This is a genomic window from Hydrogenophaga sp. T2 (assembly GCF_049843535.1).
Taxonomy (GTDB): Bacteria; Pseudomonadota; Gammaproteobacteria; order Burkholderiales; family Burkholderiaceae_C; genus Hydrogenophaga; species Hydrogenophaga crocea.
This window is the reverse complement of record NZ_JBBHZJ010000010.1, coordinates 1-54126: the sequence shown is the minus strand read 5'-3', so window position 1 is coordinate 54126 and position 54126 is coordinate 1. Positions and strand designations below refer to the sequence as shown.

Sequence of the window (54126 nt, the reverse complement as noted above, 5' to 3'; positions counted from 1 at the left end):
TGTTGCGGGTGCGGAACACGTCGCGCACCATGCCCTTGGCCTTGTGCATGAAGAACTTGCGGCCCTGCTGGGTGACGATGCCCGCGGCGTCCTGGCCGCGGTGCTGCAGCAGCAGCAAGGCGTCGTAGATCAGCTGGTTGACGGGCGTCTGGGCAACGACGCCGACGATTCCACACATGATGGCTTCCTTGGGTTGGGGCCGGTTACGGGATGTGGCGCGCGAGCGCGCCGGGCAACAGCGGCTTGACGCTGTGCAGGGTGCTGCCGAGCAGGCCGGCGGTGGGCGAGTCGCGCCACCAGGGCGCGTTCTGCATCTGGGTGATGGTGACCACGAGCGCGATGGCCAGCAGGATGACCGCGCCGCGCACCAGCCCGAAGGCGCCGCCGAGCACGCGGTCGACCGGGCGCAGGCCCACGCTGGCCACGAGCTTCTGCACGCCCCAGGCCAAGAGACCGCCGACGAAGGCCATGGCGATGAACACGAGCGCGAAACCGATCGCCAGTTGCAGCGGCGGGGCCAGGCCGTCGATGGGCAGCCAGGGCACGACGTCGTCGGCCCAGGCCTGCGCGAGCAGGAAGGCCGCGACCCAGCCGAGCACCGAGAGCACCTCGAACATGAGGCCGCGCCACAGGCCGAGCAGCACCGACAGCGCCAGCAGCGTGAGCAGCACCCAGTCGGTCAGCAGCATGCGGCCTCCGGCGGTCTCAGAGCGTGAGCACGGCGGCGCTCAGGCCCAGGGCCTTGACGCGCGCGGCCGCCTTCTCGGCCTCGGCCCGGCTGTCGAACGGGCCCACGCGCACGCGGATGCGCCGGCCTTCGGCGGTCTCGGCGACGTGGGTGTAGGTCTTGAGGCCGGCGCGCTCGAGCTTCTGGCGCGCTTCGCGCGCGCGGGCCTCGTCGGCGAAGGCGCCGACCTGCACCACCACACGCTCGGCCGCGGCCGGGGCCGCCGCGGGCTTGGGGGCCGGCGCGGGGCTGGGCGCGGGCGCGGGCGCTGGCCGCGGGGCGGGAGCCGGTGGCGGCGGTGGGGGCGCGACCGGAGCGGGCGCGGGGGCAGGCGATGGCGCCGGGGCAGGCGATGGCGCCGGGGCAGGTGCCGGCGTGGGCGCAGGTGCAGGCACGGGCGCCGCCGCCACCGGTGCGGGCGCGGCGGGTGGCGGCGTGTCGCGCCCGGGGATCTCGATCGGGATGTCGACCGCGATCGGGCGCGGCTGGGTGTCGAACAGCAGGGGAAAGCCGATCACGCCGGCCGCCACCAGCACGCTCGCACCGATCAGGCGGTGGCGCGCGCGGCGGCGCACGGCCTCGATGGTGGGCGGGGGGGAGGACGGGGGGTTGCCCTGGGAGCCGGAGCGGGAACTGGACATGGGTCGCGGGGCCTGGTGGGCGTACTGCGGCGGGCTCAGGTGCCCAGCTCAGGCACCCAGGTGTTTGGCCGACCGTTTCGGCAGACCGTCCTGCAGCACGCCACCCACGGTGTGGAACGAGCCAAAGACCGCGATTCTATCAGCGGGGGCCGAGGCCTCGAGGGCCGCGGCGAGGGCCTGCGAGGGGCTGGCGAAGGTGCCCGCGAGGGCGCGGTCGCCGGCCGGCAGGGCCTGGATGCGCGGCGCCAGATCCGCGGCCTTGATGGCGCGCGGCAGCGGCAGATCGCACAGGTACCAGCGGTCCACGAGCGGCGCGACGCGCGCGAGCATGGCGTCCAGGTCCTTGTCGGCCATGGCGCCGAACACCGCGTGCGTGCAGGGGTAGAAACCCATGGCGTCGAGGTTCTCGGTGAGCGCGGCCACCGAGTGCGGGTTGTGCGCCACGTCGAGCACCAGCGTGGGCGTGCCCGGCAGGATCTGGAAGCGCCCCGGCAGCTCCACCAGCGCCAGGCCGGCGCGCACCGCCTGGGCCGTCACGGGCAGGCGCGCGCGCAGGGCCTCGATGGCGCCCAGCACGCCCGCGGCGTTCACGAGCTGGTTGGCGCCGCGCAGCGCCGGGTAGGCCAGGCCGCTGTAGCGCCGGCCGCCGCGCGAGGGGTGCGTGGCCCAGCCCCACTGCTGCTTGTCGCCCGCGAAATGGAAATCGACGCCCACGCGCCACAGGTCGGCGTCGATCTCGCGCGCGTGGTCGATCAGGCTTGCCGGCGGCATGGGATCGCTCACCACCACCGGGCGCCCGGTGCGCATGATGCCGGCCTTCTCGCGGCCGATGCTCTCGCGGTCGGGCCCGAGGATGGCGGTGTGATCGAGGTCGATGCTGGTGATGACGGCGCAGTCGGCGTCGATGATGTTCACCGCGTCGAGCCGGCCGCCCAGGCCGACTTCGAGAATGGCGACATCGACGCCGGCGCGCGCGATGGTGCGCAGGATGGCCAGCGTGGTGAACTCGAAGTAGCTCAGGCTCACCTCGGGCTCGCCGCCCTGGCCCTTGCGCGCCACCTCCACCTCGGCCATCGCGGGCACGAGCTCGGCGGCGGCCACGGGCTGGCCGTCGATGCGGCAGCGCTCCTCGAAATGCACCAGGTGCGGCGAGGTGTACACGCCGGTGCGGTAGCCCGACTGGCCATAGATGCTTTCGAGCATGGCGCAGGTGCTGCCCTTGCCGTTGGTGCCGGCCACGGTGATGACGGCGGCGTCGAGCTTGAGCGCCATGCGGCGCGCCACGGCCTGCACGCGCTCCAGGCCCATGTCGATGGCCAGGGGGTGCAGGCGTTCGGCGTGGGCCAGCCAGTCGGCCAGCGAGGTCGGGTGTTCGGGCACGGGGATATCCAGCATGGCCGCGATTGTCCCACCCGGGCCTTGCCCGTCCGGACGTCGCGGACAATGCGGCCCATGATCACGCTGCACGGCATCCCCAACTGCGACACGGTGAAGAAGGCCCGCGCCTGGCTCGACGCGAACGGCCGCCCTTACCAGTTCCACGACTTCAAGAAGCTCGGCGTGCCCGAGGCCGGCCTCGCCGCCTGGATCGCGGCCCATGGCTGGGAAACGGTGCTCAACCGCAAGGGCACGGCCTGGCGCGCGCTCGACGAGGCCACCCGCGCGGGCGTGACCGACGCCGCCAGCGCCGCCGCGCTCATGCGCGCCCATCCCAGCCTCGTCAAGCGCCCGGTGGTCGCCTGGAGCGACGGCCGCACCACCGTGGGCTTCGACGCGGCCGACTGGGCGCAACGCCGCTGAGGCCGCGCCCTGGCGGGCCCGCGGGGCCCGCCGCCTAAAATCGCGGGCTTTCCGCCCCCCGCCCTCGCGGCGCCCATCCCCGTTCCACCATGAGCACCACCCAGATCAGCGGCGTGACCGTCGCCACCCAGGCCAACGTCTACTTCGACGGCAAGTGCGTGAGCCACAGCCTCACGCTCGCCGACGGCACGAAAAAATCGGTGGGCGTGATCCTGCCCGCCACGCTGACCTTCAACACCGGCGCGCCCGAGATCATGGAGTGCGTGGCCGGCGGCTGCGAGTACCTGCTGAGCGGCGCGAGCGAGTGGGTCAAGAGCGGCCCGGGCGACACCTTCAAGGTGCCCGGCAACAGCAGCTTCCAGATCCGCGTCGCCGAGTCCTATCACTACATCTGCCATTTCGGCTGATCCCGGAGCCCACCGCCATGGCCACCATCCTGCAAAACCTGCCCACGCAACAGAAGGTCGGCATCGCCTTCTCGGGCGGCCTCGACACCAGCGCCGCCCTGCTGTGGATGAAGAAGAAGGGCGCCCTGCCCTATGCCTACACCGCCAACCTCGGCCAGCCCGACGAGGACGACTACGACGCGATCCCGCGCAAGGCCATGGCCTACGGCGCCGAGAAGGCGCGCCTGATCGACTGCCGCCTGCAGCTCGCGCACGAAGGCATCGCCGCGCTGCAGTGCGGCGCCTTCCACATCAGCACCGCGGGCATCACCTACTTCAACACCACGCCGCTGGGCCGCGCCGTCACCGGCACCATGCTGGTGGCCGCCATGAAGGAAGACGACGTCCACATCTGGGGCGACGGCTCGACCTTCAAGGGCAACGACATCGAGCGCTTCTACCGCTACGGCCTGCTCACCAACCCCGGCCTGAAGATCTACAAGCCCTGGCTCGACCAGACCTTCATCGACGAACTCGGCGGCCGCAAGGAGATGAGCGAGTTCCTCATCGCCAACGGCTTCGACTACAAGATGTCGGTGGAGAAGGCCTACAGCACCGACAGCAACATGCTCGGCGCCACGCACGAGGCCAAGGACCTCGAGCACCTGAACTCGGGCATCCGCATCGTCAACCCCATCATGGGCGTGCCGTTCTGGCGCGACGATTGCGTGGTCAAGGCCGAAGAGGTCACGGTGCGCTTCGAAGAAGGCCAGCCGGTGGCGCTCAACGGCCAGACCTTCGCGAGCCCGGTCGATCTCATCATGAAGGCCAATGAGATCGGCGGCCGCCACGGCCTGGGCATGAGCGACCAGATCGAGAACCGCATCATCGAGGCCAAGAGCCGCGGCATCTACGAGGCCCCGGGCCTGGCGCTGCTGCACATCGCCTACGAGCGCCTGGTCACCGGCATCCACAACGAAGACACCATCGAGCAGTACCGCATCAACGGCCTCAAGCTGGGCCGCCTGCTGTACCAGGGCCGCTGGTTCGACCCGCAGGCCATCATGCTGCGCGAGGCCTCGCAGCGCTGGGTGGCGCGCGCGGTGACGGGCGAGGTGACGGTCGAGCTGCGCCGCGGCAACGACTACTCCATCCTCAACACCGAGAGCCCCAACCTCACCTACGCGCCCGAGCGCCTGTCCATGGAGAAGGTGGAAGACGCGCCGTTCACGCCGCTGGACCGCATCGGCCAGCTCACCATGCGCAACCTCGACATCACCGACACGCGCGGCAAGCTGGGCGTGTACGCGCGCGCCGGCCTGCTCTCGGCCGAGGGTTCGGTGCTGCCGCAACTGGGCCACGAGCGCAAGGCCGACTGAGCCTCGCCACCCCGCGCGCGGCCCAGCGCCGCGCGCCCCCGACGGGCCGGGCGCCATGGCGCACCGGCCCGTCGTGTTTTCAGCGCGGCTGCAGCAGCCGCTCGATCGCCGCGCCGAGCGCGAGCAGCTCGCGGTCGCGGCCACGCCGGCCCACCACCATCAGGCCCACGGGGCGCGGCACGGGCAGCGGCAGCGACAGCGCCGGCAGATCGAAGAAGTTGAACACCGAGGGGTTGCGCAGCAGCAGCAGGTTGGTGCGCGTGAAGGCGGCTTCGTCCTGCAGCGCGTCGATGCGCGGCGCGAGCAGCGGCACCGTGGGCAGCACCAGCGCGTCGAGATCGGCCAGGCGGTGGTCCAGCGTGGTCTGCAAGGCCAGCCGCGCCTGCTGGATGCCCACGTAGGTCGCGGCGTCCAACGCCTGGCCCTTGCGGATGCGGCCCAGCACCAGCGGGTCGTAGGCCTCGGCGCGGGTCTCGGTCCAGTCGCGGTGAATGCACGCGGCCTCGGCCGCGACCAGGGTGCCGCGCTCCTGCAGGCGAAACGGCGCGCCCATCCACTCGTCCAGGGCCTCGTCGGTCACGCGCGCGCCGGCGGCCGACAGCGCCGACAGGGCCTGCTCCACGGCGGTGAGCACCGCGCCGTCGGCCTGCGTGAACAGCAGGCCGCGCGGCACGCCCAGGCGCAGGCCGCGCACCTGGCGCACGGGCAGGTCTTCGGGTGCTTCGCCCGCGAGCACGCTGTCGGCCCGCGCGGCATCGGCCACGCTGCGTGCCAGCGGGCCCACGGTGTCGAGCGTGAACGAGAGCGGGAACGCGCCCTCGCGCGGCACGCGCGCCTGCGTGGGCTTGAAGCCCACCAGGCCGTTGAGCGCCGCGGGGATGCGCACCGAGCCGCCGGTGTCCGAGCCGATCGCGATCTCGGCCAGTTGCCGGCCCACCGACACGCCGGCGCCCGACGACGAGCCGCCCGGGATGCAGGCCGGGTCGTGCGCATTGCCCGGCGTGCCCCAGTGCGGGTTCAGGCCCACGCCGGAGAAGGCGAACTCGGTCATGTTGGTGTGGCCCACGAGCACCGCGCCCGCGGCGCGCAGGCGCTGCACCACGGGCGCGTCGCGCGTGGCGGGCGGCGCGCCGCGCAGCAGCGCCGAGCCCGCGGTGGTGGTCTCGCCGGCGACGTCGAACAGGTCCTTCACCGACACCAGGCGCCCGTCGAGCGGGCCCAGGGGCTGGCCGGCCCAAGCGCGCGCATCGGCCGCAGCGGCCGCGGCGCGCGCGCTGGCGGTGAACACGCGGTTGTAGACGTGGCGCACCGCTTCGCTGCCCGCGTCGAGCGCGGCCAGCACGGCCTCGAGCCGTTCGAGCGCGCCGCTCACGGCAGCAGCACGGTGCAGCCGGTGGTGGCGCGCGCCTCCAGGCTTTCGTGCGCCTGCTTCACCTCGGTCAGCGCGAATCGCTGGTCGATGCGGATCTTCACCTGGCCGCTCACCACCACGTCGAAGAGCTCGTCGGCCATCTGCTGCGTGCGCTCGCGGTTGCTGATGTGGGTGAACAGGGTCTGGCGCGTCACGTAGATCGAGCCCTTGGCGGCGAGGATGCCGGGCGCGAAGGCCGGGGCCGGGCCCGAGGCGTTGCCGAAGCTCACCATGAGGCCGAAGGGGCGCAGGCAGTCGAGCGATTTGTCCCAGGTGTCCTTGCCCACCGAGTCGTAGACCACCTTCACGCCCTGGCCGCCGGTGATGTCCTTGACGCGCGCGAGGAAGTCTTCGGTGCGGTAGTTGATGGCGTGCGAGGCGCCGTGTTCGAGCGCGAGCCTGCACTTGTCGTCGGAGCCCGCGGTGGCGATCAGGCGCAGGCCCAGCGCTTTGGCCCACTGGCAGGCGATCAGGCCCACGCCGCCCGCGGCCGCGTGGAACAGCACGAAGTCGCCGGGCGCCAGGCCTTCCACCGGGCGGCTGCGCTTGAGCAGGTACTGCGCGGTCAGGCCCTTGAGCATCATGGCCGCGCCGGTCTCGAAGTCGATCGCGTCGGGCAGCTTGCACACGTTCATCGCGGGCATCACGCGCACGTCGCAGTAGCTGCCGGGCGGGTTGGCCGCATAGGCCGCGCGGTCGCCGGCCTTGAGGTGGGTCACGCCCTCGCCCACCGCCTCAATCACGCCCGCGCCCTCCATGCCCAGCGCCAGCGGCATGGTGGCCGGGTACAGGCCGGTGCGCTGGTAGACGTCGATGTAGTTCAGGCCGATCGCGTGGTGGCGGATGCGGACCTGGCCCGGGCCGGGATCGCCGACCTCAACGGTGTCGATCACGAGTTGTTCGGGGCCGCCGTGGGCGTGGATGCGGACGGCGCGGCTGCTGGTGCTCATGGGGTCTCCTCGGGTTGTGCGCAAACGAAGCGGGGGCGATGCTGCCACGAAACCGCCCGACCCTGCCCCGGTCGGGTCTTGGGGTGCTTGCTACAGTGCCGCCCCATGCCTGCCGCCCCCACCGCCCGCCTCAGTGGCCCCACCCTCGCGCTCCTGCTGCTGCCGCCCCTGCTGTGGGCGGGCAACGCCATCGTGGGCCGGCTCATGGGCGGCGTGGTGCCGCCGATCACGCTGAACTTCCTGCGCTGGGTGCTGGCCTTCGTGCTGCTGCTGCCGTTCGCCGGCTGGGTGCTGCGCCCGGGCAGCCCGCTGTGGCCGCACTGGCGCCGCTTCGCGCTGCTGGGGCTGCTGGGCGTGGGCAGCTACAACGCGCTGCAGTACCTGGCGCTCACCACCTCCACCCCCATGAACGTGACCCTGGTGGCCGCGAGCATGCCGGTGTGGATGCTGCTGCTGGGCCGGCTGCTCTACGGCGTGCCGGTGTCGCGCCGCGCGGCGCTGGGCACGGCGCTGTCGCTCGCGGGCGTGGCCACGGTGCTCTCGCGCGGCGACCTGAACCAGCTGCTCGCGGTGCAGTTCGTGCCGGGCGACGGCTGGATCGTGCTGGCCTCCATCCTCTGGGCCTGGTACAGCTGGCTGCTCGCGCGGCCGCGGCCGGGCAGTGAGCCCGCCGAAATCCGCGCCGACTGGGCCGCCTTCCTGCTCGCGCAGGTGGTGATGGGCCTGGTGTGGTCGGGCCTGTTCGCGAGCGCCGAATGGCTGTCGCTGCCGCCGCGGGCCGAGGGCGAACACGCCGTCCAGTGGGGCTGGCCGCTGGCGGCCGCACTGGTCTATGTGGCCGTGGGCCCCTCGCTCGTGGCCTACCGCTGCTGGGGCGCGGCGGTGGCGCGTGTGGGGCCGGCCACAGCCTCGTTCTTCAACAACCTCACGCCGCTGTTCGCGGCGCTGATGTCGGCCACGCTGCTCGGCGAACCGCCGCGCGCGTACCACGCCCTGAGCTTCGTGCTGATCGTGGGCGGCATCCTGGTGTCGTCGCGGCGCTGAGCGCCGGCCGGGCTGGTCAAGACGCCCGTCAGGCCCCACCATGGCGCGCCGGAGGTGTCCCGCATGCCCAGCCTTGTTCGAACCGCGCAGACGCGCGCCGCCACCGGGCGCCGAGCGCTGATCGTGTGCAGCCTGCTGGCGCTGAGCGCTGGCGCGGCGCATGCCGCACCCGACGAAGAAGCCCTGGGCCGCGCGCGCGGCTACCCGCGCGGCACACCGCAGGAAGCCACGGCCGAGCGGCACAAGGTGGGCAGTTTCAGCGCGCTCGACGAGATCATGCCCAGCCGCCCCGTGGCGCGCGAGGGACCGGTGTGGCCGCTCGCGGCCGGCGAACCGCCGCCCGAGATCCGCTACAGCTTCGAGGGCCAGACCTTCACGCTCGAAGACTACCTGCAGCGCCGCCGCGTCACCAGCCTGCTGATCGTGAAGGACGGCGCCCTGCGCCTGGAGCGCTACCAGTACGAACGCACGCCGCAACAGCGCTTCATCAGCTTCTCGATGGCCAAGAGCATCACCTCGCTGCTGGTGGGCATGGCGCTCGAGCGCGGCCTCATCCGCTCGCTCGACGACACGGCGCAAACCTACGCGCCCGAACTGCAGGGCAGCGCCTACGGTGCGGCCACGCTGCGCCACCTGCTGCTCATGGGCTCGGGCGTGCGCTGGACCGAGGACTACGGCGGCCGCGATGACGTGGCCGACCTCTGGGGCGCGCTGTTTCGCGTGCACCGCGGCGGCGATCCGACGGCCGTGCTCACCGCCCGCCGGCCGCAGGACGCGCCACCCGGCAGCCGCTTCAAGTACAGCTCGGGCGAGACCCAGGTGCTGTGCCACGTGCTGCACGGCGCCACCCGGCGCTCCGTGGCCGAGATCACGCAGGAGTGGTTGTGGAAGCCGCTGGGCGCCGAGGCCGATGCGAGCTGGCTCGTGGGATGGCAGGGCATTGAGTACTGCGCGGGTGGCTTCAACGCGACGGCGCGCGACTACGCGCGACTGGGCATGCTGCTCGCCAACGAGGGCGCGCGCGCGGGCCAGGCGGTCGTGCCGCGCGACTACCTGCGGCAGGCCACCGACAACGCGCTCGTGCCCGCGGGCTTCCGGGTCAATGAAGCGGGGCCGGGCTTCGGCTACGGCTACCAGTTCTGGCTGGGCGGTGGCCGCGTGCGCTCGTACGCGCTGATCGGCGTGTACGGTCAGAGCATCACCGTCGTGCCCGCGCATGGGCTGGTCATCGTGCACACCGCGGTCTGGCCGCTGTCGTCCGACGAGGCATCGCGCCGCGAGCGCAGCGCCTTCCTCAATGGCGTGCTGCAGGCCTTCGGCGCGCGCTGAGCGGGCTCAGAACGTGCCCGGGTACGCGCCGCCGTCGGCCAGGATGTTCTGGCCCGTGATGTAGGCCGCGTGCCGGCTGCACAGGAAGGCGCAGACCGCACCGAACTCGTCGGCGTTGCCGAAGCGCTTGGCCGGCACGTTCTGGCGGCGGCCATCGGCCACGGCCTCGTAGGTCTGGCCCTGCTTCTGCGCCAGGCCGCCGAGCGTGGTGCGCAGGCGCTCGGTCTCGAAGGCGCCGGGCAGCAGGTTGTTGATGGTGACGCCGCGCGCGGCGATCTCGCTGCGCGCCAGGCCGGCCACGAAACCCGTGAGGCCGGTGCGCGCGCCGTTGGACAGGCCCAGCACCTGCAGCGGGGCCTTCACCGCGCCCGAGGTGATGTTGACGATGCGGCCGAAGCCACGCTCGGCCATGCCGTCGACCGTGGCCTTGATGAGCTCGATCGGCGTGAGCATGTTGGCGTCGAGCGCGGCGATCCAGGTGTCGCGGCTCCACTGGCGGAAATCGCCGGGCGGCGGGCCGCCCGCGTTGGTGACCACGATGTCGAAGGCTTTGCCCGGCCCGCCGGCCGCGCCGAACACCGCCTCGCGCCCCGCGGGGGTGGTGATGTCGGCGGCCACCGGCAGCACCTGCACACCGGGCTGCGCCGCGCGGATCGCCTGCGCCGCGGCCTGCAGCGCCTCGGCGCCACGCGCCACCATCACCACGTTCACGCCTTCGGCCGCGAGCGCCTGCGCGCAGCCCAGGCCGAGGCCCTTGCTCGCGCCGCCCACCAGTGCCCATTTGCCCTTGATGCCCAGGTCCATGTGATCAATCTCCAGTCTTGTTGGTCGGTTTGGGCGCGCCGAAGCGCGTCACCAGGTACACGCCGCTGAGCACCAGCACCGTGCCCGCGATGATCCAGCCGTTGAAGGGTTCGCCCAGGATGAACACGCCCATGAGGATGGTGGACATCGGGCCGATCATCCCGGTCTGCGCGGTCAGCCCCGAGCCGATGCGCTCGATGGCCATCATCACCAGCAGCACCGGCACGAAGGTGCACAGCGTGGCGTTGAGCAGCGACAGGCCGATCACCTCGGGCGCCACCAGCGCGGCCGACATCGGCCGCAGCAGCGCGAACTGCGCCAGGCACAGCACGCAGGCCACGCTGGTGGCCAGGCCCACCAGGCGCGCCGAGCCCAGGCGCTTCACGAGCTCACCGCTGTAGACGAGATAGACCGCGTAGCTCACCGCGCTCGCGAACACCAGGGCCGCGCCGAGCGCGGCGTTGGGGCCCTGCACGCCGGCCTCGTGGCCGAACACCAGCAGCACGCCCGCGTAGCTCACGGCCATGGCGATGGCCTGCAGGCGCGAGATGCGCCGGCCATACAGCAGCCAGCCCAGCACCAGCACGAGCGTGGGGTTGAGGTAGAGGATGAGCCGCTCGAGGCTCGCGGTGATGTATTCGAGGCCCCAGAAATCGAGAAAGCTCGCGAGGTAGTAGCCGGTGACGCCGAGGCCGATCACGCCGAGCCAGTCGCGCCGCGTGAGCGGCGCGGGCCGCTGGCCCTTGCGCGGCCGGCTGGCCCACCACACCAGCGCCAGGAACAGCGGCAGCGCGAACAGCATGCGGTACATGATGAGCGTGACCGCGTCCACGCCATAGCGGTACGCGAGCTTCACGATGATGGCCTTGCCGCTGAACGCGATCGAGCCGAGCGAGGCCATCAGCAGGCCGGTGGCGAGGTGGGGGTGGGGCTGGGCAGCGGACATGAAGCGCCGCATTATCGGCGCGGCCCGCCGTGCCCCGCGCCGCGGGGCCTTTGGCTCACTGCAGTGGCGGCGTGGCCGCCAGCACCTCGTCGAGCGTGGTCAGGCCTTCGGCGATGCGCGCCGCCCCCGCCAGGCGCAGCGGCCGCATGCCATCGGCCACGCCTTGCGCGCGCAGGGCTTCCATCTTCGGCTCGCGGCTCACCTTGTCCTTGAATGCCTCGGTGACGCTGAGCAGTTCGTACAGGCCCATGCGGCCGCGGTAGCCGGTCATGCGGCAGTCGACACAGCCCACCGGCTGGTAAGGCCGGTAGCCGCCCGAGATCTGCCAGGGCTTGACCACCTCGGCGAGCTGTTCGCGGCTGCTCGCCACCGCGTCCTTGTCGAGCGGTTGCTTGCAGGCCGGGCACAGCGTGCGCACCAGGCGCTGCGCGAGCACGCCCAGCACGGTGGCGCTGATCAGGTAGGGCGGAATGCCCAGCTCCATCAGGCGCATCACGGCCGAGGGCGCGTCGTTGGTGTGCAGGGTGGAGAACACGAGGTGGCCCGTGAGCGCGGCCTGCACGGCCATCTCGGCGGTCGCGAGGTCGCGGATCTCGCCCACCATGATGATGTCCGGGTCCTGGCGCATGAGCGCGCGCAGGCCTTGCGCGAAATCGAGGTCGAGCTGCGGCTGCACCTGGGTCTGGTTGAAGGCCGGCTCGATCATCTCGATCGGGTCTTCGACCGTGCTCACGTTGACCTCTTCGGTGGCCAGGCGTTTGAGCGTGGCATAGAGCGTGGTGGTCTTGCCCGAGCCCGTGGGGCCCGTGACCAGCACGATGCCGTGCGGGCGCCGCGTGAGCGCCTCCCAGCGCTGCGCGTCGTGCGCGCCGAAGCCCAGCGCGGCCAGGTCTTTCACCGTGGACTCGGGGTCGAAGATGCGCATGACCAGCTTCTCGCCGAAGGCCGTGGGCAGCGTGGACAGGCGCATTTCCACCTCGTCGCCGCGCGCGCCGCCCACACCGGGCTTGAGCGTCTTGATGCGGCCGTCCTGCGGGCGCCGCCGCTCCACCACGTCCATGCGGCCCAGCAGCTTGATGCGCGCGGTCATGGCGTTCATCACGCCCAGCGGCAGCTGGTACACCGGGTGCAGCACGCCGTCGATGCGGAAGCGGATCACGCCCTGGTCGCGGCGCGGCTCGAGGTGGATGTCGCTCGCGCGCTGGTCGAAGGCGTACTGCCAGAGCCAGTCGACCACCTGCACCACGCCCTGGTCGTTGGCGTCGAGCTGTTTGTTGGCCTTGCCCAGTTCCACCAGCTGCTCGAAGCTGTTGATGCCCGCCGATCCGCCCGCCTTGTGCGCCGCGCGCACCGACTTCGCGAGCGCGAAAAACTCGCCCGTGTAGCGCGAGATCTCGGCCGGACTCGCGAGCACCAGGCGCACGCTCTTGCGCGTCTGGCGCTCGACCTCGCCCACCCAGTCGCGCACGAAGGGCTCGCCCGTGGCCACCACCACCTCCACCGGGCTCACCTGCACCGGCAGCACGCGGTGGCGCTCGGCATAGGCCGCGCTCATCACGTCGGCCACCTTGCCCACGTCGACCTTGAGCGGGTCGATGCGGCAATAGTCGAGGCCGCTGCGCTGCGCCAGCCATTGCGTGAGCGCCTCGGCGTCGAGCACATGGCCGTCGCTGGCGCGCGCGATGCCCACCACCGCGAGCCGCTGCAGCGGGTGCTGGGTGCTGTGCGCGGTGGCGATGCGCGCTTCGGTGCGCTGCGCCTCGGCTTCGCTGATCACGCCGTCCTCGCGCAGCCAGCGCAGCAGGTGGCGCCAGTCGAGCGGGCCTTGGTGGACGGTGGCTTCGGCGGCGGCTTTTTTCATGGCGGTGTCAGCGGACCACGGGTTGGAACAGGCGCAGCCACTTCACCGCGGGCAGGCCCCAGCGCTGCTGCACGGCCTCGGCGCGCGCCAGCAGTTCCATGCGCGAGGGCCGGCTCGCCTGGCGCTGGGCCAGCACCACGGTGTTGCCTTCGCGCGTGGGCCGGAAGGCCCAGACCGCATCGGCGCCGAAGGCCTCGCTCAGGCTTTGCAGCGAGCGCTCGTAGCTGGCATCGCGACCGAAAAGATTGACCGTGAGGCAGCCTTCGTCGGTGAGGGTGTTGCGGCAGTCGGCGTAGAAATCGGCCGAGTCGAGCACGGGCGCGGCAGCCTCGTGGTCGTACAGGTCGACCTGCAGCGCGTCGTAGCGTTGCAGGTGTTCGTCGGCGCGGATGGCCTCGCCCGCGTCGGCCAGCAGCACGCGCAGGCGCGCGCTGTCGGGCGGCAGCTTGAACCAGCGCCGGCACACCGCCACCACCTGCGGATTGATCTCGATCGCGGTGGTGTCCATGCGCAGGCGCTTGAAGCAGAACTTGGTGAGCGCGGCCGAACCCAGGCCCAGCTGCAGCGCGCGGCGCTTGCCCACACTGTCGGGCTCCACGAACAGCAGCCAGGCCATCATGCGCTGCACGTACTCGAGCTCGATGTCGAACGGCGCGTCGAGCAGCATCGAGCCCTGGACCCATTCGGTGCCGAGGTGCAGGAAACGCACCTCGCCGTCTTCGGAGATGCTGACGTCGGGCAGGGAGGCGGGGGTTTTCATGAGGCGGGGAAATCAGTGCAGCGCGGCGGTGTGCGCGACGCGGAAGCGGCGGGCCAGATCGGCCAGGCGTTTGTCCAGGGTCCACAGCACCGCCCCGGGCGTGATGAGTGTCGACGCCAGCAGGTTCAAGTCGACGAGCCCACAGCCAAGGCCATGCAGCTCTTCGCGCTCGATGAAGGCCATGACCTCGCCCATGCTGGCTTCGTTGCAAGCCTGCAGCATGGCCAGGTTGCTCAGGGTCTGGCCGCGGGGCGCGGGTGGGGTGCCGCAGGCGATCTCGGCGATGACCATGGGGTGCGTGAGCACCAGGTCGAGCCGCACGAGTTCGACCAAGGCGGTGTTGCCCTGGCGGAAGTGGTCGATCCACACCGACGTATCGACAAGCACCCTCATTTCGAGGCGGGCTCGGTGCGGCGTCGGGGCACGTCGGGCATGTCGGGCATCGAGCCACCCAGGGCGACCAGGCGTTTGGCCGCTTGCACGCGAACATAGGTCTTGACGGCTTCCCGGATGATGTCGGCCTTGTCCATGCCAGGGTCCGCCACCTCCAGGGCCTTTTCGTAGAGCGCGTCGTCGATGGTGACGGTGGTTCGCATGGAACTCTCCTGCATCAAAACTGATGCGATTCTGCATCCAAGCCGGCATCACTACAAACGGCGAGTGCGCCTCATGCCACGCCGTACGCCGCCAACACCCCGCGCCAGGCCTCGAGCTTGCGCTCGAACGACCAGCCTGCATTGGCCGGGCTGGTGGAGGGCAGGCGGTGCACCGGCAGGCCGAGCGCGCGCGTGTGGCGCGCGTGGCGATAACTTTCGCCACCGTTGTGGGCGATGGCCTCGAGCCGCGGGCAGGCCGCGCGCAAGGCCGCGAAGTCGTTGAGCGTGGCGCCGCGGATGTCGGCATCGAGGCTGCCTTCGCGCTCGCAGCTCGCGTACACGTCCCACACGCCCAGGCCGCGCGCGTGCAGCGCGGCCACGCGCTCGGCGTAGGCGGCCTGCGCCAGCGGCAGGCCCCAGAGCGCGCCCAGGATCTTCCAGAACGCGTTCTGCGGGTGGCCGTAGTACTGCTGCGCGCGCAGCGAGGCCACACCGGGAAAACTGCCCAGCACCAGCAGGCGCGTGCCGGCATCGGCGATCGGGGGCAGGCCGGTGAGGCGCGTCATGCGGCGTCGGCCGGCAAGGCCAGCCGCGGCAGCACGCGCCGTGCGTTGGCGCTGGTGGCCTGCGCCACCGCGTCCACCGGCAGGCCGCGCAACCCGGCCAGCACCGCGCCGATGCGCGGCAGCTCGCGCGGGTGGTTGATGCCCTGCGGACGGCCCGCGGCGCGCTCGGCCGCGGTCACGTAGAGCCACTGGGGCGGGATGTCGGGCGCGTCGGTCTCGAGCACCAGCGACTCGAGCGGCAGCTCGCGCGCCAGACGGCGCAGCTGCTGCGCGGGCTCGAAGCTCATGGCGCCGCCGAAGCCCAGCGCAAAGCCCATCGCGGTGAAGGCCTGCGCCTGCTGCAGGCTGCCATTGAAGGCATGGGCAATGCCGCCGGCCACGGGCCGCTCGCGCAGGCCCTTGAGCAGCGCGTCGGCGCTGCGCCGCACGTGCAGGATGACCGGCAGGCCGTGCCGGCGCGCCAGCCGCAGCTGCGCGCGGTAAAAGCGCGTCTGGCGCTCGCGCATGGCCGGCTCGATCAGCGCGGGCACGAAGAAGTCGAGTCCGATCTCGCCCACGGCCACCAGGCGCGGGTCGTCGCGGTGCGCGGTGAGCGCGGCGTCGAGCGCGTCGAGGTCCTCGTCGAGCGCGCGCGGCACGCACAGCGGGTGGATGCCGAGCGCGTAGCGGTCACCGCGCCGGTGCGCGAGCGCGCGCACCGCGCCCCAGTTGGCGCGCTCCACCGCAGGGATCACGCAGCACGACACGCCGAGCGCGCGCGCCTCGGCGTGCCAGGCGTCGGCGGGCAGCGCATCGAACTCGGGCGCGTCCAGGTGGCAATGGGTGTCGATCCACATCGGCGGTCTCGGGTCGGGCACCGATTGTCGCCGCTGCGCTTCGCGCGCACCGCCACGGGGGCGCGCTCAGGTGGTGTAGTCGCCGCTGGCTTCGGGCTGGAACAGCAGCGCCGTGATCGTGGCCGTGTGCGGCTGGCCATCGGGCGCGCTCCAGCGCGCCACCTCGCCCACGCGCAGCCCCAGCAGGGCCAGGCCCACGGGCGAGAGCACCGAGATGAAACCGGTGCCGGGCTCGGCGTCGGCGGGGTAGCAGAGGGTGAGGCGGCGCGGCTCGGCGCTGCCGCCCTCGCCCTCGCCGTCCTGCACCAGCACCTGCGAGTACATGGTGACCACGTCGGGCGCGACCTCGCGCGAGGGCACCACGCTCGCAAGATCGAGCAGGTCGCCCACGCGCAGCGCTTCGCCCTGGCGGCGCAGGCGCTCCAGGCGCACGTGGTCAAGTTCGGTGAGCGTGCGCTCGGCAAAAGAAACGGGGGTCATCGACGGCTCCTTCGAAAGGCCCTGGACACACCGCGGGGGGTGGGTGTGCGGGCCGGACAGCGCCGGGCACTGGCTTGGGGCCCGGCGATCGAAGGTGGCGCGAAGAATGGGGAGGGGGGTGGATCGCCGGGCTCAGGAATGTGCGTCAGACAGCACCGCACGCGCCCACGCGAGGGGGCGGTACCGGGACAGGGACGACAGTCGGCGGGGCGAAACCATACCCCCAATGGTACCTCAGGCCAGGGTTCCGGCCGTCAGACGCAGCACGCGGTCGCAGCGCGCAGCCAGGTTTTCGTCGTGCGTCACGAGCACAAAGGCCGTGCCCTGGTCGCGCGCCAGGTCCATCATGAGCGCAAACACGCCGTCGGCGGTGCCGCGGTCGAGGTTGCCCGTGGGCTCGTCGGCCAGCACACAGGCCGGCTGCGTGACCAGGGCGCGCGCGATCGCCACGCGCTGGCGCTCGCCGCCCGAAAGCTCGGACGGGCGGTGCGCGATGCGCTCGCCCAGGCCCACGCGCGCGAGCATCTGCGTGGCGCGCTCGGCCGCTTCGGCGCGCGGCAGGCGGCGGATCCACAGCGGCATGGCCACGTTGTCGCGCGCGCTGAACTCGGGCAGCAGGTGGTGGAACTGGTAGACGAAGCCCAGGTGCTGGTTGCGCAAGGCCCCCTGCTCGGTCGCCGAGAGCTGCGACAGCGCCTGGCCCTTGAGCGTGACGCTGCCGCTGCTGGGCGCGTCGAGACCCCCGAGCAGGTGCAGCAGCGTGCTCTTGCCCGAGCCCGAGGCGCCGACGATGGCGAGGGTTTCGCCCGCGTGCACGTCGAGGTCCACGCCGTGCAGCACGGTGAGATCGATGCGACCTTCGTGGAAGCGCTTGGTGAGGCCGCGGGCCTGCAGGACGGTGGAGGACGTCATAGGGGTTTCGCCGCCGGGCCGCCCCAAGGCGAAACGCACCCCCACGGGGGGCAGCGACCCGCGCAGCGGCGGAGCGTGGGGGCCTTATTCATAACGGAGGGCCTCGGCGGGGTTGACGCGGCTGGCGCGCCAGCTCGGGTACAGCGTGGCCAGGAAGGCCAGCACCAGCGAGATCACCGCCACGGGCACGATGTCGCCCTGCTGCGGGTCGCTCGGCATGCGGCTGATGAGGTAGATGTCCTGCGGCAGGAAGCTCGCGCCCAGCAGGCGTTCGAGCGCGGGCACCAGGGTGTCGATGTTGAAGGCCACGCCCAGGCCCAGCAGCAGGCCCACGCCGGTGCCGATCACGCCCACGGCCGCGCCCTGCACCACGAAGATGCCCATGATGCTCGATGGGCTCGCGCCCAGCGTGCGCAGGATCGCGATGTCGGCGCGCTTGTCGGTCACTGTCATGACCAGCGTGGACACGAGGTTGAACGCGGCCACCGCGACGATCAGCGTGAGGATGATGAACATCATGCGTTTCTCGAGCTGCACGGCCGCGAACCAGGTGCGGTTCTGGCGCGTCCAGTCGCGCACCACCAGGCCCGGCGGCAGGTCGGCCGCCATGTGCACCGCCACCTCGCGCGCGGCGTGCAGGTCGCGGATCTTCACGCGCACGCCCGTGGGCCCTTCGACGCGGAAGATGCGCGCGGCGTCGTCCTGGTGCAGCATGGCCAGGGCCGAGTCGTACTCGTAGTGGCCCGAATCGAAGGTGCCCACCACCGTCATGGTGCGCACGCGCGGCACCACGCCCGCGGGCGTGACCTGGCCGCTGGGCGCAATCAGCGTGACCGTGTCGCCCGCCACCACGCCCAGGCTGCGCGCGAGCTCGCCGCCGAGCACGATGCCGAACCCACCGGGCTGCAGGCGCGGCAGCACGGTGCCCGAAAGGTCGGCCGCGAGGTCGGTCACGCGCGGCTCCAGCGCCGGGTCGATGCCGCGCACCAGCACGCCCTTCATGTCTTCGCCGCGCGCGATCAGCGCCTGCGCGCCCACGAACGGGGCCGCGCCCAGCACCTCGGGCCGCGCTTCGATGCGCGAGAGCACCTGCGGCAGATCGGGGATGGCCTGGCCGTTGGCCTCGAACACCTCGATGTGCGAAAGCACGCCCAGCATGCGGTCGCGCACCTCCTTCTGAAAGCCGTTCATGACCGACAGCACGATGATCAGCGCGGCCACGCCCAGCGCAATGCCCAGCATGGACACGCCCGAGATGAAGGAAATGAAGCCGTTGCGCCGCGTGGCGCGGCCGGCGCGGGTATAGCGCCAGCCCAGCAGGAGTTCGTAAGGGGTTTGCATGGATGAAGCCGGGGATTGTGGCATCCCCGACAATCGGCCCATGCCTTCTGCCCAGGATCCCGTGCCCCACTGGGTGGTTCCCTTCGCCGCCCTCGGCGCCGAGGGACAACACCCCGACTGGCCCCCCCTGCCCCGCCTGCAGGCCCTGCTGCCCCGCCTGCGCGAGCAGCAGCGCGACCGCGGCGAGCACACCGACCCCACCCTGCCGCACGAGCGCGCGATCGCCACGGCGCAGGGCCTGGCCGTGGCCGATCACGCCTGGCCCGGCGCCGCGCTGCACAGCGCGCAACCGCACGAGCCCCAGGCCTGGGTGCACCCGGTGCACCTGCAGGTGGGCATGGACCAGGTGACGCTGCAACCGGCCGAGCTGTTCGGCCTCGACGAAGCCGCCTCGCGCCGCCTGTTCGAGGCCTTCGCGCCGCTGTGCGCCGAAGACGGCCTCGCCCTGCACTTCGACAGCCCCGTGCGTTGGCGCGCCAGCGGTGAACGCCTGCGCGGCCTGCGCTGCGCGAGCCTGGACCGTGTGGCGGGCCGCTCGATCGCGCCCTGGCAGCCGCAAGGCAGCGAGGCACGCTGGCTGCAACGCCTCATGAACGAGGCCCAGATGCTGTTCTACACGCACCCCGTGAACGACGCGCGCGAGGCCGCGCGCCAGCCCGCGGTGAACGGCCTGTGGTTCAGCGCCGCGGGCGCGGTCGATGCCGGCGTGACGCCCGGCCCCGCGCCCACCGTGGCCGACGACCTGCGCGCGAGCGCGCTCGGCGGCGATGCCGCGGCCTGGCGCGCGGCCTGGCAGGCGCTGGATGCCCGCCTCGTGCCCGAACTGCAGACCCTGGCGCAACAAGGCCGGCCCTTCGCCCTCACACTCTGCGGCGAGCGCAGCGCCGTCACGCTGCAGCCCCACACGCCTTCCCCCTGGCAAGGCCTGGCCCGCGCGCTGGGCCTGGCGCGCACCTCCCAGGTGGCCGACCTGCTCGAGACCCTATGAAGATCACCACCCGCGACGTCCCCCCGCGCGCCGCCTGGGCGCTTGAACAGAGCGGCCTGCACCCGCTGCTCGCGCGCCTGTACGCGGCGCGCGGCATCGCGCAGCGCGAAGAACTCGACGACGCGCTCGCCCACCTGCTGCCGCCCGCCACGCTCAAGGGCGCCGACGAAGCCGCGCGCGCCCTCGCCGACGCCATGGCCGCGCAGCGCCGCCTCTGCGTGGTGGCCGACTACGACTGCGACGGCGCCACCGCCTGCGCCGTGGCCGTGCGCGGCCTGCGCCTGCTGGGCGCGCCCCTGGGCTTCGACAACGTGCACTACCTGGTACCCGACCGCGTGGTCGACGGCTACGGCCTCACGCCCCCGATCGCGCAGCGCGTGAAGGCCAGCGGCGCCGACGTGCTCATCACGGTGGACAACGGCATCGCCAGCCTCGACGGCGTGCGCGCCGCGCGCGGGCTCGGGCTCGAGGTGATCGTGACCGACCACCACCTGCCCGCACAGCAGAACGGCGCCACCGTGCTGCCGGCCGACTGCACCATCGTCAACCCCAACCAGCCCGGTTGCGGCTTCGAAAGCAAGAGCATCGCGGGCGTGGGCGTGATGTTCTACGTGCTGCTGGCGCTGCGCGCCGAGTTGCGCGCACGCGGCGTGTTCGACGCCCAGACGCAGCCCAAGATCGACAGCCTGCTGCCGCTGGTGGCCCTGGGCACCGTGGCCGACGTGGTCAAGCTCGACACCAACAACCGCCGCCTCGTGGCGCAGGGCCTGAAGCGCGTGCGCGCGGGCGCGCTGCCGCCGGGCATGACCGCGCTGTTCGCCGCCGCCGGCCGCCGCCCGCAGACCGCCACCACCTTCGACTTCGGCTTCGCGCTTGGCCCGCGCCTGAACGCCGCGGGCCGCCTGGCCGACATGACGCTGGGCATCGAGTGCCTGATCACCGACGACGCCACCCGTGCCGACGAACTCGCGCGCACGCTCGACGGCATCAACCGCGAGCGCAAGGCCATCGAGGGCGAGATGCGCGAGCAGGCGCTGATGCTGGCCGAAGAGATGTTCGATGAGAGCGAGCAGCCCCCGCCCGCCCTGGTGGTGTTCGACCCCGACTTCCACGAAGGCGTGGTGGGCATCGTGGCCTCGCGCCTGAAAGACAAGCTGCACCGCCCCACCTTCGTGTTCGCGGCGAGCAGCGCGCCCGGCAAGGAACACGAGCTCAAGGGCTCGGGCCGATCGATCGCGGGCTTTCACCTGCGCGACGCGCTCGACCTGGTGGCCAAGCGCCACCCCGGCGTGCTGTTGCGCTTTGGCGGCCATGCCATGGCCGCGGGCTGCACCATCGCCGAGGAGCACCTGGACACCTTCGAGCAGGCGCTGCAGCAGGTGGCGCACGAATGGCTGGACGCCGCCACGCTGCAGCGCCGCGTGGAAACCGATGGCCCGCTGGACCGCCAGTACCGCCGGCCCGATCTGGTGGACACCCTGCACGGCCAGGTGTGGGGCCAGGGCTTCGCGCCGCCGGTGTTCAGCGAAGAGGTGCGCGTGGTGAGCCAGCGCATCGTGGGCGAGAAGCACCTGGCGCTCAAGCTGCAGCACCAGGGCGACCCGGTGGACGGCATCTGGTTCGGCCACACCGAACCGCTGCCCGCGCGCGTGAAGATCGCCTTCCGCCTCGACGCGGACGAATGGCAGGGTCAGCGGCGGGTGCGCTTTCTGGTCGAAGCCGCGGAGGTCTGAGGCCTCAGATCACCACCGGCTCGGGCTCGAGCCGGATGCCGAAGCGTTCGTAGACGCTGGTCTGGATCGCCTTGGCCAGCGTCACCACCTCGCCGCCCGTGGCGCCGCCGCGGTTCACCAGCACCAGGGCCTGTTTCTCGTACACGCCCGCGTTGCCCACGCCGCGGCCCTTCCAGCCGCAGGCGTCGATCAGCCAGCCCGCGGCCAGTTTCACCGTGCCGTCGGGCATGGGGTAGTGCACCACCTTGGGCTCGCGCGCGATGATGTCGGCGCACTGCTCGGGCGTGACCGTGGGGTTCTTGAAGAAGCTGCCCGCGTTGCCGATCACCGCCGGGTCGGGCAGCTTGGCGCGGCGGATCGCGCAGATCCACTCGAACAGCGTGCGCGCATCGGGGGCGTTGTTGCCGGTCTCGGCCATCTTGCGTTCGAGGTCGGCGTAGCCCAGCACGGGCTTCCAGGGCTTGGGCAGCAGCAGCCGCACGCGCGTGATCAGCGCGCGGCCCGCCAGGCCGAAATCGCGCGCGTCGGTGGGCAGGTGCTTGAACACCGAGTCGCGGTAGCCGAAGCCGCATTGCGCGGCGTCGAGCGTGAAGCGCTCGCCGCTGCGCAGGTCGATCGCGTCGAGCGAATGGAAACGGTCCTGCAGCTCCACGCCGTAGGCGCCGATGTTCTGCACCGGCGAGGCGCCCACGGTGCCCGGGATCAGCGCCAGGTTCTCCAAACCGGGCCAGCCCTGCGCCAGCGTCCACTGCACGAAGGTGTGCCAGTTTTCGCCCGCGCCGGCCTCCACCAGCCAGCCGCGCGCGGTCTCCTCGATCAGGCGCCGGCCGGCGATCTCCACCTTGAGCACCAGCGGCTTCACGTCGCCCGTGATCACCAGGTTGCTGCCGCCGCCGAGCACGAAGGGCGGCTGCTCGCGCACCAGCGCGGCCCAGGCCGGATCGGACCGCAGCGCGGTCAGGTCGTCCTCGTGGCGGATGCGCGCCAGGTGGTGGGCCTTGGCCACGATGCCAAAGCTGTTGTGGGCCTGCAGCGGCACTTGCTTCTCGACTATCATGGCCGCGATTTTCTCACCCGCTTTCCGACCGCCCCATGCCCTCGTTTGACACCGTCCTCGAAGCCGATCTCGTCGAAGTCAAGAATGCCGTCGACCAGGTGTCGCGCGAAATCGGCACGCGCTTCGATTTCAAGGGCACGAGCGCCGCGATCGAGCTCAAGGACAAGGAGATCACGCTGTTCGGCGACGCCGACTTCCAGCTCCAGCAGATCGAAGACGTGCTGCGCAACAAGCTCGCCAAGCGCAACGTCGATGTGCGCTTCCTCGACATCGGCAAGGTCGAGAAGATGGGCGGCGACAAGGTCAAGCAGGTGGTGAAGGTGCGCAACGGCATCGCCACCGAAGACGGCAAGAAGATCCAGCAGGCCATCAAGGCCAGCAAGCTCAAGGTGCAGGGCGCCATCCAGGGCGACGCGGTGCGCGTGACCGGCGCCAAGCGCGACGACCTGCAGGCGGCCATGGCCATCATCCGCACCGAGATGAAGGACCTGCCCCTCTCCTTCAATAACTTCCGCGACTGACCATGAGGCAAGGCCTGCTGGCGGCGTTGCTCCTGGGCACGGCCGGCTTGGCACTGGCGCAGTCCGTCGCGCTCACGGGCGTGTCGGGCAACAAGGCGCTGATCGTGGTCGACGGCGGTGCGCCGCGCTTCGTCACCGCGGGCCAGGTGCACCAGGGCGTGCGCGTGCTCGCGGTGCAGGGCGACACCGCCACCATCGAGGTGCAGGGCCGGCGCCAGACGCTGCGGGTGGGCGAAGACCCGGTGAGCCATGGGCGCGATCACACACCGTCCGAAGGCGCGCGGCGCATCGTGATCACCGCCGACAGCCGCGGCCATTTCCTGCCGCCGGGCCAGATCAACGGCCGCGCCGTGCAGTTCATGGTCGATACGGGCGCGAGCCAGGTGGTCATCGGCGAGCCCGAGGCGCGCCGCCTGGGCCTGCCCTTTGAGAAGGGCACCAAGGTGCAGGTGTCCACCGCCAACGGCAACGTGGTGGGCCACCAGCTGCAGCTCGACACGGTGCGCGTGGGCGAGGCCCAGGTGTACGCGGTGTCGGCCATCGTGCTGCCGCAGCCCATGCCCTACGTGCTGTTGGGCAACACCTTCCTCACGCGCTTTCAGCTGCAGCGCACCAACGACCAGCTCACGCTGGACAAGAAGTAGCGCGGGGCCGGTCTCAGGCCTGGGCGGCCGTGACCACGATCTCGATGCGGTAGGCCGGGTTGGCCAGCGCGGCCTGCACGGTCGCGCGCGGCGGCGCGGCGCCGGGCACCACCCAGGCGTCCCACACTTCATTCATGGCCGCGATGTCGCGGATGTCGGTGAGGAAGATCTCGGTGCGCAGGATGCGCGACTTGTCGCTGCCGCATTCGCGCAGGCGCTGCTCCACCTGCTGCAGCACGTCCTCGGTCTGGCCGCGGATGTCGACGTCGCCGCGCTCGGGCACCATGCCCGCGAGGAACACGATGCCGTTGAACACGGCGGCTTCGCTGTAGCGCGCGGCCATGCCGACGCGGGTGATGTCCTGGCTCATTTCTTCTTCGATCCCAGCTTGCTTTCGGTGCCCGCGATCAGGCGGTTGATGTTCTCGGCGTGGCGCCACACCAGCAGCACGGCCATGGCGGCCAGGCCGAGCACCATGGCGCCCGGCGCATCCCAGGCCACGTCGGCGCCGAGCAGGTAGTAGGCCGGCGCGAACACCGCGGTGACGATGGACGCGAGCGACGAGTAGCGGAAGAACACCGCGATGATGAGCCAGGTGGCCAACGAGGCCAGACCCAGCCAGGGGTTGAAGGCCAGGATGACGCCGGCCGCCGTGGCCACGCCCTTGCCGCCCTGGAAGCGGAAGAACACGGGGAACAGGTGGCCCAGGAAGGCCGCGAAGCCCACCAGCGCCACGGTGCCCGCGCCCAGGCCGAAGCGCTCGCCATAGACCTGCACCAGCACCACCGGCAGCCAGCCCTTGAAGGCGTCGAGCAGCAGGGTGATGACCGCCGCGGCCTTGTTGCCCGAGCGCAGCACGTTGGTGGCGCCGGGGTTCTTGCTGCCGTAGGTGCGCGGGTCCGACAGGCCCATGAGGCGGCTCACCAGCACCGCGAACGACAGCGATCCGATCAGGTACGCGGCCAGTGTGGCCAGCGCGGGGTAGAACGCTTGCAAGAGTGTCTCCTCACTCGATGTCGACAGGGGGCGTCATTCTGCCAGCGCACACTGCACCGGCCGCGCGCCCAGGGGCGCCGTGAGCACCGCGGGCGCGATGCCCACCAGAAAGCCGCGGCGGCCCCCATTGATCCAGATCTTCGGCAATTCGAGCACGGTGGACTCGACCCACACCGGCATGGCGCGCTTGAGCCCGAACGGAGAGGTGCCGCCCACCAGGAAGCCGCTGTGGCGGTTGGCCACCTCGGGCTTGCAGGGCTCGACCGACTTGGCGCCGATCTGCCGCGCGAGGTTCTTGGTCGACACCGTGCGGTTGCCGTGCATGAGCACGGCCAGGGGCCGCGCGGCCTCGTCCTGCATGATCAGGGTCTTGACCACCGCGAACGGGTCCAGGCCCAGCACCTGCGCGCTGTGCTGCGCGCCGCCGTGCTCCAGGTACTCGTAGGGATGCTCGGTGTACGCCACGCCGTGCGCCTTGAGCCAGGCGGTGGCGGGCGTTTCGCTGACGTGTGCGGCCTTCTTGCTCATTGCGCGGGGTCGCGCGATTCCCAGCGGATCTGGTCGATCGCGGTCAGCAGCTCGGGCGTGAGCGACACGTCCCAGGCGTCCAGGCACTGGTCGAGCTGGGCCACGCTGGTCACGCCGATGATGGTGCTGGCCACGCGCCAGTTGCGGTAGCAGAAGGCCAGCGCAAGCTGCGCGGGCGTGAGCCCGTGCTCGCGCGCGAGCGCGTTGTAGCGCCTGGCCGTGGCCAGCGCCTCGGGCCGGCCCCAGCGCTGTTTGCGCATGCTGTCGTACAGCGCCATGCGGCCGTGGTCACCGACCAGGCCGGTGTCGTCGTACTTGCCGGTGAGCAGGCCAAAGCCCAGCGGCGAGTAGGCCAGCAGCGACACGCCCAGGCGGTGGCAGCTTTCGTCGAGGCCGTTCTCGTAACTGCGGTTGATCAGGCAATAGGGGTTCTGCACCGTGGCCACGCGCGGCAGGCCGTGCTGCTCGGCCAGGCGCACGAACTCGTGCACGCCATAGGGTGTTTCGTTGGAAAGACCGATCGCGCGCACCTTGCCGGCCTTGACCAGGTCGGCCATGGCGTCGAGCTGCTCGTGGATGGACGCGTGCGGCTTGTCCTTGGACGGGTCGAAGTACAGCGCGCCGAAGGCCGGCACGTTGCGCGCGGGCCAGTGGATCTGGTACAGGTCGATCACGTCGGTCTGCAGGCGGCGCAGGCTGCCCTCGCAGGCGTTGACGATCTCGGCCTTGCTCAGGCCCGCCACCTCGCCGCGGATCCAGGGCATGCCGCGCGAGGGCCCGGCCACCTTGGTCGCGAGCACCACCTTCTGGCGCAGGCCCGGCGTGCGCGCGAACCAGTGGCCGATGATGGTTTCGGTGGCGCCGCAGGTTTCGGCGCGCGCGGGCACCGAGTACATCTCGGCGGCGTCGATGAAGTTCACGCCGCGCTCGAACGATCGGTCGAGGATGGCGTGGGCGGTGGGCTGGTCGACCTGTTCACCGAAAGTCATGGTGCCCAGGCAGATGGGCGAGACATGCAGCGGGCTCTGGCCCAGGGGCAGGTGTTTCATCGGAGCGGTGGAAAGGGTTTGTAAATTCAGATACGTCCTACGGCACAGATACCGGACGGGGTGTAAGTTTAGGCGGTGGTCTTCAACCCACGGACCGTGGTGCCTGTGCCGCGGCCCCTCCGACCTCTCCGATCCACGAACCGCGAGGAACGCCTTCATGAACACCTCCCCCTCTTCCTTCACGCGCGGCCTGACCCTGCTCACCGTGGCCGCGGCCATCGCCGTCACGGGCTGCGCCAACATGAGCGAAACGCAACGGGACAGCGCCAAGGGCGCGGGCATCGGCGCGGCGGCCGGTGTGGTGCTGGGCGGCCTCACGGGAGGCTCCAAGGGTGCGGCGCAGGGCGCGGTGCTGGGCGCGGGCGCGGGTGCGCTGGGTGGCTACATCTGGTCCACGCGCATGCAGGAGCAGAAAAAGCAGATGGAAGCGGCCACGGCCGGCACCGGCATCGGCGTGAGCCAGACCGCCGACAACCGCCTCAAGCTCGACGTGCCGGCCGACGCGGGCTTCGCCTCGGGCCGCTCCACGCTGAGCCCCACGCTGGTGCGCGTGCTGGGCCAGTTCGCCACCACGCTGCAGCAGAACCAGGCCACGCAGGTGTCCATCATCGGCCACACCGACAGCTCGGGCAGCGACGCGATCAACAACCCGCTGTCGTTCGACCGCGCCAACGCCACGCGCGACTACCTGGTGGGCCGCGGCGTATCGGCCGCGCGCATCAGCACCGACGGCCGCGGCTCGCGCGAACCCGTCGCCGACAACGGCACGCCCCAGGGCCGTGCGCTGAACCGCCGGGTGGAGATCTACGTGGCCGAACCGGCCACCGCGGCGCAGCGCTGAGCCAGCACGCCGGCCTCGCGCAGCTGCGCGATCTCGGCCGGCGTGTAGCCGAGTTCGGTGAGCACGGCCTCGCTGTGTTCACCCAGAGCGGGCGGCGCCGAGCGCACGCCGGGCCGTGCGCCATCGAGCGTGATGGGCAGCAGCGCGGTGCGCGTCTGCACGGGCCGGCCGGCGCAGCTCGTGTCGGGCGGCAGGCGCACCTCGGCCAGCCCGCCGCTGGCCAGCAGGTGCGGGTCGTCGAACAGGTCTTGCGGCTTCGTGATGGGGGCGTAGGGCAGGCCGATGCGCTCGAAGCGCGCGCCGAGCTCGGCGGCGCTGAAGCCCGCGAAGCGCTCGCGCAGCAGCGGCAGCATCCAGTCGCGGGCCTGCACGCGGGCATTGTTGCCCACCAGGCGCGGGTCGTCGCGCAAGTCGTCGAAGCCGAAGGCCTCGCACATCAGCGCCCACTGCGAATCGCTCACGGCGGCCAGGAACACCTGCTCGCCGTCCTTCACGGTGAACACGTCGTACACCGCCCAGGCGCTGATGCGCCCGGGCATGGGTGCGGCGGGCCGGCCCGTGACGGCGAACTGCATCATGTGCTGCGCCATGAGGAACACGTTGTTCTCGAACAGCGCGCTCTGCACGCGCTGACCGCGGCCGGTCTTCTCGCGCTGTGCCAGCGCGGCGAGCACGCCGATGGCGCCGAACATGCCGCCCATGATGTCGTTGACGCTGGTGCCCGCGCGCAGCGGCCGGCCTTCGGGACCGGTCATGTAGGCCAGGCCGCCCATCATCTGCACGACCTCGTCGAGCGCGGTGCGGTGTTCGTAGGGACCGGGCAGGAAGCCCTTGTGCGACACGCTGATGAGGCGCGGATTGAGCCGGGTCAGCGCCTCGTGGCCCAGGCCCAGCTGGTCCATGGTGCCGCTCTTGAAGTTCTCGCTGAACACGTCGGCGCGCGCCAGCAGGCGCAGCACGATCTCGCGCCCGCGCGGGTCCTTCACGTCGACCGCGAGGCTCTTCTTGTTGCGGTTGAAGGTGCCGAAGAAACCTGCGCCCGACCCCAGCAGGCGGCGCGTGCTGTCGCCCCCCAGCGGCTCGACCTTGATCACCTCGGCGCCGAGGTCGGCCAGGATCAGGCCGCAGGTCGGGCCCATCACCATGTGCGTGAGCTCGACCACGCGCAGGCCGCTCAGAGGCAGTTCGTGGGAAGGGTTCATGCGGTGCCTTTCATTGCGGCCGGGACACGGCCGTCGGCGTAGGTGAAGCCGCGCGTGAGGCCGGCTTCGGGCGTCATGCCGTATACAGGCTCGCCGGGCAGGCCGGCGCGCAAGAACTCGCGCGCAGCCATCAGGCGGTCGAGGTCCACGCCGGTGCGCACGCCCATGGCCTCGAACATGAAGACCAGGTCTTCGGTGACCACGTTGCCCGAGGCGCCCGGCGCGTAGGGGCAGCCGCCCAGGCCGCCCTGCGAACTGTCGAAGGTGCGCACGCCCGCGTCGTGCGCGGCCAGGCAGTTGGCGAGGCCCAGGCCGCGCGTGTTGTGCAGGTGGGCCGCGCCGGTGCGCTCGCCGATCTCGGCGCGCACGCGCCGGAACAGCCGCCGAACCTGCGCCGGATTGGCCATGCCCGTGGTGTCGGACAGGCCGATCTCGTCGGCGCCGGCCTCGGCCAGCGCCACGGCCAGGCGCACCACGTCGTCCTCGGGCACGGGGCCCTGCAGGGTGCAGCCGAAGGCGGTGGACACGCCGGCCTCCACGCGCACCCGCGGCGCGCTGGCCCTGCGCAGCGCCACCACCGCGCGCACCTCGTCGACCATCTGCGCGCGCGTCTTGCGCACATTGGCCAGCGAATGCGCCTCGCTCGCCGAGACCGGCAGCGTGAGCTTGTGCACGCCGCTGGCCAGCGCCGCCTCGGCGCCGCGCACGTTGGGCACCAACGCCATCACCGTGAGGCCGGGCCTGGTGAGCGCGTGCCGCACCACCTCGGCCACGTCGGCCATCTGCGGCAACAGCCGCGCCGGCACGAACGAACCGACCTCGATCTCGCGCAGGCCTGCGGCGTGCAGGCCGTCGATCCAGGCCAGCTTGTGCGCCGTGGGCATGGTGGCCTTGACGCTCTGCAGGCCGTCGCGCGGGCCGACCTCGCTGATGAGGACATCGGTTGTCATGACATCGTTTAGTCTGTAGGATGGACCGTTGTTTCTGTACCGTGGACCGATGATAAGAACCGGTCACAGGCCTGTCAAACCGCCGGAGTGCGCCCATGCCCCGCAAGTCTTCCCACGCCTCGGTCGCCGACGACAATGCCGCTCCCGGCGGTGCCGCTGCGGTGGATCGCGCAATCAGCCTGCTGGCCGCGTTCCGCCCGGGCGACCGCTCGCTGGGCGTGAGCGAACTCGCCGAGCGCACGCGCCTGTACAACAGCACTGTGCTGCGTCTGCTCGCCTCGCTGGCCCATGGCGGCCTGGTGCAGCGCACGCCCGAAGGCCGCTGGGCCCTCGGGCCCGAGATCGCCCGCCTCGCGGCGCTGCACGCCGAAGCCTTTTCGCTCGAAGACCTGGTGCTGCCCGAGATGCGCGCGCTCGGGGCGCGAACGCAGGAGAGCGTGGCCTTTCATGTGCGCCAGGGCGATCAGCGCCTGGTGCTGTTCCGTGTGGACTCGCCGCACCTGTTGCGCGACCACGTGCGTGCGGGCGATCTGCTGCCGCTGAACCGCGGCGCGGGCGGGCGCGTGCTCATGGCCTTCGCCGGGGCGCGCGGCAAGCTCTACGAGCAGGTGCGGCGCGACGGCTACGTGGCGCTCACGGGCGATCGGGTGGCGGGCCTGGTGGGCATCTCGGCGCCGGTGTGGCGCGCCGGGCACGAGCTGGTGGGCGCGCTCACGCTCACGGTGCCCGAGCCGCGCGCAAAGCCTTCGTTCGTGGACGCGCTGCGCGCCTCGGCCGCGCGCCTGACCAAGGCCCTGGGCGGCTAGCGCTCCGCGGCCTTCGCGCGCGCTTCCTCCTGCAGCCGCAGCACGCGCCGCTGCACCTTGCCAGTGGTGGTCATGGGCAGGGCGTCGATGAACTCGATGGCTTTCGGGTACTCGTAGGGCGCAAGCCGACCCTTCACATGGGCCTGCAGCTCGGCGATCAGCGCCGCGTCGCCCGTGTACCCGGGCGACAGCACGACGTAGGCCTTCACCACCGCGCCGCGCTCGGCGTCGGGCTTGGGCACCACGGCGGCGTTGGCCACGGCGGGGTGCTTGACCAGGCAGTTCTCGATCTCGCTGGGGCCGATGCGGTAACCCGCGGCCTTGAAGACGTCGTCGGCACGGCCCTGGTACCACAGGTAGCCGTCGGCGTCGCGCACCGCGAGGTCGCCGGTGCGGCACCAGCTGTCCGCCGGGTCGCCGGTGTACTTGCCGCGCGTGGCGGCCTCGTTCTTCCAGTAGCCCAGGAAGAAGATCGGGTCGGGCTCGCCGTGCACGTCGAGCCGGTGCACCGCCACGTCGCCCGGCACGCCCACGGGGCATTCGCGGCCCTCCTCGTCGATCACCGCCACCCGGTGGCCGGGGTAGCCCTTGCCCATGCTGCCGGGCTTGGCGGGCCACAGGCGCGTGCAGTTGCCCACCACGTAGTTGATCTCGGTCTGGCCGAACATCTCGTTGACCGGCACGCCGAGCCCGTCGCGGCACCAGTGGTAGACCGCGTCGCCCACGGCCTCGCCCGCGCTCATGAGGCCCTGCAGCGCGAGGCGGAAGTGCCGTCGCGGCTGCGGAAAGGCCTTCATCATGGCCTTGAGCGCGGTGGGAAACAGGAAGCTGTGCGTCACGCCGTGGCGCTCGATGAGTTCGAACGCGGTCTGCGCCGAGAAGCGACCGTTGTGCGCCACGATGGGCCGGCCGAAGTACAGCGTGGGCAGCAGCGCGTCCATGAGGCCGCCGGTCCAGGCCCAGTCGGCGGGCGACCAGAACACCGCATCCGAGGGTTTCGCGGCGTCGAAGGGGTCGAAGCCGAACCAGTTCTGGCTGCACACGAAGCCCGTGAGGTTGCCGATCAGCGCCCGGTGCGGAATGAGCGCGCCCTTGGGGTTGCCGGTGGTGCCGCTGGTGTAGATCAGCACCGCGGCCTCGTCGGCGTGGGTGTGCGCGGGCTCGAAGGCCTCGGGCTGCTGCGCGAGCAGCGCGGTCCAGTCGAGTGCGCTGCCGCCCACGGCGTCGACCGCGATCACGTCCTGCAGGCGCGGGCAGTGTGCGCTCACCGATTGCACCGCGGCGAGCGTGCTGGCGTCGCAGACCGCGAGCACGGCCTCGCTGTCGTGCAGGCGGAACTGCAGCGCCTCGGGGCCGAAGAGTTGCGACAGCGGCATGGCCACGGCGCCGAGCTGCAGCACCGCCATGTAGGCCACCGCGGTCTCGAAGCGCTGCGGCAGCACGATGGCCACGCGGTCGCCGCGCTGCACGCCCAGCACCTGCAGCGCGTTCGCCAGCCGGTTGGCCTGCGCGAACAGCTCGGCGTAACTGTGGCGGCGGTCGGGCTGGCCCGGGGCGGTGGCGATCACCGCGGTCTGGCGTGCGGTCTCGGGATCGGTGGCCCAGCGCCGCATGCAGACCTCGGCCATGTTGAAGGCCTCGGGCACCCGCCAGCGAAAGCCCGCGTGCAGGCTCGCGTACCGGTCCGGTGCGGCAGCGGGCGCGGTGTCGCGGTCTTGACGGCGGCGCATGGGTGTCTCCTCTCGCGTCTTTATGATCGATCGAATGTACCAAGTGCAACGCCCCTCCCGCAGCGACTTCCTGCCCATCCGCGGCTGGCGCTACCACGTGCGCAGCTGGGGCGAACCCGACCCCTCGCGGCCACCGCTGGTGCTGGTGCACGGCTGGATGGACGTGGCCGCGTCATGGCAGTTCGTGGTGGACACGCTGCGCGAGCAGCGCCACATCGTGGCGCCCGACTGGCGCGGCTACGGCGACACCACCTTCGATGGCCCGGCGCCCGACAGCTACTGGTTCCCCGACTACCTGGGCGATCTCGACGCGCTGCTCGACACCCTGTTCGGCGATCGCGCGGTGGACCTCGTGGGCCACAGCATGGGCGGCCACGTGGCCACGCTGTACGCGGGCGCGCGGCCGCAGCGCATCCGCCGCCTGGTGAACCTCGAAGGCTTCGGCATGCCGGCCTCGGTGCCGGCGCAGGCGCCCACGCGCTACGCCCACTGGCTCGACGAGATCCGCGCCCAGCGCCGCGGCGACATGGACCTGAGCGACTACACCGACGCCGATGGCGTGGCGCGCCGCCTCATGAAGACCAACCCGCGCCTGGCGCCCGACAAGGCCGACTGGCTTGCGCGCCAGTGGGCCCGGCCCAACAGCGAGGGCCGCTGGGCGATCCTGGGCGATTCGGCGCACAAGGTGAGCAACGCGGTGCTGTTCCGGCCCGACGAGGCGATCGCGGTGTACCAGCGCATCGGCGCGCCGACGCTGGTGGTCACGGCCGGTGACGACAGCCTGGGCCAGTGGTGGAAGGGCCGCTACACGCTGGCCGAATTCCTGCAGCGCATCGGCCATGTGCCCAACCTGCGGCACGAGGTGGTGCCCGATGCCGGGCACATGATGCACCACGACCAGCCGGCCCTGCTGGCGGCGCTGATCGAGGCGTTCCTGTCGGACAAAACCTGATTCGATGCACCTGGACACAGGTGCAGCCCGCCGCGGTGGCAGACTCGCGCGATGCATTTCCGACGCCTGCCCCTCCTGACCGCCCTGCTCTGCAGCGGCCCCGCCTTCGCCTTCAATGCCTGCCCCGGCTGGGACGACCCGCTGCCCGACGGGCAGGCGGCCTACGAGGTGTTCGCCTCGCCGTACACGCACCACTGGTCGCACGACCCCGAGCACCGGCCCGTGGTCGCGCTGGCGCTCAACCGCCACCTGCCCGACGACCGCTTCTGCGGCCTTTCGCTGTTTCGCAACTCCTTCGGCCAGCCCTCGGGCTACCTCTACGCGGGCAAGCGCTGGAACAACCTGCTTGCGAACTGGCCCCAGGTGTACGCCCAGGTGAGCGCGGGTGTGATCTACGGCTACGTGGGCCAGTACAAGAACAAGGTGCCGGGCAACGTGGGCGGCTTTTCGCCGGCCATCGTGCCCGCGGTGGGCTACCGGCTGACCGACCGCGCGGGCCTGGAGGTGCAGATCCTGGGCACCGCCGCCGTGATGTTCGGCGCGACCTGGCGGTATTGATGCCCCCACGCTCCGCCGCTGCGCGGGTCGCTGCCCCCCGAGGGGGCCGATCCGGCTGGGGGCGGCCCGGCGCCGGATCGTGAGGCCCCCACGCTCCGCCGCTGTGGCCATGAGAAAATCGCGCCTTTGCCCGATTGACCGCAGGAACGACCATGGACGCCGAACAGATCAACGCCATTCAGAGCCAGCTCAAGGACCTCAGCACCCGGGTGGTCGAACTGCGGAGGTATCTTTGACTACGATGCCAAGGCATCGAAGCTGAAGGAAGTCGAGTCCGCGCTCGAAGACCCGACCGTCTGGGACAACCCCAAGCGCGCGCAAGACCTGAGCAAGGAGCGCAAGTCGCTCGAAGACGTGGTGCTGGTGCTCGACCGGCTCGGCAGTGAACTGGCCGACAACAGCGAGCTGTTCGAGATGTCGGCCGCCGACAACGACGAAGCCGGCCTGCGCACCATCGCCGACGAGGCCGCCAAAGTGCAGGCCGAGGTCGAGCGGCTCGAATTCCGCCGCATGTTCAACAACCCGGCGGACCCCCTGAACTGTTTCGTGGACATCCAGGCTGGCGCCGGTGGCACCGAGGCCTGCGACTGGGCCAGCATGCTGCTGCGCCAGTACCTGCGCTACGCCGAGCGCAAGGGCTTCACCACCACGGTGGAAGACGAAACCCCCGGCGACACCGCGGGCATCAAGAGCGCCACCATCAAGGTCGAGGGCGAATACGCCTTCGGCCTGCTGCGCACCGAAACCGGCGTGCACCGACTGGTGCGCAAGAGCCCCTTCGACAGCTCGGGCGGCCGCCACACCTCGTTCGCGTCCATCTTCGTGTACCCCGAGGTCGACGACACGATCGAGATCGAGATCAACCCGGCCGACGTGCGCGTGGACACCTACCGCGCCAGCGGCGCCGGCGGCCAGCACATCAACAAGACCGATTCGGCGGTGCGCCTCACGCACATTCCCACCGGCATCGTGGTGCAGTGCCAGGACGGCCGCAGCCAGCACAGCAACCGCGACGTGGCCTGGAAGCGGCTGCGCTCGCGCCTGTACGACCACGAAATGCGCAAGCGCATGGAAGAGCAGCAGAAGCTGGAGGACACCAAGACCGACGTCGGCTGGGGCCACCAGATCCGCTCCTACGTGCTGGACAACAGCCGCATCAAGGACCTGCGCACCAACGTCGAGATCTCGGCCACCCAGAAAGTGCTCGACGGCGATCTCGACGCCTTCATCGAAGCTTCGCTCAAACAGGGGGTCTGACCATGAGTTCTCTGCGTGAAGGGCCCACCACCGTGGTGCGCCGTGAAGACTACGCACCACCCGCCTACTGGATCGACACGGTCGAACTCACCTTCGACCTCGACCCGGCCAAGACGCGCGTGCTCAACCGCATGACGCTGCGCCGCAACGCCGCCGTGGCCGCGCAGCCGCTGCGCCTGGACGGCGAAGAGCTGAACCTGGCGCGCGTGCTGGTCAACGGCGCGGGCTGCTCTTTCAAGATGGACGCGGGCCAGCTCGTGCTGGACAACCTGCCCGAGGGCAACGAGCCCTTCACGCTCGAGATCTTCACCACCTGCGCACCCGAGAAGAACAGCCAGCTCATGGGCCTCTACGTGAGCCAGGGCACCTTCTTCACGCAGTGCGAGGCCGAGGGCTTTCGCCGCATCACCTACTTCCTCGACCGGCCCGACGTGATGGCCAGCTACACCGTGACGCTGCGCGCCGACAAGGCGCGCTACCCGGTGCTGCTGTCCAACGGCAACCTGGTGGAGGAAGGCCCCCTCCCCGATGGCCGCCACTTCGCGAAGTGGGTCGACCCGCACCGCAAGCCCAGCTACCTGTTCGCGCTGGTCGCGGGCAACCTGGTGGCGCGCGAGCAGCGCATCGTCTCGCGCAGCGGCAAGGAACACCTGCTGCAGGTCTTCGTGCGCCGCGGCGACATGGACAAGACCGAACACGCCATGCAGTCGCTGATCGCCAGCGTGGCCTGGGACGAGGCCCGCTTCGGCCTGCCGCTCGACCTCGAACGCTTCATGATCGTCGCCACCAGCGACTTCAACATGGGCGCGATGGAGAACAAGGGCCTGAACATCTTCAACACGAAGTACGTTCTGGCCAACAGCGCCACCGCCACCGACACCGACTTCGCCAACATCGAGTCGGTGGTGGGCCACGAGTACTTCCACAACTGGACCGGCAACCGCGTGACCTGCCGCGACTGGTTCCAGCTCTCGCTGAAAGAAGGCCTCACCGTCTTTCGCGACCAGGAGTTCAGCATGGACCTGTGCGCCGAGCCCTCGGCGCGCGCGGTCAAGCGCATCGAAGACGTGCGCGTGCTGCGCACCGCGCAGTTCCCCGAGGACGCGGGCCCCATGGCGCACCCCGTGCGCCCCGACAGCTACGTCGAGATCAACAACTTCTACACCGTCACGGTCTACGAAAAGGGCGCCGAGGTCGTGCGCATGATGCAGACCCTGGTGGGCCGCGAGGGCTTTGCGCGCGGCATGAAGCTCTACTTCGAGCGCCACGACGGCCAGGCCGTGACCTGCGACGACTTCGCCCAGGCCATCGCCGACGCCAACCCCGACAGCGCGCTGGCGCGCCAGCTCGAGGTGTTCAAGCGCTGGTACAGCCAGGCCGGCACGCCGCGCGTGCGCGCCGAAGGCCGCTACGACGCCGAGGCCCGCCGCTACACGCTCACGCTGAGCCAGCACTGCGCGCCCACGCCGGGCCAGGCCGTGAAGCAGCCCTTCCTGATCCCGGTGGCGCTGGGTCTGCTCGATGCACAGGGCTGCGAACTGCCGCTGCCCGAAGCGCAACGCCTGGTGGTGCTGGCCGACGCGAGCGCCACCGTGGTGTTCGACGACATCGACAGCGAACCCGTGCCCTCGCTGCTGCGCGGCTTCTCGGCGCCCGTGGTGCTCGAGTACGCCGACAGCGACGCCCAGCTGCTCACCCTGCTCGCGCACGACAGCGACCCCTTCAACCGCTGGGAAGCCGGCCAGCGCCTGGCGCTGCGCCGCGCGCTCGCCGCGGTGCGCGCCGACGGCCCGGTGGCGCAGCCGCTCGACGCGGCCTTCATCGACGCCATGCGCGCCGTGCTGCGCCACGACACGCTCGACGCCGCCTTCAAGGAGCTCACGCTCACGCTGCCCAGCGAGACCTACATCTCGGAGCAGCTCGAGGTGGTCGACCCGCAGCGCGTGCACGCGGTGCGCGAGGCCATGCGCGAGCAGCTCGCGCAGGCCCTGCACGCCGATTGGGCCTGGGCCTACGAGCAGCACAGGGACAACGGCGCCTACCGCCCCGACCCGCTGAGCGCGGGCCGCCGCGCCCTGGCCGGCATGGCCCTGACCATGCTGTGCCTGGACGCGCGCCAGAGCGGCGACGCCGTGTGGCCGGGCAAGGCCTACCAGCGCTTCAAGGACGCCGGCAACATGACCGACCGCTTCAACGCGCTGTCGGCCCTGGTGGTGAGCGGCCACGCGCTGGCCCGCGAGGCGCTGCCGCGCTTTCACGCCATGTTCCGCGACGAGGCCCTGGTGCTCGACAAGTGGTTCGCGCTGCAGGCCGGCGCGCCCGACCGCGGCGGCAACATCCTGCCCGCGGTGCGCCAGCTCATGGCCCACCCCGACTTCCAGCTGCGCAACCCCAACCGCGCGCGCAGCGTGATCTTCAGCTACTGCAACGCCAACCCGGGCGCCTTCCACCGCGCCGACGCGGCGGGCTATGTGTTCTGGAGCGACCGCGTGCTCGAGATCGACCGCTTCAACCCGCAGGTGGCCGCGCGCCTGGCGCGCGCGCTCGACCGCTGGAAGAAGCTCGCCGAGCCCTACCGCAGCGCCGCGCGCGAAGCCATCGCGCGCGTGGCCGCCCAGGCCGAGCTGAGCAACGACGTGCGCGAGGTCGTGACCCGCGCCCTCTCGGAAGATTGAACCCCACCCCCAGCGCCATGAGCCAACGCATCTCCCTCACCCGCTACCTCGTCGAGAAACAACGCGTCGACGGCCACATCCCCTCGCAGCTGCGGCTGCTGATCGAAGTCGTCGCGCGCTCGTGCAAGAGCATCAGCCACGCGGTCAACAAGGGCGCGCTCGGCGGCGTGCTCGGCTCGGCCGACAGCGAGAACGTGCAGGGCGAGGTGCAGAAGAAGCTCGACATCATCGCCAACGAGGTGCTGATCGAGGCCAACGAGTGGGGCGGCCACCTCGCGGCCATGGCCAGCGAGGAGATGGACAGCATCTACCTGGTGCCCAACCGCTACCCGCAAGGCGAGTACCTGCTGCTGTTCGACCCGCTCGACGGCTCGTCGAACATCGACGTCAACGTGAGCATCGGCACCATCTTCAGCGTGCTCAAGAAGCCCGAAGGCAGCGGCGCGGGCGTGAGCGAGGCCGACTTCCTGCAGCCCGGCAGCAAGCAGGTGGCCGCGGGCTATTGCGTGTACGGCCCGCAGACCACGCTGGTGCTCACCGTGGGCGACGGCGTGGCCATGTTCACGCTCGACCGCGAGCAGGGCTCGTTCGTGCTCACGCAGGAAGACGTGAAGATCCCCGCCGACACCAAGGAATTCGCGATCAACATGAGCAACATGCGCCACTGGGACACGCCGGTGAAGCGCTACATCGACGAATGCCTGCAGGGCAAGGAAGGCCCGCGCGGCAAAGACTTCAACATGCGCTGGATCGCCAGCATGGTGGCCGACGTGCACCGCATCCTCACGCGCGGCGGCGTGTTCATGTACCCCTGGGACAAGCGCGAGCCCGAGAAGCCGGGCAAGCTGCGCCTGATGTACGAGGCCAACCCCATGGCCTGGTTGGTGGAGCAGGCCGGCGGCGCCGCCACCAACGGCCGCGAACGCATCCTCGACGTCAACCCGACCAAGCTGCACGAGCGCGTGAGCGTGATCCTGGGCAGCAAGAACGAGGTTGACCGCATCACCGCCTACCACCGCGCGGGCTGACACCCCTGCGGGGCTGGCTATAATGCCGAGCTTCGCCGGTGTAGCTCAGTTGGTAGAGCAGCTCATTCGTAATGAGAAGGTCGGGGGTTCGACTCCTCTCTCCGGCACCAAGTCAAAAGAAAAGCCCGCCATGGATACCCTGGCGGGCTTTTTGTTGGGCGGTAGGCCCGGGGCGTGCGCCGTGGCGCGGATTCCCTGGTCAATGGCTCAACGCGTGGCTCCCGTTCCATTCGATCGGCCGGCATTGTTTTGATCCAGCCAGGACTGCCCCGCGTAAGTCACCTTCATCGTGCAGCGCCAATGGTCCTTTGAACTGCTGCCCAAACGGCTGCCGTGCTGCGTGCAGACCGGCTCTTCCTGCCGGACCACCCGCCATTCGGGGGCATGGCCCATGAACACGCCTTCCAATTGCTGGCGCTGTTCATGCAAGGATTGAAGCGCCTGTTGCCGGCTCTCATGGCCAATGCCTTCGGATGCGTAAGCCTTGGTGTCTTGAAACGGATAGGTCTTGCGAACGGGTGTGCTTTGGTCGACAGATGGCCTGGAGGCTGGGTCGGACGAACCGGTAGAGGGCTGGGTTTTCGCAGCGGCGACCGTGGCCGGGTTGCCGGTCATTGCCGGCCCGGCCAATGCCCCCGCCGAGCGAGCGGCGGACGGGGACTCCAGCGATCCCGCTTGCCGGGCGGCGATGTAGGCACCGGTGACCCCGACCGCGACAGCGCCCAGGTCCTTGAGCATTTGCGCATTCTTTTGCCGCTCTTCCCGCAGCCATTGCTCGCTGTAGGCCTTCTGCTCGCTGGAGACCTTTCCCCAATGTTCGGCAATGGCCAGCACCGACTGCCTGCTCGATTCCCCTTCGGCCGTCTTGCCCCCCCGTTGGATCAGCTGGTCCGCACGGCCCTGCAGAAAAGCGACCTTGGGTGAATTCCGTTCGGCCATGGCATATCCCATGGCACGCGCCACCATGTTCAATGGCTTTCCACTGGACCGGTCGTTTCGGCAATCGAGGTTGACGTCCGCGCCGTTGCCCAGCAACCAGTCGGTGGCCGCCACCGCCATGGGCGTGTCATAGACGATCAACACGCACAAAGGCAGGGTGGTCGCTTGCTGGCCAATGCTCAGGTACTCATTGGGCCGGACCTTTCCGTCGAGCACCGATTGCGCCAATGGCGCCGGGTTGCCGAGATTGGCTTCGGAGGCCGGCGTTGCGCACCCCCACAAGCCCGACATGGTGACGCCGCCCAAGGCGAATTTGACGAACTTTTGCATGGCTGAGGGAGGGCTGGTGAAGACCGTTTGCGCGGTGTGCAGCGGGCTTCGGGTTGATCCGACGGGTCATTATCAGCGGGCCCGGACGCCGGACGGGATTGCCGGCACACCACGCTGGTGCGTTGGTGCACAACTTTGTGACACGTGGCGGAATGCCCCCACACCTCATCGGTGCATCGTTGTAAATGGGGTTAACCCGGAGAAATGTAATCGGACGGTTATTTTCGGCCGCTGGAATACGCCCGTCGTCCCGCACGGTGCGGGAGGCACGGACCCCCACAGAGGGGACCGACGACCCCTACGGAGCACATTCCATGAAAAAGAGCCTGATCGCTCTGGCCGCCCTGGCCACCCTCAGCGGCGCCGCCCTGGCGCAATCCAGCGTCACCATCTACGGCCGTCTTGACGCGTCCGTCGGCTCCAACAAGGCCGGCGCCCCGGGCGTGGCCAAGAGCGTCTCGCAACTCGAAAGCGGCCTGCTGAGCACCAGCCGCCTGGGCTTCCGCGGCACCGAAGACCTCGGCGGCGGCATGAAAGCCATCTTCCAGCTCGAAGGCGAACTCAAGGTCGACGACGGCACCGCCGCCGGCTTCAGCTTCAACCGCATGTCCATCGTGGGCCTGCAGGCGGGCTTCGGCACCATCAAGCTCGGCCGTCACGACACCTCGTTCGACGACATCCGCGACATCAGCGTGAGCAGCAACCTGTGGGACTCCGAGTTCTCGCCCACCAAGGTCGCCTACGTGAACAGCGTCGGTGGCGTGGCCGTGGCCCACGTGGCCGACTACTCGTCGCGCGCCAGCAACCAGATCCGCTACGAGTCGCCCTCGTTCGGCGGCTTCACCGCCGGTGTGAGCTACGGCTTCGACGAGCAGGCCGCCCCCGTCAAGCGTGACGTGACCGCCCTCAACGTGCGCTACCGCGCCGGTGGCCTGGACGCCGGTATCGGCTACCAGGAGCAGGACAACGAAGTGGCCGCGTCCAAGCGCGAGTACACCACCATCGCCGGCGCCTACAACTTCGGCATGTTCCGCGTCTCGGGCGGCTACAACAAGGCCGAGCAGGGCACGCTGGAATCCACCGGCTACACCATCGGCGCCAACATGCCCGTGGACGCCTGGGACTTCTCGGTGGGCTACGCCACGAACAAGTCCGAACTGGCCGGCGTGACCTCTGCCAAGTCGTCGGGCTTCTCGGCCGGCGCCACCTACAGCCTGTCCAAGCGCACCCGCGTGTACGCCGCCTTCCTGAACGGCAAGGCCGAAAACGCCGCCGGCACCAAGATCGCCGACCGCAAGCTGTACGCCGTGGGCGTGCGTCACGACTTCTGATCGTGACCCGGGGGCCGCAGCCGCGGCCCCCGCTTCTCTCTCCAAGGTTTTTGACAGCCACTGCCCGCGAGGGCAGTGGCTTTTTTCATGCCGCGATGCCGGGGTTGCCCGCCATGCCCACGATGCGCGGTGCGTTGACCTTCACGCCCTTGATCACCTTGCGGCTGCGCAGGTGCGTGGCCACCACGTCCCACACGGGCTCGCCCTTCACGCCTTCCTGCACCGAGGCCCAGCCGGCCACCTTGTAGGTCTTGTCCGCTTCCACGGGCTTGCCCTTGAGCGTCATGTTCTGGATGCGGCTGCCCATGCGCTCGTTGGGCGCGATGGTGTACTGCATGCCGCCCACGCGCACCATGTCGCCGCCCTGCTGGTAGTAGGGGTCGGGGTTGAAGATGTTGTCGGCCACGTCTTCGAGGATTTCCTTGATCTGCGCGCCGGTGAAGGTGTTGAGCGTGGTCGACGGGTAGGTGATGGCGGTCTGGTCCATCAGGTGTTCCATCGTGATCGTGTCGCCCGGCAGCAGCGAGGTGCCCCAGCGCACGCCCGGCGAGAACGACAGGTCGGCGCCCTTGACCTCGATCAGCGCGTCGCAGATGAGCTGGTCCCACGAGCCGTTGAAGTTGCCGCGGCGGTACAGCGTGTCCTGCGTGACCGCGAGCTTCTCGCCAAGCTTGTCCTTGTACGGCGCGCGCACGGCGTCGATGTGGGCCTGCATGCCGGCGTCGGCCTGGAGCAGGTTGGCGAAGATGGGCAGCAGCTTGTAGCGGTAGCCCTGCACCTTGCCCTCGCGCACATCGAAGTCGAGCACGCCGAGGAACTTGGTGTTGGAGCCGGCGTTGGTCACCAGGGTCTGGCCGCCGGCGTTCTTCACCACCGTGGGCTGGGGCATGCCGTCGTGCGTGTGGCCGCCCAGGATGGCGTCGATGCCGCGCACGCGCGAGGCGAGCTTGAGGTCCACGTCCATGCCGTTGTGCGAGAGCAGCACCACCACCTGCGCGCCCTTGCCGCGCACCTCGTCGACCATCTTCTGCAGGTGGTCCTCCTGGATGCCGAAGGTCCAGTCGGGCACCATGTAGCGCGGGTTGGCGATGGGCGTGTACGGAAAGGCCTGGCCGATCACGGCCACCGGCACCCCGTTCATCTCGCGCAGCGTGTAAGGCTTGAAGACCAGGTCTTCGAAGTCGGTGGTCTTGACGTTGTGCGCCAGGAATTCGATGCGGCCCTTGAAGTCTTTCTCGACGATCTCCTGCACGCGCTGGGCACCGAAGGTGAATTCCCAGTGCGGGGTCATGATGTCCACGCCCAGTTTCTTGCAGGCGTCGACCATGTCCTGGGCGTTGGTCCAGAGCGCGGTGGCCGAGCCCTGCCAGGTGTCGCCGCCGTCGAGCAGCCAGGCGTGCGGCCGTTGCGCGCGCAACTGTTTCACCAGCGTGGCCAGGTGCGCGAAGCCGCCCACCTTGCCGTAGGTGCGCGCGGCCTGCGCGAAGTCGAGGTAGCTGAAGGCGTGGGCCTCGCGCGTGCCGGGGCGGATGTTGAAGTGCTTGAGCAGCGCCTCGCCCACCAGGTGCGGCGCCTTGCCCACGGCCTCGGCCACGCCCAGGTTCACGCTGGGTTCGCGAAAGTGCACCGGCGTGAGCTGCGCGTGGCAATCGGTGAAGTGCAGGAAGCTCACGTTGCCGTAGCGCGGCACGTCATAGAAACGCTCGGCGGCGGCTGGCGTGGCCGCCAGCGCGTCGCGGTGATCGAGCGCCATGCCGGCGGCGCTGGCCGCAGCCAGCATCTGCAGGAAGTCGCGACGTCCCAAGGTCATCGGGAAACCTCCGCGCAGCGCGCTGCGGTGCGAGCGCCTTCGGGCGGCCGGGCGGCGCTCATTTGTTCACCGGCGAGTTCGGGTCGAGCAGCAGCGCCATCACGTGCTTGAGCTGCTGCTCGGTGAGGATGCCCTTGTGGCCGGCGCGCGGCATTTGCGAGCATGCGTTGTAGGCGCGCGCGTTGTACAGCTTGCCCCAGGTGTATTCCACGATGGGCTTGGACGCGGCGCTGGCCGGGTCGGTCACGCCACGCAGCTTGCCGTAGTTGTAGAGGCTCGGGCCCAGCGTGCCGAACGAGATCTCTTCCTTGCTGATCTGGTGGCAGTTGTAGCAGTTGCCCCCGTTGGGCTGGTTGGCGGCATCGGTCCAGGTGAGGCCGCGGCCGCTCTGGGCGATGGCCTCGCCCTGCTTCCAGTCGCCCAGGAACTTGCCGTCGGAAGGCCACCGGATGGTCTTCATGTTGGCCTCTTCGACGGCCTTGGCGAGCTTCTCGTCGAGCGGCTTGCCGCTGATGTCGGCCTGCACGCAGGCCGCGTTGGCCTGGTCCTGGTCGAGGCGGTCGAGCGTGGCGATGCCGCGCGCCTGGAACGAGCTCTTGAGGATGTCGGCCGTGGCCTTGTCGATGTCGGCGGGCGAAGGCCCCATCGAGCAGGCGGCGAGCAGCACGGGCAGCGCGAGGGCGGCGAGGGTGTGATGGCGTTTCATGGCGGGCCTCCGGTCAGCGCTTGATGGCGGGCACGATGGACTCGGCGCCCTTGGCGTTGACGCCCATGTAGGTGCTCAGCGCGAGCGTGGCGTCGCTGCCGAACTTGGGCTCGGGCCAGCGCATCTGGCGGAAGCAGTCGTTCAGGCGCAGCTGCATGCCCCACATCTGCGAGTTCGACACGCGGTACGCGGGCCAGGCCGCAAAGCCGATGCCGTCGCCGGGGTTCTTGGTGAGGTTGGGCAGGTCTTGCAGGCGGATGCGCTTGTCGTCGCTGCCGTGGCACGAGGCGCACGAGAAATCGTGCGTGCCGCCGCGCGTGAAGAACAGGCGCTTGCCGGTCTCGTACATGAGCTTTTCCTGCGGATGCGATTGCGGCAGGTTGAACTTCATGCCCTTGGAGGCCGTGGCCACGTAGGTGGCCAGCGCGGTCACGTTGGCCATCTCGCCGCGTCCGAAGGCGGTCTTGCGGATGTCTTCGCCCTTGAAGCCCTGCAGCGTTTCCATGCAGGTGATGAGCCGGCCCTCGAGGTCCTCGATGCGGTTGCTGTCCTTGAAAAAGCGCGGCAACTCCACGAAGGCGCCCTTGATCACCCCCGGGCCCTTGCCCAGGTCGCACTGTTCGAGCGACACGTTCTTCGGCCCGCGCTTCTGTTTCCAGAGCTCCTCGCCCTTCATCTCGAACAGCTCGGCGGGGTTGCCGTCTTGCAGCATCTCGCGGTACTTGGCGATGCCTTCCGCGGTGGACGCTTGCGCCTGCGCAGCGCCGGCGGCCAGCACGCCGGCCGCCAGCAGCGCCACCCGAAGAACGGGGTGCTTCATGGGAGTCTCCTCTTGTTGTCAGGCCGCGCGCGGGCGGCGGAAATCAGGCGATGGTCGCTTCGTCGGTGCGCGAGTCGCCCTTGTTGTCGCTCCACTTCACGACCACCTTGTCGCCTTTGGCGCCGCCCTTGAACTTGAAGGATAGGAAAGGGTTCTGCGCCACGGCGCCGGTGAACTGGGCGGACAGCACGGTCTTGCCGTTGTGGGTGGCGTCGACGTTGGTGATGAAGTGACCGGGGATGAGGTTGCCGGCCGCGTCGCGGCGGGTGCCGGGTTCCATGACGTGCGACATGAGCACGCGAACGGTGGTTTCGCCGTCGGCAACGGCGGCGCGGATGCGCATCGGATCAGCCATGTGGGACTCCTGTGTTCGTGGGTTCGTGGGGGGACGGTGGCCGCTCAGCCGCCGCAGCCGCCCAGGGTGACCTTGGTTTCCTTGGTCGCCGAGTAGAGCTTGCCGTCGGCCTTGACCACCGCGATCACGTTGGAGCTCTGGCCCATCTTGAGGCGCGTGGAGACCTCGGGCGCGGTGCCGGCGGGGATGGTGAACGCGGCCGCGAGCGGCATGGGGTTCTTCTCGACGATCAGGAAGATCTCGGTGGTGTTGGGCAGCTTGCTGGCCGCCCCGATGGGCACCATGGCACCGTTCTCGGCGATGTCGGGCGCGACCACGCTGACCTGGTCGCTGTTGGCGGGGGTGCCGCCGACGGCCTTGAGGGCATCGGCCAGGCTCTTGCCTTCGAAGGCGGAACGCTCGAGCGCGGCGTGCGCCTGGCTCTGGGTGACGATGCCCATGCTCACGAGGGTGGCAAGGGCACCGGTGGTCTTGAGCGCGTCTCGGCGGGTGTGGTTCATGGGGAACTCCTCTGCGAAGCGGATGCGGGAAAGGGGGTGAGTTTACGGACGGCGGCGCAGGCGCACCGGCGGGGCGGCCCATGACGCCAGGGCGCACAAGACCAACTTCATGCTCATAGACTAATGTCTCCTCGGGTAGGGCAGCAGGGGGAAAACGCGGAGGCGTTCAGCGCGGACCGGTGGCGATCCAGCGCGCGATGGCCTGGGCATCGCCTTCCTTGAGCTGGGGCTGGGGCGGCATGGGCACGGCGCCGAACACGCCGCTGCCGCCGTTGCGGATCTTCTGCGTGAGGTAGCTCTCGAGGTCGGCGCGGCCCTTGTGGCGGGCCAGGATCTCGGTGAAGCCCGGGCCCACGATCTTGTTGCTCACGCCGTGGCAGGCGGTGCAGGCATTGGCCGCGAGCAGCGCCTTCACGTCGACACCGCCCGCGGCGGGCGCCGGCGCGGCGGCGGTCACCACGGCCGCGGGCTGCGGTGCGCTGCCCACCGGCGCCTTCACGGGCGGCTTGGTGGTGTCGGCGCCGCGCACCGGGCCCACCACGCGGTTTTGCTCGAGGATGTTGCCGTGCGCGTCGCGCGCAAAGTCGGGCAGCGAGGAGCGCACCTGGGCCTCGGTCGGGCAGTCCTTCATGCAGGCCACGTTCTGCACATCGCCCTTGCCATTGGCCTTCCACAAAGGCTCGTGGAAGGCCATGCCATTGCGGTTGGGCATGCGCTTTTGCACCTCGGCGATGTTCTGGTCGGACAGCGTGAAGTCGGCCGGCACGATGTCGCCCAAGTTCAGGATGTAGGCGAGCACGCCGTACACCTCGTCGGTCTTGAGCGTCTTGGGAGCGTTCCAGGGCATGGCGCGGTTGATGTAGTCCCACAGCGTGGAAACCGTGGCCACCTTCATGAGCGTGGTGCGCTGCGGGAAGTTGCTGCCCAGCACCAGGTTCTTCACGCGGCCGGTCTCGATGTCGGCCTTCGTGGTGCCGCCCACGATGGGTGTGAACACCTCGTTGGACTCGCCGAAGCTGCCGTGGCACGAGGCGCACTGCGCCTCCCACACCTTCTCGCCCAGCGCCACGCTGCCCGAGCCCTTGGGCAGGCCCTTGAAGTCGGGCCGCACGTCGATGTCCCAGGCCTTGATCTCGGCCGGCGTGGCCTCGCGGCCGATGTGGTCCCAGGGCTTGCTCTGCGCGAAGGCGCTGCCGGCCGCGAGCACCAGGGCGGCGAAGATGAATCTGCGCGTCATGGGGCGGACCTCAATACACCTGAACGTTGAACACTTCGCCGCTCTCGGCCACGCGCCACGACTGGATGGCGTTCTGGTGGTAGATCGAGCGCGTGCCGCGCACCGCGCGCAGCTGGTTGATCTTGGGTTGCACGTAGCCCGTGCTGTCGATGGCCCGGCTTTGCAGGATCGCGGGCTTGCCGTCCCAGACCCAGTCGATGTTGAAGCGCGCCAGCGCCTTGTCGAGCACCGGGCCCTCGAGCCGCGCGGTGCGCCAGTTGCGCCCGCCGTCGACGCTCACGTCCACGCGCTGGATGCGGCCGCGGCCCGACCACGCCAGGCCGCTCACGTTGTAGAAGCCCTTGTCGAGCAGCATCTGCCCGCCCGAGGGTGTGGTGATCACGCTCTTGCACTCCTGGATGCCGGTGTACTGGCGGTGCGTGCCGTCGGGCATGAGGTCGATGTAGTGCACGGCCTCGTCCTTGGTGGCCCATTTCTGGTCGCCCACCTCGATGCGGCGCAGGTACTTCACCCAGCTCACGCCCTGCACGCCCGGCACCACCAGGCGCAGCGGGTAGCCGTTCTCGGGGCGCAGCATCTCGCCGTTCATGCCCCAGGCCACGATGCAATCGTCCATGGCGCGTTCGATGTCTATCGTGCGCGTCATGGACGAACCGTCCGCGCCCTCGGCCAGCACGAACTTCGCGGTCTTGCGGTCGATGCCGCACATGTCGAGCAGCGTGGACAGCAGCACGCCGGTGAACTCCGAGCAGCTCACCATGCCGTGCGTGTACTGCACCGTGGGCAGGGCCACGTTGCCCCACTCGGGCGCCGAGTTCGCGCCGCATTCGATGAAGTGGATGCGCGACACGCTGGGCAGGCGCATCAGTTCGTCCATGGTGAACACGCGCGAGCGCTTGACCAGGCCGTGCACCATCAGGCGGTGCTTGCTCGGGTCGATGTCCCACCAGCCCTGGTGGTGGCGCTCGAAGTGCAGGCCGCTGGGCGTGATGATGCCGAACAGGCCCTGCAGCGGCGTGAAGCTCACCGACGCCTGCGGCACGCGCGTGAGGCCCGGGCTCTGGCGGCGCTGCAGGTTGGCTTCCCACTGGCTCGGCAGGCCGTAGGGCCGCTCGGCCACGGGCCGGCCCAGGCCGCGCGTGTGCTCGGGCAGTTCGAGAATGGCCGGGTCGCCCTCGGCCGCGCGGGCCCGCGTGGCCTGGCCGGCCACGATCGCGCCCGCGCCCATGGCCAGTGCCTTGCCCATGAAGCTGCGCCGCGCCTTGCGCGCCTGCTCCATCTGTTCGGCGCCGAGGTGGTTCTCCGGCGCGGGCCGCACCCGGCCGATGGGGTGATCGAAAACGTTCGACACGGTCGTGTTCCCTGTGATGCTTGGATCCGAGCGTGCAAATCTATCGTTATGTGCTGATATTCGGATTGGTAAAAACCCTTCACCCGGCGACCGCACTTCCGTTTTCCAATGCAGAGGCCGGCCGGCACGGCGCCCGGCGCTGCTACAGTTTTGGATGCACCTTCCCCCACCCCGCAATCGGAGACAACCATGCGAAACACGAGGAGATGGCTGGCCGCCGCGGCGCTGCTGGCGAGCGCGTTCGGCGCGCAAGCCCAGGTCGATCAGGTCAAGGTCTGGGCCGCCGCCTGCGCCAACTGCCACGGCACCAACGGCCGTGCCGAACCCGGCATGATCGGTCTCGCCGGCCGCGACAAGAACGAACTGCAGCAGCAGTTGCTGGCCTTCAAGAACGGCCAGCGGCCCGCGACCATCATGCACCAGCTCTCCAAGGGGTATTCCGACGAGCAGCTCGCCCAGATCGCCGCCTACTTCGCGGCCCAGAAGAAGTGAGGAGCCCCAGCATGCAACGCCGTCAATTCGTACAGACGCTGGGCGCGGGCTCCGCGGTCGCGGGCCTGGGCCTGCTCACGGGCTGCGCCTCGATCGGGGGCAACCGGCCCCAGGTGGTGGTGGTGGGCGGTGGCTACGGTGGCGCCACCGCAGCCAAGTACGTGCGCCTTTTCTCCGACAACGGCATCGACGTGACCCTGGTCGAGCCCAACGCCAACTTCGTGTCCTGCCCGCTGAGCAACCTGGTGGTGGGCGGCCACAAGTCCCTGGCCGACATCACCGTGCCTTACGACAACCTGGCCAGGCGCCACGGCGTGAAGGTGGTGCGCGACATGGTCGAGAGCATCGACGCCGAGAAGCGCACGGTGAAGCTCGCCAGCGGCGCCACCCTGCCCTACGACCGGCTGATCCTGTCGCCCGGCATCGACTTCATGTGGAACACCCTACCCGGCATGAACAAGGCGGGCGCGCAGGACAAGGTGCTGCACGCCTGGAAGGCCGGCCCGCAGACCGCAGCGCTGCACGAGCAGCTCAAGGCCCTGCCCGACGGCGGCACCTACGCGCTGGCCATCCCGCTCGCGCCCTACCGCTGCCCCCCCGGCCCTTACGAGCGGGCCTGCATGGTGGCGAGCTACTTCAAGGTCGCCAAGCCGAAAAGCAAGGTGATCATCTTCGACGCCAACGACGACATCACCTCGAAGAAAGGCCTGTTCCTCAAGGCCTGGAGCGATCACTACAAGGGCCTGATCGAGTACCGCCCCAAGCACAAGCTGGTCGACGTGGACGCCGCCACCAACACCCTGAAGTTCGAGTTCAACGACGACTTCAAGGCCGGCGTGGCCAACGTGCTGCCCGACATGCGCGCCGGCGCCATCGCGGTCAAGAGCGGTCTGGCCACGGCCAACGCGCGCTGGTGCGAGGTCGACTTCCTGACCTTCGAATCGAAGGCGGCGAAAAACATCCACGTGCTCGGCGACGCGATCCAGATCGCGCCGGCCATGCCCAAGTCGGGCCACATGGCGAACCAGCACGGCAAGACCTGCGCGGCCGCGGTGGTGTCGCTGCTGCAGGGCAAGGAGCCGCCGCAGCAGCCGCTGTACGCGAACACCTGCTACAGCTTCGTCACCGCCAAAGAGGTGGTGCACGTGGCCAGCGTGCACCGCTACGACGCGGCCCAGAAGACCATGGTCACGGTGCCGGGCTCGGGCGGTCTGTCGAGCGCGGCCAGCGAGCTCGAAGGCGCCTACGCCCTGGGCTGGGCGAACAACATCTGGGCCGACATGCTGGCCTGACGCGCGCGCCGCGCGGCTCAGTGCGCGTGAACCGAACGAAGATGCCCGTGGGCCTTGGTGCCCACGGGCGTTTTTTCTTGCGCCGCGGCCGACAGGCCGTGCAGGATGCCGCAGCGGTCGGCCGAACGCGCGTCGGTGCAGCGCTGGCGCAGCGCCTTGAGCTGGCGCTCGAGCGCGCGCAACTCGCGGATGCGCGTGCTCACGTGGCCGATGTGCGCGTCGAGCAGCGCGTTCACGTCGCCGCAATCGCTCTCGGGCGCATCGCGAAAGCGCAGCAGTTCGCGCACCTCGTCGAGCGACATGTCCAGCCCGCGGCAATGGCGGATGAACTGCAACCGCTCGAGGTGCGACGCCTCGTAGACGCGGAAGTTGCCCTCGCTGCGCGCGGGCGTGGGCATCAGCCCCTGGCGCTCGTAGTAGCGGATGGTCTCGACGGGTGTGGACGAGGCCTTGGCAAGGTCACCGATCTTCATGGGCGGCTCCGGGCAATGACGGCCCGCAGTGTAGGGGCTTGACCCTGTAGCTGCTTCAGGGATTGCAATACCCGCAACCCCTGGAACGCCTTCATGCACGACCCGCACCACACCCACGCCGCCCACCACGATCACGCTCATGGCCACACCCCCGCAGCCTGCTGCAGCGCACCGGCCTGTGGCGCGACCGCGGCGCCCAGCGCCGCGCGCGCGCCCGCGCCCGGCGAGCTGCTGCTGCGCATTCCCGCCATGGACTGCCCGACCGAAGAGGCCCAGGTGCGCCGCGCGCTCGAAGACCTGGCCGGCATCGGCCGCCTGAGCTTCGACCTGCCCGCGCGCACCCTGGGCATCCAAGCGCCGCCCGCGCTCTGGCCGCGCGCTGTCGAAGCCATCGAGGCCAGCGGCCTGCGCACCGAAACGCTGGCCGCGCCGCCCAGCGCCGAGGCCACCGCGCGCACGCAACGGCGCGAACTGGGCCGCCTGGTCGCGGCGCTGGCGGTCGCGCTGGCGGCCGAGCTCATGCACTTCTTCGGCCCCGAAACCGCCCACTGGCGGCTCGCGGGCATGGGTGCGGCGGCGCTGGCGATCGCGCTCGCGGGCACCGGCGTGTTCCGCAAGGGCGCCGCGGCGCTGCGCCACGGCCTGCTCAACATCAACGCGCTCATGACGGTGGCCGTGACCGGCGCTTTCCTGATCGGGCAATGGCCCGAGGCCGCGATGGTGATGGCGCTGTACGCGCTGGCCGAGCTGATCGAGGCGCGCTCGGTCGAGCGCGCGCGCAACGCCATCGCGGGGCTGCTCGCGCTCTCGCCGCCGCAGGCCGAGGTGCAGCAGGCCGATGGCACCTGGGCCTTGCGCGACGCGAAGGCGGTGCCAGTGGGCGCGCGCGTGCGCGTGAAGCCCGGCGAGCGCTTCGCGCTCGATGGCCGCGTGCGCGAGGGCCAGAGCGCGGCCGACCAATCACCCGTGACCGGCGAAAGCCTGCCGGTGGACAAAGGCCCGGGCGACGAGGTGTTTGCGGGCACCATCAACCAGCACGGCGAACTGGTGTTCGAGGTCACGCGCCCCGCGGGCGACACCGTGCTCGCGCGCACCATCCACGCGATCGAGCAGGCCCAGGGCCAGCGCGCGCCCATGCAGCGCTTCGTCGACCGCTTCGCGGCCGTCTACACGCCCGCGGTGTTCGTGCTCGCGCTCGCGGTGGCACTGGGTGCGCCGCTGCTGTTGGGCTGGGCCTGGACGGACGCCGTTTACAAGGCGCTGGTGCTGCTGGTCATCGCCTGCCCTTGCGCGCTGGTGATCTCCACGCCCGTCACCGTGGTCAGCGGCCTGGCGGCCGGGGCGCGCCGCGGCATCCTCATCAAGGGCGGTGTGTACCTGGAGCAAGCGCGTCGCCTGAAGGCCGTGGCGCTGGACAAGACCGGCACGCTCACCGAAGGCCGGCCACGCCTGGTGGCGCAGGCGGTGCTCACGGCCACCCCCTCGGCCGATGCCGTGCTGCGCATCGCCGCCAGCCTGGCGGCGCGCTCGGACCACCCGGTGTCGCAGGCCATTGCCAAGGGGCTGGCGCTGCCCGCGCTGCCGGTGAGCGGCTTCGCCGCCGAGGCGGGCCGCGGCGTGTCCGGGCAGGTGGACGGCGGCGTGTTCGTGCTCGGCAACCACCGCTGGATCGAGGAGCGCCGCCAGTGCTCGCCCGCGCTCGAGGCGCAGATGCGCGAACACGAGCAACAGGGCCGCACCGTCACGCTGCTGGCCGGCCCTTCGGGCGTGCTCGCGCTGTTCGCCGTGGCCGACACCGCCAAGGCCACGAGCCGCGAGGCCGTGTCCGCGCTGCAGGCCCTGGGCGTGAAGACGGTGATGCTCACGGGCGACAACGCGGCCACGGCCCGGCACATCGCGCAGCAGGTGGGCATCACCGAGGTGCGTGCGCCCCTGCTGCCGCACGACAAGCTCGCGGCCATCGAGGCCCTGCGCGCCGAAGGGCCGGTGGGCATGGTGGGCGACGGCATCAACGACGGCCCGGCGCTCAGCGCCGCCACCATCGGCTTCGGCATGGGCGGTGCGGGCAGCGACACCGCGATGGAAGCGGCCGACGTGCTCATCATGAACGACGACCTGCGCAAGCTGCCCGAGACCATCCGCCTTTCGCGCCGCACACACGCGGTGCTGTGGCAGAACATCGCGCTGGCCCTGGGCATCAAGGCGGTGTTCCTGGTGCTCGCGCTGGCCGACGGCGCGAGCATGTGGATGGCGGTGTTCGCCGACATGGGCGCGAGCCTGCTCGTGGTGTTCAACGGCCTGCGCCTGCTGCGCGCGGCGCGGCCCGGCGCTCAGTACTCGTAGACCGCGGCGCTGGCCCCGCGGGTGCCGATCAGCGTGTCGAACCCCTGCGAGTCCATCAGCACCGAGGTGCCGAAAAAGGCGTTGACCCGCGGTACCGGGGCTTTCAGGCGGGACTGCAGCGCCCAGCTGGTCTGGGCCGGCAGGCGCCGGAAGCGGTAGGCCGCGCCCGACTCCTTCACCACGCTCGAGCGGTCGCTCTTGAGTTCGTCGGGGCGCTGCAGGCCGGCCATGCCGCTGTCGTCTTCGATCGCGCCCACCATCAGCACGCTCGACGCCCGCTTGTACTGCGTGGCCGGTTGCTCGGCCAGGGCCAGGCTGCTGCCGAAGCGGGTGAACGCGCCCAGCTGCTCGGCGGGCAATTGCAGTGTCTGCTGCAGGGCCCACGCCCCCGTGGCGCTGTCGGCCGCGAACACGCGCGCGGCGCCCGCCTTCAGCGTGCCATCGGGGCTGTTCCATTCGGGATCGCCCACCGCGAGCGTCGCGGCGTCGGCCGACAGGGCCAGGGCCGAGCCGAAGCGCAGGCCGGGCGCGGTGGAGCTCGTCCACGCCGGCAAGGCCAGGTCCTGCTGGAATGACCAGGTCGACGACGCCTGGCGAAACACCTGCACCGCACCCGCGAAGCTGCCGTTCCACGAGGCCCCGGGCGAACCCACGGCCAGCACCGTTCCGCCCGGGTCCAGCGCCAGGCCCTGGCCGAAGTGGGCCTGCGCCGTGGCCGTGGTGTTGGATGCCGCGGGCCCTTGCGGCGTGGGCTTGATGAAACTGTGGAAAAACCACGAGGTGCCGGTGCGGGTGTTCACGTACACGGCGCCCGTGTCCTGGGCGAGCGGGTCTCTGGACGCGTCGTAGGCAGCGTCGGTCGCGGGCGTGGTGGCGAACGCGTACACCCCGCGCGCAAGGCCGTCTTCGAAGGGCGCGCCCACCGCGAGCACGCTGCCGTCGCCGTTCAGGGCGACCGCGCCGCCGTATTCCATGTGCGCGCGCGCATTGACCGCCTTGAGCTTGCCCTGCGGCGCCCACGCGGCCGTGCCGGTGTTGAACTGGAAGACGTAGACCGCCCCCGAATCGATGCCGCCGCCGACCTCGGTGGCGAACTGGGTGCCGAACACCGGCGTCTTCTGTTCGTCGTCGCCGGGGGCGCCCACGGCCAGCCATTTGCCGTCCGCCGACAGCGAGACGCTGCGGCCGAAGCCGTCGCCGGCCTTCAGGCCCAGGTTGTCGCCCAGCGTCTGGTATTCGGTCCAGCGGCCGCCCGCGCTCGGTCGGCGAAAGAGCTTGACCACACCCTGTTCGCTGCCCCAGCCCGGCGCGCCCACGGCCAGCACGCTGTACGACGACCCCGCCATGACCAGGTTCTCGGCCATGGCCAGCGTCTGGCCGAACTGCGCGGTGTCGGTCATGCCCGCGGCCGTGACCTCACCGACCGCTTCGGGCAGGCCCCCCGCACCCGCGAGCGTGGGGTCGGGCGGGCAGTTGCCCAGGCACAGCGATTGTTTGCCGACGTAGGTGAGGTCGAACACGTCGGGCAAGCTGAGGAAGCGGACCGAGTCGCACGACTGCGGGCCGGGTGGGGCTGCGCACAGGGTGCCCCCGAAGCCGTCTTCGCGGAAAGCCATGATCGAGTGAGGCACCGTGTTGTCGGCCCCGGTCCACGAAAACCGCAGCTGCCGGTCGGGCAGCCCCGCCGCGGAGAACGCCCACGATGGTGCCGGTGCCGGTGCCGGTGCCGGTGCCGGTGCCGGTGCAGGCGCAGGCGCAGGCGCAGGCGCAGGCGCAGGCGCAGGCGCAGGCGCAGGCGCGGGTGCAGGTGCAGGTGCAGGTGCAGGTGCAGGTGCAGGTGCAGGTGCAGGTGCAGGTGCAGGT

Annotated in this window: 55 protein-coding genes and 1 tRNA gene (1 of these 56 only partly in view); 21 read left to right on the top strand and 35 right to left on the bottom strand. The window is 70.4% G+C overall.

Going from position 1 to position 54126, the window contains the following annotated elements; translation table 11 throughout:
• The 4 genes in view from purF to folC are tightly spaced (at most 48 nt apart) and all read right to left on the bottom strand, a layout consistent with a single transcriptional unit that may run on beyond the window.
• Window positions 1–178 carry the 5' end (the start) of an amidophosphoribosyltransferase gene (purF, locus tag WDZ95_RS20350; protein WP_425781185.1) on the bottom strand. The gene continues 1325 nt to the left of window position 1, outside the view, so the window shows 178 of its 1503 coding nt (coding positions 1–178); it begins with the start codon at window positions 176–178; the stop codon falls past the left edge of the window.
• Window positions 179–203: 25 nt separating this feature from the next.
• Entirely contained in the window at window positions 204–689 is a 486-nt protein-coding gene (locus WDZ95_RS20345; protein WP_425781183.1) for a CvpA family protein, read from the bottom strand.
• A gap of 16 nt (window positions 690–705) precedes the next feature.
• Window positions 706–1368, bottom strand: a complete 663-nt coding sequence (locus WDZ95_RS20340; protein ID WP_425781181.1) for an SPOR domain-containing protein — start codon at window positions 1366–1368, stop codon at window positions 706–708.
• A gap of 48 nt (window positions 1369–1416) precedes the next feature.
• On the bottom strand, window positions 1417–2763 hold the full coding sequence (folC, locus tag WDZ95_RS20335) for a bifunctional tetrahydrofolate synthase/dihydrofolate synthase (RefSeq protein WP_166223661.1): 1347 nt from the start codon (window positions 2761–2763) through the stop codon (window positions 1417–1419).
• 57 nt (window positions 2764–2820) lie between these two features.
• Here folC and WDZ95_RS20330 point away from each other — a divergent pair, with 57 nt between their 5' ends.
• The 3 genes from WDZ95_RS20330 (at window position 2821) to argG (ending at window position 4933) form a co-directional block, all read left to right on the top strand.
• Window positions 2821–3168 (top strand): ArsC family reductase, encoded by a 348-nt coding sequence (locus WDZ95_RS20330; protein ID WP_287469543.1) that lies wholly within the window; start codon window positions 2821–2823, stop codon window positions 3166–3168.
• A gap of 89 nt (window positions 3169–3257) precedes the next feature.
• Window positions 3258–3575, top strand: coding sequence for a pyrimidine/purine nucleoside phosphorylase (locus WDZ95_RS20325; protein WP_166223656.1), 318 nt, complete (start codon window positions 3258–3260; stop codon window positions 3573–3575).
• A 17-nt stretch (window positions 3576–3592) separates the two neighbouring features.
• Window positions 3593–4933: an argininosuccinate synthase gene (argG, locus tag WDZ95_RS20320; protein WP_166223653.1), complete on the top strand. Its 1341-nt coding sequence runs from the start codon at window positions 3593–3595 to the stop codon at window positions 4931–4933.
• A gap of 79 nt (window positions 4934–5012) precedes the next feature.
• Here the strand turns inward: argG and WDZ95_RS20315 are convergent, their stop codons facing one another.
• Window positions 5013–6305 (bottom strand): amidase, encoded by a 1293-nt coding sequence (locus WDZ95_RS20315; protein WP_425781177.1) that lies wholly within the window; start codon window positions 6303–6305, stop codon window positions 5013–5015.
• On the bottom strand, window positions 6302–7294 hold the full coding sequence (locus WDZ95_RS20310) for a quinone oxidoreductase family protein (RefSeq protein ID WP_425781175.1): 993 nt from the start codon (window positions 7292–7294) through the stop codon (window positions 6302–6304). The genes WDZ95_RS20315 and WDZ95_RS20310 overlap by 4 nt, the downstream gene beginning before the upstream one ends.
• A 105-nt stretch (window positions 7295–7399) precedes the next feature.
• Here WDZ95_RS20310 and WDZ95_RS20305 point away from each other — a divergent pair, with 105 nt between their 5' ends.
• Both WDZ95_RS20305 and WDZ95_RS20300 read left to right on the top strand, forming a co-directional pair.
• A complete protein-coding gene (locus tag WDZ95_RS20305) occupies window positions 7400–8338 on the top strand; it encodes a DMT family transporter (protein ID WP_425781173.1) in 939 nt (312 codons plus the stop codon).
• 63 nt (window positions 8339–8401) lie between these two features.
• A complete protein-coding gene (locus WDZ95_RS20300) occupies window positions 8402–9667 on the top strand; it encodes a serine hydrolase domain-containing protein (RefSeq protein ID WP_425781171.1) in 1266 nt (421 codons plus the stop codon).
• Between the two features lie 6 nt (window positions 9668–9673).
• Here the strand turns inward: WDZ95_RS20300 and WDZ95_RS20295 are convergent, their stop codons facing one another.
• From WDZ95_RS20295 to WDZ95_RS20245, 11 genes are all read right to left on the bottom strand, one after another.
• Window positions 9674–10471, bottom strand: a complete 798-nt coding sequence (locus tag WDZ95_RS20295; protein WP_425781169.1) for an SDR family oxidoreductase — start codon at window positions 10469–10471, stop codon at window positions 9674–9676.
• Between the two features lie 4 nt (window positions 10472–10475).
• Complete coding sequence (locus WDZ95_RS20290; RefSeq protein WP_425781167.1) at window positions 10476–11417, bottom strand: DMT family transporter; 942 nt, start codon at window positions 11415–11417, stop codon at window positions 10476–10478.
• A 55-nt stretch (window positions 11418–11472) separates the two neighbouring features.
• Window positions 11473–13278, bottom strand: a complete 1806-nt coding sequence (locus WDZ95_RS20285; protein WP_425781165.1) for a GspE/PulE family protein — start codon at window positions 13276–13278, stop codon at window positions 11473–11475.
• A gap of 7 nt (window positions 13279–13285) precedes the next feature.
• Complete coding sequence (locus WDZ95_RS20280; RefSeq protein ID WP_425781163.1) at window positions 13286–14038, bottom strand: spermidine synthase; 753 nt, start codon at window positions 14036–14038, stop codon at window positions 13286–13288.
• A gap of 12 nt (window positions 14039–14050) precedes the next feature.
• Window positions 14051–14431 carry a type II toxin-antitoxin system VapC family toxin gene (locus WDZ95_RS20275; protein WP_425781161.1) on the bottom strand — a complete coding sequence of 127 codons (381 nt, stop codon included), beginning with the start codon at window positions 14429–14431 and terminating at the stop codon, window positions 14051–14053.
• A complete protein-coding gene (locus WDZ95_RS20270) occupies window positions 14428–14634 on the bottom strand; it encodes a type II toxin-antitoxin system VapB family antitoxin (protein WP_166223624.1) in 207 nt (68 codons plus the stop codon). The genes WDZ95_RS20275 and WDZ95_RS20270 overlap by 4 nt, the downstream gene beginning before the upstream one ends.
• Before the next feature lie 71 nt (window positions 14635–14705).
• Window positions 14706–15200 (bottom strand): DNA-deoxyinosine glycosylase, encoded by a 495-nt coding sequence (locus tag WDZ95_RS20265; RefSeq protein ID WP_425781159.1) that lies wholly within the window; start codon window positions 15198–15200, stop codon window positions 14706–14708.
• On the bottom strand, window positions 15197–16036 hold the full coding sequence (locus WDZ95_RS20260) for a TatD family hydrolase (RefSeq protein ID WP_425781157.1): 840 nt from the start codon (window positions 16034–16036) through the stop codon (window positions 15197–15199). The genes WDZ95_RS20265 and WDZ95_RS20260 overlap by 4 nt, the downstream gene beginning before the upstream one ends.
• Window positions 16037–16102: 66 nt before the next feature.
• Window positions 16103–16516 carry a GreA/GreB family elongation factor gene (locus WDZ95_RS20255; protein ID WP_425781155.1) on the bottom strand — a complete coding sequence of 138 codons (414 nt, stop codon included), beginning with the start codon at window positions 16514–16516 and terminating at the stop codon, window positions 16103–16105.
• A gap of 234 nt (window positions 16517–16750) precedes the next feature.
• Window positions 16751–17428, bottom strand: coding sequence for a lipoprotein-releasing ABC transporter ATP-binding protein LolD (gene lolD, locus WDZ95_RS20250; protein ID WP_425781153.1), 678 nt, complete (start codon window positions 17426–17428; stop codon window positions 16751–16753).
• A gap of 84 nt (window positions 17429–17512) precedes the next feature.
• Window positions 17513–18769, bottom strand: a complete 1257-nt coding sequence (locus WDZ95_RS20245; RefSeq protein WP_166223609.1) for a lipoprotein-releasing ABC transporter permease subunit — start codon at window positions 18767–18769, stop codon at window positions 17513–17515.
• A gap of 40 nt (window positions 18770–18809) precedes the next feature.
• On the opposite strand from WDZ95_RS20245, the gene WDZ95_RS20240 reads away from it, so the two are divergent.
• Both WDZ95_RS20240 and recJ read left to right on the top strand, forming a co-directional pair.
• Window positions 18810–19757: a phosphoglycerate mutase gene (locus WDZ95_RS20240; protein ID WP_425781151.1), complete on the top strand. Its 948-nt coding sequence runs from the start codon at window positions 18810–18812 to the stop codon at window positions 19755–19757.
• Entirely contained in the window at window positions 19754–21490 is a 1737-nt protein-coding gene (gene recJ, locus WDZ95_RS20235; RefSeq protein WP_425781149.1) for a single-stranded-DNA-specific exonuclease RecJ, read from the top strand. Before WDZ95_RS20240 ends, recJ begins: the two co-directional genes overlap by 4 nt.
• 4 nt (window positions 21491–21494) lie before the next feature.
• Here the strand turns inward: recJ and murB are convergent, their stop codons facing one another.
• Window positions 21495–22547, bottom strand: a complete 1053-nt coding sequence (murB, locus tag WDZ95_RS20230; RefSeq protein ID WP_425781147.1) for a UDP-N-acetylmuramate dehydrogenase — start codon at window positions 22545–22547, stop codon at window positions 21495–21497.
• 35 nt (window positions 22548–22582) lie between these two features.
• On the opposite strand from murB, the gene WDZ95_RS20225 reads away from it, so the two are divergent.
• A complete protein-coding gene (locus WDZ95_RS20225) occupies window positions 22583–23068 on the top strand; it encodes a YajQ family cyclic di-GMP-binding protein (RefSeq protein WP_425781145.1) in 486 nt (161 codons plus the stop codon).
• A gap of 2 nt (window positions 23069–23070) precedes the next feature.
• Window positions 23071–23712 (top strand): retropepsin-like aspartic protease family protein, encoded by a 642-nt coding sequence (locus WDZ95_RS20220; RefSeq protein ID WP_425781143.1) that lies wholly within the window; start codon window positions 23071–23073, stop codon window positions 23710–23712.
• A gap of 13 nt (window positions 23713–23725) precedes the next feature.
• Here WDZ95_RS20220 and WDZ95_RS20215 read toward each other — a convergent pair whose 3' ends face one another.
• From WDZ95_RS20215 to WDZ95_RS20200, 4 genes are read right to left on the bottom strand one after another with little or no spacing between them, the layout of a single operon-like run.
• On the bottom strand, window positions 23726–24082 hold the full coding sequence (locus WDZ95_RS20215; protein ID WP_166223591.1) for a RidA family protein: 357 nt from the start codon (window positions 24080–24082) through the stop codon (window positions 23726–23728).
• Complete coding sequence (gene plsY, locus WDZ95_RS20210; protein WP_425781141.1) at window positions 24079–24708, bottom strand: glycerol-3-phosphate 1-O-acyltransferase PlsY; 630 nt, start codon at window positions 24706–24708, stop codon at window positions 24079–24081. Before plsY ends, WDZ95_RS20215 begins: the two co-directional genes overlap by 4 nt.
• A gap of 33 nt (window positions 24709–24741) precedes the next feature.
• Window positions 24742–25236, bottom strand: coding sequence for an aminoacyl-tRNA deacylase (locus tag WDZ95_RS20205; protein WP_287469523.1), 495 nt, complete (start codon window positions 25234–25236; stop codon window positions 24742–24744).
• On the bottom strand, window positions 25233–26285 hold the full coding sequence (locus WDZ95_RS20200) for an aldo/keto reductase (protein WP_425781139.1): 1053 nt from the start codon (window positions 26283–26285) through the stop codon (window positions 25233–25235). The genes WDZ95_RS20205 and WDZ95_RS20200 overlap by 4 nt, the downstream gene beginning before the upstream one ends.
• Window positions 26286–26442: 157 nt before the next feature.
• Here WDZ95_RS20200 and WDZ95_RS20195 point away from each other — a divergent pair, with 157 nt between their 5' ends.
• Complete coding sequence (locus WDZ95_RS20195) at window positions 26443–27126, top strand: OmpA family protein (RefSeq protein WP_166223579.1); 684 nt, start codon at window positions 26443–26445, stop codon at window positions 27124–27126.
• Here the strand turns inward: WDZ95_RS20195 and WDZ95_RS20190 are convergent.
• Entirely contained in the window at window positions 27090–28328 is a 1239-nt protein-coding gene (locus tag WDZ95_RS20190) for a CaiB/BaiF CoA transferase family protein (protein ID WP_425781136.1), read from the bottom strand. The genes WDZ95_RS20195 and WDZ95_RS20190 overlap by 37 nt on opposite strands.
• Entirely contained in the window at window positions 28325–29278 is a 954-nt protein-coding gene (locus tag WDZ95_RS20185; RefSeq protein WP_425781135.1) for a hydroxymethylglutaryl-CoA lyase, read from the bottom strand. The genes WDZ95_RS20190 and WDZ95_RS20185 overlap by 4 nt, the downstream gene beginning before the upstream one ends.
• Before the next feature lie 95 nt (window positions 29279–29373).
• Between WDZ95_RS20185 and WDZ95_RS20180 the strand changes: the two genes are divergently transcribed.
• Complete coding sequence (locus WDZ95_RS20180; RefSeq protein WP_425781133.1) at window positions 29374–30084, top strand: IclR family transcriptional regulator; 711 nt, start codon at window positions 29374–29376, stop codon at window positions 30082–30084.
• On the opposite strand, the gene WDZ95_RS20175 is transcribed toward WDZ95_RS20180, so the two are convergent.
• Window positions 30081–31814, bottom strand: coding sequence for an acyl-CoA synthetase (locus tag WDZ95_RS20175; RefSeq protein WP_425781131.1), 1734 nt, complete (start codon window positions 31812–31814; stop codon window positions 30081–30083). The genes WDZ95_RS20180 and WDZ95_RS20175 overlap by 4 nt on opposite strands.
• Window positions 31815–31848: 34 nt before the next feature.
• Here WDZ95_RS20175 and WDZ95_RS20170 point away from each other — a divergent pair, with 34 nt between their 5' ends.
• The 6 genes from WDZ95_RS20170 to WDZ95_RS20145 all read left to right on the top strand — a co-directional run bounded on the left by WDZ95_RS20170 (window position 31849) and on the right by WDZ95_RS20145 (window position 38394).
• Window positions 31849–32766 (top strand): alpha/beta fold hydrolase, encoded by a 918-nt coding sequence (locus WDZ95_RS20170; protein ID WP_425781129.1) that lies wholly within the window; start codon window positions 31849–31851, stop codon window positions 32764–32766.
• A 51-nt stretch (window positions 32767–32817) separates the two neighbouring features.
• The gene (locus WDZ95_RS20165; RefSeq protein WP_425781127.1) at window positions 32818–33324 is read left to right on the top strand and encodes a hypothetical protein; all 507 of its coding nucleotides are present in this window, start codon (window positions 32818–32820) and stop codon (window positions 33322–33324) included.
• Between the two features lie 152 nt (window positions 33325–33476).
• A protein-coding gene (prfB, locus tag WDZ95_RS20160; RefSeq protein ID WP_166223559.1) for a peptide chain release factor 2 occupies window positions 33477–34581 on the top strand; the annotation gives its coding sequence in 2 pieces (ribosomal slippage) (window positions 33477–33557 and window positions 33559–34581; 1104 coding nt in all).
• Between the two features lie 2 nt (window positions 34582–34583).
• Window positions 34584–37256, top strand: coding sequence for an aminopeptidase N (pepN, locus tag WDZ95_RS20155; protein WP_425781125.1), 2673 nt, complete (start codon window positions 34584–34586; stop codon window positions 37254–37256).
• 17 nt (window positions 37257–37273) lie between these two features.
• Window positions 37274–38284 (top strand): class 1 fructose-bisphosphatase, encoded by a 1011-nt coding sequence (locus tag WDZ95_RS20150; protein ID WP_425781123.1) that lies wholly within the window; start codon window positions 37274–37276, stop codon window positions 38282–38284.
• Window positions 38285–38318: 34 nt separating this feature from the next.
• Window positions 38319–38394: transfer RNA gene (locus WDZ95_RS20145), tRNA-Thr, on the top strand.
• 97 nt (window positions 38395–38491) lie between these two features.
• Here WDZ95_RS20145 and WDZ95_RS20140 read toward each other — a convergent pair.
• On the bottom strand, window positions 38492–39553 hold the full coding sequence (locus WDZ95_RS20140; RefSeq protein ID WP_425781121.1) for a hypothetical protein: 1062 nt from the start codon (window positions 39551–39553) through the stop codon (window positions 38492–38494).
• 314 nt (window positions 39554–39867) lie between these two features.
• Here WDZ95_RS20140 and WDZ95_RS20135 point away from each other — a divergent pair, with 314 nt between their 5' ends.
• Window positions 39868–40884, top strand: coding sequence for a porin (locus tag WDZ95_RS20135; protein WP_166223547.1), 1017 nt, complete (start codon window positions 39868–39870; stop codon window positions 40882–40884).
• A gap of 85 nt (window positions 40885–40969) precedes the next feature.
• Here the strand turns inward: WDZ95_RS20135 and soxB are convergent, their stop codons facing one another.
• From soxB to soxC, 7 genes are all read right to left on the bottom strand, one after another.
• The gene (gene soxB / locus WDZ95_RS20130) at window positions 40970–42694 is read right to left on the bottom strand and encodes a thiosulfohydrolase SoxB (RefSeq protein ID WP_425781119.1); all 1725 of its coding nucleotides are present in this window, start codon (window positions 42692–42694) and stop codon (window positions 40970–40972) included.
• Window positions 42695–42752: 58 nt separating this feature from the next.
• Window positions 42753–43400: a sulfur oxidation c-type cytochrome SoxX gene (gene soxX, locus WDZ95_RS20125; RefSeq protein ID WP_166223542.1), complete on the bottom strand. Its 648-nt coding sequence runs from the start codon at window positions 43398–43400 to the stop codon at window positions 42753–42755.
• A gap of 13 nt (window positions 43401–43413) precedes the next feature.
• Complete coding sequence (gene soxA, locus WDZ95_RS20120) at window positions 43414–44220, bottom strand: sulfur oxidation c-type cytochrome SoxA (RefSeq protein ID WP_425781116.1); 807 nt, start codon at window positions 44218–44220, stop codon at window positions 43414–43416.
• A gap of 43 nt (window positions 44221–44263) precedes the next feature.
• A complete protein-coding gene (gene soxZ / locus WDZ95_RS20115; protein ID WP_166223536.1) occupies window positions 44264–44575 on the bottom strand; it encodes a thiosulfate oxidation carrier complex protein SoxZ in 312 nt (103 codons plus the stop codon).
• A 44-nt stretch (window positions 44576–44619) separates the two neighbouring features.
• On the bottom strand, window positions 44620–45075 hold the full coding sequence (soxY, locus tag WDZ95_RS20110) for a thiosulfate oxidation carrier protein SoxY (protein ID WP_425781114.1): 456 nt from the start codon (window positions 45073–45075) through the stop codon (window positions 44620–44622).
• A gap of 166 nt (window positions 45076–45241) precedes the next feature.
• Window positions 45242–46312, bottom strand: coding sequence for a c-type cytochrome (locus WDZ95_RS20105; protein ID WP_425781112.1), 1071 nt, complete (start codon window positions 46310–46312; stop codon window positions 45242–45244).
• 10 nt (window positions 46313–46322) lie between these two features.
• Window positions 46323–47591, bottom strand: coding sequence for a sulfite dehydrogenase (gene soxC, locus WDZ95_RS20100; protein WP_425781412.1), 1269 nt, complete (start codon window positions 47589–47591; stop codon window positions 46323–46325).
• Window positions 47592–47852: 261 nt separating this feature from the next.
• Between soxC and WDZ95_RS20095 the strand changes: the two genes are divergently transcribed.
• A complete protein-coding gene (locus WDZ95_RS20095) occupies window positions 47853–48155 on the top strand; it encodes a c-type cytochrome (protein WP_425781110.1) in 303 nt (100 codons plus the stop codon).
• 11 nt (window positions 48156–48166) lie between these two features.
• The gene (locus tag WDZ95_RS20090) at window positions 48167–49447 is read left to right on the top strand and encodes an FCSD flavin-binding domain-containing protein (protein WP_425781108.1); all 1281 of its coding nucleotides are present in this window, start codon (window positions 48167–48169) and stop codon (window positions 49445–49447) included.
• Between the two features lie 17 nt (window positions 49448–49464).
• On the opposite strand, the gene cadR is transcribed toward WDZ95_RS20090, so the two are convergent.
• Window positions 49465–49920 (bottom strand): Cd(II)/Pb(II)-responsive transcriptional regulator, encoded by a 456-nt coding sequence (gene cadR / locus WDZ95_RS20085; RefSeq protein WP_425781106.1) that lies wholly within the window; start codon window positions 49918–49920, stop codon window positions 49465–49467.
• 93 nt (window positions 49921–50013) lie between these two features.
• Here cadR and WDZ95_RS20080 point away from each other — a divergent pair, with 93 nt between their 5' ends.
• Window positions 50014–52263: a heavy metal translocating P-type ATPase gene (locus WDZ95_RS20080; protein WP_425781104.1), complete on the top strand. Its 2250-nt coding sequence runs from the start codon at window positions 50014–50016 to the stop codon at window positions 52261–52263.
• Here the strand turns inward: WDZ95_RS20080 and WDZ95_RS20075 are convergent.
• Window positions 52251–53879, bottom strand: coding sequence for a hypothetical protein (locus tag WDZ95_RS20075; protein WP_425781102.1), 1629 nt, complete (start codon window positions 53877–53879; stop codon window positions 52251–52253). The two genes, WDZ95_RS20080 and WDZ95_RS20075, sit on opposite strands and share 13 nt — an antisense overlap.
• Window positions 53880–54126: the final 247 nt, after the last annotated feature.

Coding starts and splice junctions, on each gene's coding strand:
- WDZ95_RS20345 (WP_425781183.1), bottom strand. CDS start 689: ATGCTGCTGACCGACTGGGTGCTGCTCACGCTGCTGGCGCTGTCGGTG.
- WDZ95_RS20340 (WP_425781181.1), bottom strand. CDS start 1,368: ATGTCCAGTTCCCGCTCCGGCTCCCAGGGCAACCCCCCGTCCTCCCCC.
- folC (WP_166223661.1), bottom strand. CDS start 2,763: ATGCTGGATATCCCCGTGCCCGAACACCCGACCTCGCTGGCCGACTGG.
- WDZ95_RS20330 (WP_287469543.1), top strand. CDS start 2,821: ATGATCACGCTGCACGGCATCCCCAACTGCGACACGGTGAAGAAGGCC.
- WDZ95_RS20325 (WP_166223656.1), top strand. CDS start 3,258: ATGAGCACCACCCAGATCAGCGGCGTGACCGTCGCCACCCAGGCCAAC.
- argG (WP_166223653.1), top strand. CDS start 3,593: ATGGCCACCATCCTGCAAAACCTGCCCACGCAACAGAAGGTCGGCATC.
- WDZ95_RS20310 (WP_425781175.1), bottom strand. CDS start 7,294: ATGAGCACCAGCAGCCGCGCCGTCCGCATCCACGCCCACGGCGGCCCC.
- WDZ95_RS20305 (WP_425781173.1), top strand. CDS start 7,400: ATGCCTGCCGCCCCCACCGCCCGCCTCAGTGGCCCCACCCTCGCGCTC.
- WDZ95_RS20300 (WP_425781171.1), top strand. CDS start 8,402: ATGCCCAGCCTTGTTCGAACCGCGCAGACGCGCGCCGCCACCGGGCGC.
- WDZ95_RS20295 (WP_425781169.1), bottom strand. CDS start 10,471: ATGGACCTGGGCATCAAGGGCAAATGGGCACTGGTGGGCGGCGCGAGC.
- WDZ95_RS20290 (WP_425781167.1), bottom strand. CDS start 11,417: ATGTCCGCTGCCCAGCCCCACCCCCACCTCGCCACCGGCCTGCTGATG.
- WDZ95_RS20285 (WP_425781165.1), bottom strand. CDS start 13,278: ATGAAAAAAGCCGCCGCCGAAGCCACCGTCCACCAAGGCCCGCTCGAC.
- WDZ95_RS20280 (WP_425781163.1), bottom strand. CDS start 14,038: ATGAAAACCCCCGCCTCCCTGCCCGACGTCAGCATCTCCGAAGACGGC.
- WDZ95_RS20275 (WP_425781161.1), bottom strand. CDS start 14,431: ATGAGGGTGCTTGTCGATACGTCGGTGTGGATCGACCACTTCCGCCAG.
- WDZ95_RS20270 (WP_166223624.1), bottom strand. CDS start 14,634: ATGCGAACCACCGTCACCATCGACGACGCGCTCTACGAAAAGGCCCTG.
- WDZ95_RS20265 (WP_425781159.1), bottom strand. CDS start 15,200: ATGACGCGCCTCACCGGCCTGCCCCCGATCGCCGATGCCGGCACGCGC.
- WDZ95_RS20260 (WP_425781157.1), bottom strand. CDS start 16,036: ATGTGGATCGACACCCATTGCCACCTGGACGCGCCCGAGTTCGATGCG.
- WDZ95_RS20255 (WP_425781155.1), bottom strand. CDS start 16,516: ATGACCCCCGTTTCTTTTGCCGAGCGCACGCTCACCGAACTTGACCAC.
- lolD (WP_425781153.1), bottom strand. CDS start 17,428: ATGACGTCCTCCACCGTCCTGCAGGCCCGCGGCCTCACCAAGCGCTTC.
- WDZ95_RS20245 (WP_166223609.1), bottom strand. CDS start 18,769: ATGCAAACCCCTTACGAACTCCTGCTGGGCTGGCGCTATACCCGCGCC.
- WDZ95_RS20240 (WP_425781151.1), top strand. CDS start 18,810: ATGCCTTCTGCCCAGGATCCCGTGCCCCACTGGGTGGTTCCCTTCGCC.
- recJ (WP_425781149.1), top strand. CDS start 19,754: ATGAAGATCACCACCCGCGACGTCCCCCCGCGCGCCGCCTGGGCGCTT.
- murB (WP_425781147.1), bottom strand. CDS start 22,547: ATGATAGTCGAGAAGCAAGTGCCGCTGCAGGCCCACAACAGCTTTGGC.
- WDZ95_RS20225 (WP_425781145.1), top strand. CDS start 22,583: ATGCCCTCGTTTGACACCGTCCTCGAAGCCGATCTCGTCGAAGTCAAG.
- WDZ95_RS20220 (WP_425781143.1), top strand. CDS start 23,071: ATGAGGCAAGGCCTGCTGGCGGCGTTGCTCCTGGGCACGGCCGGCTTG.
- WDZ95_RS20215 (WP_166223591.1), bottom strand. CDS start 24,082: ATGAGCCAGGACATCACCCGCGTCGGCATGGCCGCGCGCTACAGCGAA.
- WDZ95_RS20205 (WP_287469523.1), bottom strand. CDS start 25,236: ATGAGCAAGAAGGCCGCACACGTCAGCGAAACGCCCGCCACCGCCTGG.
- WDZ95_RS20200 (WP_425781139.1), bottom strand. CDS start 26,285: ATGAAACACCTGCCCCTGGGCCAGAGCCCGCTGCATGTCTCGCCCATC.
- WDZ95_RS20195 (WP_166223579.1), top strand. CDS start 26,443: ATGAACACCTCCCCCTCTTCCTTCACGCGCGGCCTGACCCTGCTCACC.
- WDZ95_RS20190 (WP_425781136.1), bottom strand. CDS start 28,328: ATGAACCCTTCCCACGAACTGCCTCTGAGCGGCCTGCGCGTGGTCGAG.
- WDZ95_RS20185 (WP_425781135.1), bottom strand. CDS start 29,278: ATGACAACCGATGTCCTCATCAGCGAGGTCGGCCCGCGCGACGGCCTG.
- WDZ95_RS20180 (WP_425781133.1), top strand. CDS start 29,374: ATGCCCCGCAAGTCTTCCCACGCCTCGGTCGCCGACGACAATGCCGCT.
- WDZ95_RS20175 (WP_425781131.1), bottom strand. CDS start 31,814: ATGCGCCGCCGTCAAGACCGCGACACCGCGCCCGCTGCCGCACCGGAC.
- WDZ95_RS20170 (WP_425781129.1), top strand. CDS start 31,849: ATGTACCAAGTGCAACGCCCCTCCCGCAGCGACTTCCTGCCCATCCGC.
- WDZ95_RS20165 (WP_425781127.1), top strand. CDS start 32,818: ATGCATTTCCGACGCCTGCCCCTCCTGACCGCCCTGCTCTGCAGCGGC.
- pepN (WP_425781125.1), top strand. CDS start 34,584: ATGAGTTCTCTGCGTGAAGGGCCCACCACCGTGGTGCGCCGTGAAGAC.
- WDZ95_RS20150 (WP_425781123.1), top strand. CDS start 37,274: ATGAGCCAACGCATCTCCCTCACCCGCTACCTCGTCGAGAAACAACGC.
- WDZ95_RS20140 (WP_425781121.1), bottom strand. CDS start 39,553: ATGCAAAAGTTCGTCAAATTCGCCTTGGGCGGCGTCACCATGTCGGGC.
- WDZ95_RS20135 (WP_166223547.1), top strand. CDS start 39,868: ATGAAAAAGAGCCTGATCGCTCTGGCCGCCCTGGCCACCCTCAGCGGC.
- soxB (WP_425781119.1), bottom strand. CDS start 42,694: ATGACCTTGGGACGTCGCGACTTCCTGCAGATGCTGGCTGCGGCCAGC.
- soxX (WP_166223542.1), bottom strand. CDS start 43,400: ATGAAACGCCATCACACCCTCGCCGCCCTCGCGCTGCCCGTGCTGCTC.
- soxA (WP_425781116.1), bottom strand. CDS start 44,220: ATGAAGCACCCCGTTCTTCGGGTGGCGCTGCTGGCGGCCGGCGTGCTG.
- soxZ (WP_166223536.1), bottom strand. CDS start 44,575: ATGGCTGATCCGATGCGCATCCGCGCCGCCGTTGCCGACGGCGAAACC.
- soxY (WP_425781114.1), bottom strand. CDS start 45,075: ATGAACCACACCCGCCGAGACGCGCTCAAGACCACCGGTGCCCTTGCC.
- WDZ95_RS20105 (WP_425781112.1), bottom strand. CDS start 46,312: ATGACGCGCAGATTCATCTTCGCCGCCCTGGTGCTCGCGGCCGGCAGC.
- soxC (WP_425781412.1), bottom strand. CDS start 47,591: ATGGAGCAGGCGCGCAAGGCGCGGCGCAGCTTCATGGGCAAGGCACTG.
- WDZ95_RS20095 (WP_425781110.1), top strand. CDS start 47,853: ATGCGAAACACGAGGAGATGGCTGGCCGCCGCGGCGCTGCTGGCGAGC.
- WDZ95_RS20090 (WP_425781108.1), top strand. CDS start 48,167: ATGCAACGCCGTCAATTCGTACAGACGCTGGGCGCGGGCTCCGCGGTC.
- cadR (WP_425781106.1), bottom strand. CDS start 49,920: ATGAAGATCGGTGACCTTGCCAAGGCCTCGTCCACACCCGTCGAGACC.
- WDZ95_RS20080 (WP_425781104.1), top strand. CDS start 50,014: ATGCACGACCCGCACCACACCCACGCCGCCCACCACGATCACGCTCAT.
- WDZ95_RS20075 (WP_425781102.1), bottom strand. CDS start 53,879: ATGGCTTTCCGCGAAGACGGCTTCGGGGGCACCCTGTGCGCAGCCCCA.